Origin of the sequence: Streptomyces sp. NPDC049837 (genome assembly GCF_040674455.1) — a bacterium.
GTDB lineage: Bacteria > Actinomycetota > Actinomycetes > Streptomycetales > Streptomycetaceae > Streptomyces.
In genome coordinates this window covers 57,370-115,040 of sequence record NZ_JBFAMP010000005.1, presented here as the reverse complement: position 1 = coordinate 115,040, position 57,671 = coordinate 57,370, and the positions used below count along the sequence as shown (strand labels likewise).

The 57,671-nt window shown below is 71.8% G+C and carries 51 protein-coding genes, 1 tRNA gene and 1 riboswitch (1 of these 53 running past the window's edge); of the genes, 34 read left to right on the top strand and 18 right to left on the bottom strand.

Annotated elements, in window-relative coordinates:
- The first annotated feature begins 73 nt into the window (after window positions 1-73).
- The 11 genes from AB0J57_RS15405 (at window position 74) to AB0J57_RS15355 (ending at window position 12,319) form a co-directional block, all read left to right on the top strand.
- Window positions 74-709 carry a SurA N-terminal domain-containing protein gene (locus tag AB0J57_RS15405; protein WP_366129090.1) on the top strand — a complete coding sequence of 212 codons (636 nt, stop codon included), beginning with the start codon at window positions 74-76 and terminating at the stop codon, window positions 707-709.
- 9 nt (window positions 710-718) lie between these two features.
- Window positions 719-1,708, top strand: coding sequence for a nucleoside triphosphate pyrophosphohydrolase (locus tag AB0J57_RS15400; RefSeq protein WP_366128630.1), 990 nt, complete (start codon window positions 719-721; stop codon window positions 1,706-1,708).
- Between the two features lie 182 nt (window positions 1,709-1,890).
- Window positions 1,891-3,135, top strand: coding sequence for a cytochrome P450 (locus tag AB0J57_RS15395; RefSeq protein ID WP_366128629.1), 1,245 nt, complete (start codon window positions 1,891-1,893; stop codon window positions 3,133-3,135).
- A 180-nt stretch (window positions 3,136-3,315) separates the two neighbouring features.
- A complete protein-coding gene (locus tag AB0J57_RS15390; protein ID WP_366128628.1) occupies window positions 3,316-4,251 on the top strand; it encodes a transglycosylase family protein in 936 nt (311 codons plus the stop codon).
- Between the two features lie 270 nt (window positions 4,252-4,521).
- Window positions 4,522-4,698, top strand: a riboswitch (cyclic di-AMP (ydaO/yuaA leader).
- 4 nt (window positions 4,699-4,702) lie between these two features.
- Entirely contained in the window at window positions 4,703-5,389 is a 687-nt protein-coding gene (locus tag AB0J57_RS15385; RefSeq protein WP_366128627.1) for a transglycosylase family protein, read from the top strand.
- Between the two features lie 257 nt (window positions 5,390-5,646).
- Window positions 5,647-6,927 (top strand): phosphopyruvate hydratase, encoded by a 1,281-nt coding sequence (gene eno / locus AB0J57_RS15380; protein WP_366128626.1) that lies wholly within the window; start codon window positions 5,647-5,649, stop codon window positions 6,925-6,927.
- Window positions 6,928-7,033: 106 nt separating this feature from the next.
- A complete protein-coding gene (locus AB0J57_RS15375; protein WP_366128625.1) occupies window positions 7,034-7,504 on the top strand; it encodes a septum formation initiator family protein in 471 nt (156 codons plus the stop codon).
- A 14-nt stretch (window positions 7,505-7,518) separates the two neighbouring features.
- The gene (locus AB0J57_RS15370) at window positions 7,519-8,049 is read left to right on the top strand and encodes a DUF501 domain-containing protein (RefSeq protein WP_366128624.1); all 531 of its coding nucleotides are present in this window, start codon (window positions 7,519-7,521) and stop codon (window positions 8,047-8,049) included.
- Window positions 8,046-8,966 carry a Ppx/GppA phosphatase family protein gene (locus tag AB0J57_RS15365; protein WP_366128623.1) on the top strand — a complete coding sequence of 307 codons (921 nt, stop codon included), beginning with the start codon at window positions 8,046-8,048 and terminating at the stop codon, window positions 8,964-8,966. The genes AB0J57_RS15370 and AB0J57_RS15365 overlap by 4 nt, the downstream gene beginning before the upstream one ends.
- A gap of 370 nt (window positions 8,967-9,336) precedes the next feature.
- Window positions 9,337-10,719, top strand: coding sequence for an NAD(P)/FAD-dependent oxidoreductase (locus AB0J57_RS15360; protein ID WP_366128622.1), 1,383 nt, complete (start codon window positions 9,337-9,339; stop codon window positions 10,717-10,719).
- 286 nt (window positions 10,720-11,005) lie between these two features.
- Window positions 11,006-12,319, top strand: a complete 1,314-nt coding sequence (locus tag AB0J57_RS15355; RefSeq protein WP_366128621.1) for a cyclopropane-fatty-acyl-phospholipid synthase family protein — start codon at window positions 11,006-11,008, stop codon at window positions 12,317-12,319.
- Window positions 12,320-12,372: 53 nt separating this feature from the next.
- On the opposite strand, the gene AB0J57_RS15350 is transcribed toward AB0J57_RS15355, so the two are convergent.
- Window positions 12,373-14,901, bottom strand: coding sequence for an FtsX-like permease family protein (locus tag AB0J57_RS15350; protein ID WP_366128620.1), 2,529 nt, complete (start codon window positions 14,899-14,901; stop codon window positions 12,373-12,375).
- 120 nt (window positions 14,902-15,021) lie between these two features.
- Complete coding sequence (locus AB0J57_RS15345; RefSeq protein WP_366128619.1) at window positions 15,022-15,792, bottom strand: ABC transporter ATP-binding protein; 771 nt, start codon at window positions 15,790-15,792, stop codon at window positions 15,022-15,024.
- Between the two features lie 402 nt (window positions 15,793-16,194).
- Here AB0J57_RS15345 and AB0J57_RS15340 point away from each other — a divergent pair.
- Window positions 16,195-16,276: transfer RNA gene (locus AB0J57_RS15340), tRNA-Leu, on the top strand.
- A 183-nt stretch (window positions 16,277-16,459) separates the two neighbouring features.
- Window positions 16,460-17,338, top strand: coding sequence for a Bax inhibitor-1/YccA family protein (locus AB0J57_RS15335; protein WP_366128618.1), 879 nt, complete (start codon window positions 16,460-16,462; stop codon window positions 17,336-17,338).
- 70 nt (window positions 17,339-17,408) lie between these two features.
- Here the strand turns inward: AB0J57_RS15335 and AB0J57_RS15330 are convergent, their stop codons facing one another.
- Window positions 17,409-17,639: a DUF4287 domain-containing protein gene (locus AB0J57_RS15330; RefSeq protein ID WP_073757614.1), complete on the bottom strand. Its 231-nt coding sequence runs from the start codon at window positions 17,637-17,639 to the stop codon at window positions 17,409-17,411.
- A gap of 99 nt (window positions 17,640-17,738) precedes the next feature.
- On the opposite strand from AB0J57_RS15330, the gene AB0J57_RS15325 reads away from it, so the two are divergent.
- The gene (locus AB0J57_RS15325; RefSeq protein ID WP_366128617.1) at window positions 17,739-18,086 is read left to right on the top strand and encodes a hypothetical protein; all 348 of its coding nucleotides are present in this window, start codon (window positions 17,739-17,741) and stop codon (window positions 18,084-18,086) included.
- On the opposite strand, the gene AB0J57_RS15320 is transcribed toward AB0J57_RS15325, so the two are convergent.
- From AB0J57_RS15320 to AB0J57_RS15310, 3 genes are all read right to left on the bottom strand, one after another.
- A complete protein-coding gene (locus AB0J57_RS15320; protein WP_366129089.1) occupies window positions 18,070-18,966 on the bottom strand; it encodes a hypothetical protein in 897 nt (298 codons plus the stop codon). The genes AB0J57_RS15325 and AB0J57_RS15320 overlap by 17 nt on opposite strands.
- Before the next feature lie 320 nt (window positions 18,967-19,286).
- Window positions 19,287-20,507 (bottom strand): acetyl-CoA C-acetyltransferase, encoded by a 1,221-nt coding sequence (locus AB0J57_RS15315; protein ID WP_366128616.1) that lies wholly within the window; start codon window positions 20,505-20,507, stop codon window positions 19,287-19,289.
- 371 nt (window positions 20,508-20,878) lie between these two features.
- Window positions 20,879-21,868, bottom strand: coding sequence for an SGNH/GDSL hydrolase family protein (locus AB0J57_RS15310; RefSeq protein ID WP_366129088.1), 990 nt, complete (start codon window positions 21,866-21,868; stop codon window positions 20,879-20,881).
- A 119-nt stretch (window positions 21,869-21,987) separates the two neighbouring features.
- Between AB0J57_RS15310 and AB0J57_RS15305 the strand changes: the two genes are divergently transcribed.
- The gene (locus tag AB0J57_RS15305) at window positions 21,988-23,373 is read left to right on the top strand and encodes a cystathionine beta-synthase (RefSeq protein WP_366128615.1); all 1,386 of its coding nucleotides are present in this window, start codon (window positions 21,988-21,990) and stop codon (window positions 23,371-23,373) included.
- 309 nt (window positions 23,374-23,682) lie between these two features.
- On the opposite strand, the gene AB0J57_RS15300 is transcribed toward AB0J57_RS15305, so the two are convergent.
- The gene (locus AB0J57_RS15300) at window positions 23,683-24,105 is read right to left on the bottom strand and encodes a hypothetical protein (protein WP_366128613.1); all 423 of its coding nucleotides are present in this window, start codon (window positions 24,103-24,105) and stop codon (window positions 23,683-23,685) included.
- Window positions 24,106-24,267: 162 nt separating this feature from the next.
- Between AB0J57_RS15300 and AB0J57_RS15295 the strand changes: the two genes are divergently transcribed.
- Both AB0J57_RS15295 and AB0J57_RS15290 read left to right on the top strand, forming a co-directional pair.
- Entirely contained in the window at window positions 24,268-25,113 is an 846-nt protein-coding gene (locus AB0J57_RS15295; RefSeq protein WP_366128612.1) for a MurR/RpiR family transcriptional regulator, read from the top strand.
- An 85-nt stretch (window positions 25,114-25,198) separates the two neighbouring features.
- Window positions 25,199-25,759: a hypothetical protein gene (locus AB0J57_RS15290; RefSeq protein ID WP_366128611.1), complete on the top strand. Its 561-nt coding sequence runs from the start codon at window positions 25,199-25,201 to the stop codon at window positions 25,757-25,759.
- A 69-nt stretch (window positions 25,760-25,828) separates the two neighbouring features.
- Here AB0J57_RS15290 and AB0J57_RS15285 read toward each other — a convergent pair whose 3' ends face one another.
- The 6 genes from AB0J57_RS15285 to AB0J57_RS15260 form a co-directional block, all read right to left on the bottom strand.
- Window positions 25,829-26,203 carry a hypothetical protein gene (locus AB0J57_RS15285; protein ID WP_366128610.1) on the bottom strand — a complete coding sequence of 125 codons (375 nt, stop codon included), beginning with the start codon at window positions 26,201-26,203 and terminating at the stop codon, window positions 25,829-25,831.
- Between the two features lie 9 nt (window positions 26,204-26,212).
- Window positions 26,213-26,656: a roadblock/LC7 domain-containing protein gene (locus AB0J57_RS15280; protein WP_366128609.1), complete on the bottom strand. Its 444-nt coding sequence runs from the start codon at window positions 26,654-26,656 to the stop codon at window positions 26,213-26,215.
- 112 nt (window positions 26,657-26,768) lie between these two features.
- Entirely contained in the window at window positions 26,769-27,566 is a 798-nt protein-coding gene (locus tag AB0J57_RS15275) for a transcriptional regulator (RefSeq protein ID WP_366128608.1), read from the bottom strand.
- Window positions 27,563-28,168, bottom strand: a complete 606-nt coding sequence (locus AB0J57_RS15270; RefSeq protein WP_366128607.1) for a hypothetical protein — start codon at window positions 28,166-28,168, stop codon at window positions 27,563-27,565. Before AB0J57_RS15270 ends, AB0J57_RS15275 begins: the two co-directional genes overlap by 4 nt.
- A 131-nt stretch (window positions 28,169-28,299) precedes the next feature.
- The gene (locus tag AB0J57_RS15265; protein ID WP_366128605.1) at window positions 28,300-29,655 is read right to left on the bottom strand and encodes an APC family permease; all 1,356 of its coding nucleotides are present in this window, start codon (window positions 29,653-29,655) and stop codon (window positions 28,300-28,302) included.
- Between the two features lie 38 nt (window positions 29,656-29,693).
- Window positions 29,694-31,016, bottom strand: coding sequence for a diaminopimelate decarboxylase (locus tag AB0J57_RS15260; RefSeq protein WP_366128604.1), 1,323 nt, complete (start codon window positions 31,014-31,016; stop codon window positions 29,694-29,696).
- 121 nt (window positions 31,017-31,137) lie between these two features.
- Here AB0J57_RS15260 and hutU point away from each other — a divergent pair, with 121 nt between their 5' ends.
- The 7 genes from hutU to AB0J57_RS15225 all read left to right on the top strand — a co-directional run bounded on the left by hutU (window position 31,138) and on the right by AB0J57_RS15225 (window position 39,149).
- Window positions 31,138-32,802: a urocanate hydratase gene (gene hutU / locus AB0J57_RS15255; RefSeq protein ID WP_366128602.1), complete on the top strand. Its 1,665-nt coding sequence runs from the start codon at window positions 31,138-31,140 to the stop codon at window positions 32,800-32,802.
- Window positions 32,803-32,858: 56 nt separating this feature from the next.
- Window positions 32,859-34,049: an allantoate amidohydrolase gene (locus AB0J57_RS15250; protein ID WP_366129087.1), complete on the top strand. Its 1,191-nt coding sequence runs from the start codon at window positions 32,859-32,861 to the stop codon at window positions 34,047-34,049.
- Window positions 34,040-35,383: a formimidoylglutamate deiminase gene (locus tag AB0J57_RS15245; protein WP_366128601.1), complete on the top strand. Its 1,344-nt coding sequence runs from the start codon at window positions 34,040-34,042 to the stop codon at window positions 35,381-35,383. Before AB0J57_RS15250 ends, AB0J57_RS15245 begins: the two co-directional genes overlap by 10 nt.
- Window positions 35,384-35,436: 53 nt before the next feature.
- Window positions 35,437-36,684 (top strand): imidazolonepropionase, encoded by a 1,248-nt coding sequence (gene hutI, locus AB0J57_RS15240; protein WP_366129086.1) that lies wholly within the window; start codon window positions 35,437-35,439, stop codon window positions 36,682-36,684.
- Window positions 36,685-37,134: 450 nt separating this feature from the next.
- Window positions 37,135-37,635, top strand: a complete 501-nt coding sequence (locus AB0J57_RS15235; protein WP_366128600.1) for a hypothetical protein — start codon at window positions 37,135-37,137, stop codon at window positions 37,633-37,635.
- 257 nt (window positions 37,636-37,892) lie between these two features.
- On the top strand, window positions 37,893-38,132 hold the full coding sequence (locus AB0J57_RS15230) for a hypothetical protein (protein WP_366128599.1): 240 nt from the start codon (window positions 37,893-37,895) through the stop codon (window positions 38,130-38,132).
- A 720-nt stretch (window positions 38,133-38,852) separates the two neighbouring features.
- The gene (locus AB0J57_RS15225; RefSeq protein ID WP_366128598.1) at window positions 38,853-39,149 is read left to right on the top strand and encodes a GntR family transcriptional regulator; all 297 of its coding nucleotides are present in this window, start codon (window positions 38,853-38,855) and stop codon (window positions 39,147-39,149) included.
- Between the two features lie 10 nt (window positions 39,150-39,159).
- Here the strand turns inward: AB0J57_RS15225 and AB0J57_RS15220 are convergent, their stop codons facing one another.
- The 3 genes from AB0J57_RS15220 to AB0J57_RS15210 all read right to left on the bottom strand — a co-directional run bounded on the left by AB0J57_RS15220 (window position 39,160) and on the right by AB0J57_RS15210 (window position 43,560).
- Window positions 39,160-39,393: a hypothetical protein gene (locus AB0J57_RS15220; RefSeq protein WP_366128597.1), complete on the bottom strand. Its 234-nt coding sequence runs from the start codon at window positions 39,391-39,393 to the stop codon at window positions 39,160-39,162.
- A 1,002-nt stretch (window positions 39,394-40,395) separates the two neighbouring features.
- Window positions 40,396-40,869 (bottom strand): hypothetical protein, encoded by a 474-nt coding sequence (locus tag AB0J57_RS15215; RefSeq protein ID WP_366128596.1) that lies wholly within the window; start codon window positions 40,867-40,869, stop codon window positions 40,396-40,398.
- A 30-nt stretch (window positions 40,870-40,899) separates the two neighbouring features.
- A complete protein-coding gene (locus AB0J57_RS15210) occupies window positions 40,900-43,560 on the bottom strand; it encodes a hypothetical protein (RefSeq protein WP_366128595.1) in 2,661 nt (886 codons plus the stop codon).
- Between the two features lie 120 nt (window positions 43,561-43,680).
- Here AB0J57_RS15210 and AB0J57_RS15205 point away from each other — a divergent pair, with 120 nt between their 5' ends.
- The 10 genes from AB0J57_RS15205 to AB0J57_RS15160 all read left to right on the top strand — a co-directional run bounded on the left by AB0J57_RS15205 (window position 43,681) and on the right by AB0J57_RS15160 (window position 55,091).
- On the top strand, window positions 43,681-44,790 hold the full coding sequence (locus tag AB0J57_RS15205; protein ID WP_366128594.1) for a CapA family protein: 1,110 nt from the start codon (window positions 43,681-43,683) through the stop codon (window positions 44,788-44,790).
- Window positions 44,791-44,854: 64 nt separating this feature from the next.
- Entirely contained in the window at window positions 44,855-45,718 is an 864-nt protein-coding gene (locus AB0J57_RS15200; RefSeq protein WP_366128593.1) for an LLM class F420-dependent oxidoreductase, read from the top strand.
- 120 nt (window positions 45,719-45,838) lie between these two features.
- Entirely contained in the window at window positions 45,839-47,452 is a 1,614-nt protein-coding gene (locus AB0J57_RS15195; protein WP_366128592.1) for an ABC-F family ATP-binding cassette domain-containing protein, read from the top strand.
- A 55-nt stretch (window positions 47,453-47,507) separates the two neighbouring features.
- The gene (locus AB0J57_RS15190) at window positions 47,508-48,200 is read left to right on the top strand and encodes an aspartate/glutamate racemase family protein (RefSeq protein ID WP_366128591.1); all 693 of its coding nucleotides are present in this window, start codon (window positions 47,508-47,510) and stop codon (window positions 48,198-48,200) included.
- A 115-nt stretch (window positions 48,201-48,315) separates the two neighbouring features.
- On the top strand, window positions 48,316-49,416 hold the full coding sequence (locus AB0J57_RS15185) for a GNAT family N-acetyltransferase (RefSeq protein ID WP_366128590.1): 1,101 nt from the start codon (window positions 48,316-48,318) through the stop codon (window positions 49,414-49,416).
- Window positions 49,417-49,427: 11 nt separating this feature from the next.
- Complete coding sequence (locus AB0J57_RS15180; protein ID WP_366128589.1) at window positions 49,428-50,717, top strand: glycosyltransferase; 1,290 nt, start codon at window positions 49,428-49,430, stop codon at window positions 50,715-50,717.
- A complete protein-coding gene (locus AB0J57_RS15175) occupies window positions 50,714-51,511 on the top strand; it encodes a polysaccharide deacetylase family protein (protein WP_366128588.1) in 798 nt (265 codons plus the stop codon). Before AB0J57_RS15180 ends, AB0J57_RS15175 begins: the two co-directional genes overlap by 4 nt.
- Window positions 51,512-51,664: 153 nt before the next feature.
- Complete coding sequence (locus AB0J57_RS15170; RefSeq protein WP_366128587.1) at window positions 51,665-53,548, top strand: hypothetical protein; 1,884 nt, start codon at window positions 51,665-51,667, stop codon at window positions 53,546-53,548.
- A 14-nt stretch (window positions 53,549-53,562) separates the two neighbouring features.
- Window positions 53,563-53,979 (top strand): hypothetical protein, encoded by a 417-nt coding sequence (locus AB0J57_RS15165; protein WP_366128586.1) that lies wholly within the window; start codon window positions 53,563-53,565, stop codon window positions 53,977-53,979.
- Window positions 53,976-55,091, top strand: coding sequence for a glycosyl hydrolase (locus AB0J57_RS15160; RefSeq protein ID WP_366128585.1), 1,116 nt, complete (start codon window positions 53,976-53,978; stop codon window positions 55,089-55,091). Before AB0J57_RS15165 ends, AB0J57_RS15160 begins: the two co-directional genes overlap by 4 nt.
- Here the strand turns inward: AB0J57_RS15160 and AB0J57_RS15155 are convergent.
- A complete protein-coding gene (locus AB0J57_RS15155; RefSeq protein ID WP_366129084.1) occupies window positions 55,066-57,153 on the bottom strand; it encodes a lipopolysaccharide biosynthesis protein in 2,088 nt (695 codons plus the stop codon). The genes AB0J57_RS15160 and AB0J57_RS15155 overlap by 26 nt on opposite strands.
- 49 nt (window positions 57,154-57,202) lie before the next feature.
- Window positions 57,203-57,671, bottom strand: partial view of a DegT/DnrJ/EryC1/StrS family aminotransferase gene (locus AB0J57_RS15150; protein WP_366129082.1) — the final stretch only. 668 nt of this gene lie beyond the right edge of the window; 469 of the gene's 1,137 nt are visible here — the last part of the coding sequence; the start codon falls outside the window, past its right edge; it ends in the stop codon at window positions 57,203-57,205.

Here is a 57,671-nt window from a genome sequence, read left to right as displayed (position 1 = left end):
CTGCCTACCATCGATCACCGCAAGGTCGTTCCCACTGACGCACGACCCACGCCGGGAGGCTCCTTTGCACCGCCTGCATCGCCGCCGTCGCACCGCGCTCACCGTCTCCGCCGCGCTCCTCGCCGCGGCCCCGCTCCTGGCCGGCTGCGGAAGCGACGCCCACCCGGGCGCGGCGGCCGTCGTCGACGGCGAGCGGATCGAGGTGGCCGCGCTCCAGGCCCAGGTCAGGGACGTACGCACCGCCCAGCAGGCGTCCCCGCAGGCGAAGCAGCTCATTGAGGCCACCGGGGACCTGAACCGCGAGAAGCTGAACGGCATGATCTTCGACCGGGTGGTGGAGAAGGTCGCCGCCGACCACGGGATCACCGCCAGCCGCAAGGAGATCCAGGAGACCCGGCGGGCCGCCGCGGGCCAGAGCGGCGGCGAGGAGCAGCTCGCCGCGATGCTGCTCCAGCAGCAGGGCGTCGCCCCCGACGAGATCGACAGCGTGGTGCGGCGCAACGTCCTCATGAACAAGATCGCCGCCAAGCTGGGTGCCGGGAACACCCCGGAGGGGCAGCAGAAGCTCACCGAGGTGTTCGCGGCCGCCTCCAAGGAGCTCGACATCGACGTGAACCCGCGCTACGGCACGTGGGACAACGACAAGATCCAGCTCGGCGAGTACAGCGCACCCTGGCTCCGGCAGCTCGGCGGCCGGCAGCAGATGTAGGTTCGAGGGGTGAACGCCGACACCCCCGACACGCTCGACGCCGAGAACCCCGGCCGTATCGTCCTGCTCACCGCCAGCCACCGCGTCGCGCCGGGGCTGCTGTCCTGGCCCGCGTGGCGGACGCTGCACGCCGCGGACCGGGTGCTGTGCGCCGACGAGGCGCACCCGCAGCTCCCGTACGTGCGCGAGGCGGGCGTGACGGTAGAGATCGCGGCGCCGACCGCCGAGGAGCTGGTCGGCGCCTGCGCCGGGGGCCGCACGGTGGTGGTCGTCGCGACCGGCGAGGGCGACCGTGCCCTGACGGACGGGCTGGCCCGGATGGCGGGCTCCGGCCGGGTGTCGATGCCCGACCTGGAGCTGCTGCCCGGTTCGTACGACCTGCCGGGCGCGCGGCTGCTGGACCTCGTCGAGGTCATGGACCGTATCCGGCGCGAATGCCCCTGGTCGTCGCAGCAGACGCACGAGGGCCTGGCCAAGTACGGCATCGAGGAGGCGTACGAACTCGTCGAGGCCATCGAGGACGGCGACCGTGACGAGCTGCGCGAGGAGCTCGGGGACGTCCTGCTCCAGGTGGTCTTCCACGCCCGGATCGCCGAGGAGCACGCCGAGGAGCCGTTCTCGATCGACGACGTCGCGGGCACGATCGTCGAGAAGCTCATCCACCGCCACCCCCACGTCTTCGGCGAGGAGCGCGCCGAGACGCCGGAGGAGGTCAAGGAGCACTGGCTGCGCACGAAGGCGGTCGAGAAGCAGCGCGCGTCCGTGACCGACGGCGTCCCGCTCGGCCAGCCCGGCCTCGCCCTGGCGGCCAAGCTCGCGAGCCGGGTGCGCAGCGCGGGCCTGGACGTCCCGGTCCCGTCCGGCGACAGCATCGGCTACGAGCTGCTGGCCCTGGCGGTACGGGCGGAAGCGGCGGGCGTGGACCCGGAGGCCGCGCTGCGGGCAGCCGGCCGCGCCTACCGGGACGCGATCCGCACGGCGGAGGGCCAGGGCGCCTGACGCCGGCGGGCTCTGGTGGCCGCGCCGGGCGGTTCCCGGCGGTGACCGCGCCGGGTGGTTCCGCGCCGGGCGGTTCCCGTCCGCGCCGGGTGGCCGGGGGCATGGGCACCCGCGCCAGGGGCCCCTGGGGACTGCGCCCGGGTGGCCAAGGGGTCGGCCGCCGACGCGTTAACGTCGAGGGCGTGAACGACCCGAACGCCGCGCCCGAACTCTTCACCTGGGAGTTCGCCACCGACCCGTACCCTGCCTACGCCTGGCTCCGGGAGCACGCGCCCGTGCACCGGACCCGGCTGCCCAGTGGGGTCGAGGCGTGGCTGGTGACGCGGTACGCGGACGCCCGGCAGGCGCTGGCGGACCAGCGGCTGAGCAAGAACCCCGCCCATCACGACGAGCCCGCGCACGCCAAGGGCAAGACCGGCATCCCCGGTGAGCGCAAGGCCGAGCTGATGACGCACCTGCTCAACATCGACCCGCCGGACCACACCCGGCTGCGCCGCCTGGTCTCCAAGGCGTTCACGCCCCGGCGCGTGGCGGAGTTCGCGCCGCGCGTGCAGGAGCTGACGGACCGGTTGATCGACAACTTCGCCACAAAGGGGAGCGCCGACCTCATCCATGAGTTCGCCTTCCCGCTCCCCATTTACGCCATTTGCGACATGCTGGGCGTCCCGCGTGAGGACCAGGACGACTTCCGTGACTGGGCGGGGATGATGATCCGGCACGGCGGCGGGCCGCGCGGCGGGGTCGCCCGGTCGGTGAAGAAGATGCGCGGGTACCTCGCCGAGCTGATCCACCGCAAGCGGGAGGATCCGGGGGACGACCTGATCTCGGGGCTCATCAAGGCCTCGGACCACGGCGAGCACCTCACCGAGAACGAGGCCGCCGCGATGGCGTTCATCCTGCTGTTCGCAGGCTTCGAGACGACCGTGAACTTGATCGGTAATGGGGTCTATGCCCTGCTTCGTCACCCCGACCAGCGGGCCCGGCTCCAGGAGTCCCTCGCCGCCGGTGAGCACGGGCTGCTGGAGACCGGGGTCGAGGAACTGCTGCGCTACGACGGGCCGGTGGAGCTGGCGACGTGGCGGTTCGCGACGGAGCCGCTCACCATCGGCGGCGAGCGGATCGCGGCCGGTGACCCCGTCCTCGTCGTCCTCGCCGCCGCCGACCGCGACCCGGAGCGGTTCACCGACCCGGACACGCTCGACCTGGCCCGGCGGGACAACCAGCACCTGGGGTACGGGCACGGCATCCACTACTGCCTGGGCGCGCCGCTCGCCCGGCTGGAGGGGCAGACCGCGCTGGCAACCCTGCTGACCCGGCTGCCGGACTTGCGACTTGCGGTGGATCCTGCCGATTTGCGGTGGCGTGGCGGGCTCATTATGCGTGGACTGCGCACGCTCCCGGTGGAGTTCACCCCTCATGTCGGCTGACACTTCGTCAGTTCTGTGATCTTCGCGTAATCTCCGGTGCATCGACTTGTGACTGACGTTCGAATGCCGCTACGTTCACCGTCACCTCAGCAGTCACGCGAAAGGCAGCACCGCATGCGCTCCGGGAACGGCCGGCACCGACGACCCCGTCAAGCCCCCGCCATCGTCGTCGCGGCAGGGGTGACCGGATCCGCCATCGCGCTCCCGCTGCTCGGCGCGGGTTCCGCGTCGGCGGCCGACGCGACCACCTGGGACCGGGTGGCCGAATGCGAGTCCGGCGGCCTGTGGAGCGCCGACCTGGGCAACGGCTTCTACGGCGGCCTCCAGATGTCGCAGGAGACCTGGGAGTCGTACGGGGGCCTCGCCCACGCCGCGCGCCCCGACCTCGCCAGCCGCACCGAGCAGATATCCGTCGCCGAGAAGGTCTACGCCGCGACGGGCGTCAAGGCGTGGGAGACCTGCGCCCCCATCGCCGGCCTGGGCGGTGCCGCCGAGACCCCCGGGACCGACCTGGGTATCGCGCCCACCGAGACCGCCCCGGAGCCGTCCGACCCGGCACAGAGCGCCGAGCCGACGGACCCGGCCGAGACCCTCGAAGGCCCGACCGCGCCCGCCACGCCGACGGACCCGGCCGCGCCCACCGACCCGGCCGCCACACCGACCGACCCGGCCGGCACCCTCCTGCCCACCGAGCCCGCTCCGACGGCGCCCGGCACGACCCCCGCTCCGGGCACCGGCAAGCACCGCGGCGAGCCCGCCCCCGAGGGGACCCCGGCGGCCGACCCGACCGCCCCGGTCGCCCCGGCCGCACCGGAGGGCGAAAGCACCACCAAGCCCACCGATCCCACCAAGCCCGCCGATACCGGCAATTCGGGCACCGGGCGCGAAAGTGACGGTCACGCCTCCCGGGGTGGCGGAGCGTCGCGCGACCCCGGCAGCGTCGAGCCCGGCGCCTACACCGTCCGTCCCGGCGACAACCTCTGGAGCATCGCGGACGAGCACGAGGTCCCCGGAGGGTGGCCCGCCCTCTATGAGGCCAACCGGGAGACCGTCGGCGCCGATCCGGACCTCATCGTCCCCGGTCAGAGCCTCGATCTGACGGCGGATCAGCCGTAGGCGCGGCTCGACTTCGGGGTGTATGTCCACTTCTGGGTAAGTGAGACATGAATCTCTTCGCCCCAACTGGCGCATCATGGCCGCCCGAACCGCACAATCCGCCCTTCACCTGCGTAAACGCCCGTCAAGGGCAGGCGCATAAGGGCGGATTGACCCCGATGTCCGTCTTTGAACTTCGGGGAGGTCTCTGTTTACGGTCGTGACCGCTCGCCACCGCGGGCCCCATCGACCGGAACGCCGAATCCTGCCGCCGGTCGACGGGAACGGTCGTCGCGTCACGCGCCGAAGGCAGGAGCGGGGGACCCAAGGTAAGTGCCGGGCCCGGCCATGGAGACATGGCACGGACCGGCTAGGGGTGAAGCCGCGCGCCGCACCGCGGTGCCGCGCGGCCGGGCAGCTCACGCCCGAACCCGACAGCTCACCTCGCAGGCGTCGGTGAGGAGATGTCCCCATGCTGTTCTCCAGCAAGGCCAAGCACCGTCGCCCCTCCAAGGCCGCCCGGTTCGCCGCGTTCGCCGGCATCACCGGTGTCGCCGTCGCCGCCCCGCTGATGGGCGCCACGTCCGCCTCGGCCGCCACCGCCGCCGAGTGGGACAAGGTCGCCCAGTGCGAGTCCGGCGGCAACTGGTCCATCAACACCGGCAACGGCTACTACGGCGGCCTCCAGTTCTCGGCCTCCACCTGGGCCGCCTACGGTGGCACCGCGTACGCCCCGACCGCCGACCAGGCCTCGAAGTCGCAGCAGATCGAGATAGCCGAGAAGGTCCTCGCCGGCCAGGGCAAGGGCGCCTGGCCGCACTGCGGCGTCGGCCTGTCCAACGCCTCCTACGACGGCGGCGGCGCCGAGCAGGCCCAGCCGCAGCAGGAGCGCAAGGCCGAGCAGCCCACCACGCGCAGCGAGCAGCGCACCGCCCCGAAGGCCGAGAAGAAGGCCGCGCCGAAGACCGTCACCACCCCGACCGGCAAGAAGGTCGAGAAGGGCGACGGCGAGTACAAGGTCAAGGCCGGCGACACGCTCAGCACCATCGCCGCCGAGAAGAAGGTCGCGGGCGGCTGGCAGAAGCTCTTCGAGCTGAACAAGGACATCGTCGACGACGCCGACCTGATCTACCCGGGCCAGCAGCTCCACCTGAGCTGACCCCCGCGGGACCACCCCGGCCCGGCTTGCCCTTCCCCCGTGCGAGCCGGGCCGGGGTTCCTCGCTCCAGCAGCGTTACCGACCGGTAAGTTTCGTGGTGTTTCGCCCGCAATGCAGCCTGGTGAGCCCTTTTTCGTCCCAGGAGGCGGGCGTCGGCTGGTCACGGCCTCGCGGCCGGTTAGGCTCTTGCCGCAAGGCCAAAGAGACCCTGCACCGCATGCGTCACATTTTGCGTCACATCCCAGAAGGAGATGCTCGTGCCGTCCATCGACGTCGTCGTAGCCCGGGAAATCCTGGACTCCCGAGGCAACCCCACGGTCGAGGTCGAGGTCGGCCTCGACGACGGCAGCACCGGCCGTGCTGCCGTCCCGTCCGGTGCGTCCACCGGTGCGTTCGAGGCCCTCGAGCTCCGCGACGGTGACAAGGACCGCTACCTCGGCAAGGGTGTCGAGAAGGCCGTCCTCGCCGTCATCGAGCAGATCGGCCCGGAGCTCGTCGGCTACGACGCCACCGAGCAGCGGCTGATCGACCAGGCGATGTTCGACCTGGACGCCACGCCGGACAAGTCGTCGCTCGGCGCCAACGCCATCCTCGGCGTCTCCCTCGCCGTCGCCCACGCCGCCTCCGAGGCGTCCGACCTGCCGCTCTTCCGCTACCTGGGCGGCCCGAACGCGCACCTGCTGCCCGTTCCGATGATGAACATCCTGAACGGCGGCTCGCACGCCGACTCCAACGTGGACATCCAGGAGTTCATGATCGCCCCGATCGGCGCGGAGTCCTTCTCCGAGGCGCTGCGCTGGGGCGCCGAGGTCTACCACACCCTCAAGTCCGTCCTGAAGGCCAAGGGCCTGTCGACGGGTCTGGGCGACGAGGGCGGCTTCGCCCCGAACCTGGACTCCAACCGCGCCGCCCTCGACCTGATCCTCGAGGCCATCAAGCAGGCCGGCTACGCCCCGGGCAAGGACATCGCCCTGGCGCTCGACGTCGCCGCGTCCGAGTTCTACAAGGACGGTGCCTACCAGTTCGAGGGCAAGTCCCGCTCGGCCGCCGAGATGACGGACTACTACGCCGAGCTCGTCGAGGCGTACCCGCTGGTCTCCATCGAGGACCCGCTGTTCGAGGACGACTGGGACGGCTGGAAGACCATCACCGAGAAGCTGGGCTCCAAGGTCCAGCTCGTCGGTGACGACCTGTTCGTCACCAACCCGGAGCGCCTGGCTCGCGGCATCGACGAGGGCGCCGCGAACGCCCTGCTGGTCAAGGTCAACCAGATCGGTTCGCTGACCGAGACCCTGGACGCCGTCGAGATGGCCCAGCGCAACGGCTTCAAGTGCATGATGTCGCACCGCTCCGGCGAGACCGAGGACGTCACCATCGCCGACCTGGCCGTCGCCACCAACTGCGGCCAGATCAAGACCGGTGCCCCGGCCCGTTCCGAGCGCGTCGCCAAGTACAACCAGCTCCTGCGCATCGAGGAGATCCTCGACGACGCCGCGGTGTACGCGGGCCGCAGCGCCTTCCCGCGCTTCAAGGGCTGATCACCGGCCCGGTCGCATAGCCCGGTTACGTACGTCCCCGGCCACGGTCCCGTACCGTGTCCGGGGACGTACGTACGTAACGGGCAAGGGGAGGCGGGTACACGACATGGCCCGGGACCGGTTCTCCACCGCGACCAGGCTGCGACTGCTCGGCGAGCAGACCGCCGCCCGCGTCTACCGCTCCCAGACCCGCCGGCAGGCCCGCCGCTCCCGGCTCACCGGCCGCGCCGCCTTCCTGGCCCTGGTGGTCTGCTCGCTGGTGGTCGCGCTGGCCTACCCGATGCGCCAATGGGTCTCCCAGCGCGCCGAGATCGCCGAGCAGGAGCGGCTGGCGGCCGAGGCGAGCGAGCGCGTCGAACGGCTCCGCGACGAGAAGGCGCGGCTCCAGGACGACGCGTACATCAGGCGCCTCGCCCGCGAGCACCTGCACTATGTACTCCCGGGGGAGACCGGCTACACGGTCATCGACCCCGACGCGGTGCGCGAGCGCCGCACCGACCAGGGCGCGGCCGACCGCCCCTGGTACTCCAACCTCTGGGACGGCGTGGACACCGCCGACCGCACCGACCGCAAGTAGAACCCAAGGCAGGCATGGAAACGCCCCCTCCGCAGACCGAACGCACCGAGCCCACCGAGGCGGACGTCGCGGCGTTCAAGGAACAGCTCGGCCGCCCGCCGCGCGGCCTGCGCGCCATCGCGCACCGCTGCCCGTGCGGCAACCCGGACGTGGTGGAGACCGCGCCCCGGCTCCCGGACGGCACGCCGTTCCCGACGACGTACTACCTCACCTGCCCGCGCGCGGCCTCCGCGATCGGCACGCTGGAGGCGAACGGCGTCATGAAGGAGATGTCCGAGCGGCTCCAGACCGACCCGGAGCTGGCCGCCGCCTACCGCGCCGCGCACGAGGACTACATCGCGCGCCGTGACGCCATCGAGGTCCTGGAGGGCTTCCCGAGCGCCGGCGGCATGCCGGACCGCGTGAAGTGCCTGCACGTGCTCGTGGGCCACTCGCTGGCCGCCGGGCCGGGCGTGAACCCGCTGGGCGACGAGGCCATCGCGATGCTGCCGGAGTGGTGGGCCAAGGGGCCTTGTGTCACTCCGCGGAAGGAGGACGACCAGTGACCCGCGTCGCCGCCATCGACTGCGGTACGAACTCCATCCGCCTCCTGGTCGCCGACGTCGACCCGGCGACCGGTGAAGTCACCGACCTGGACCGGCGGATGACGATCGTCCGGCTCGGCCAGGGCGTGGACAAGACCGGCCGGCTCGCCCCCGAGGCGCTGGAGCGGACCTTCGCGGCGTGCCGCGAGTACGCCGCCGTCATCGAGGAGTACGGGGCCGAGAGGCTGCGTTTCGTGGCGACCTCGGCCTCGCGCGACGCGGGGAACCGCGACGACTTCGTCCGGGGCGTGAAGGACATCCTGGGCGTGGAGCCCGAGGTCATCACCGGTGACCAGGAGGCGGAGTTCTCCTTCACCGGGGCGACCAAGGAGCTGACGGGCCCCGGCGACGGTGAGTACCTGGTCGTGGACATCGGCGGCGGCTCCACCGAGTTCGTGGTCGGCCGCACGCACGCGCGTGCCGCCCGGTCGGTCGACATCGGCTGCGTACGCCTGACCGAGCGTCATGTGCGCAGCGACCCGCCGTCGGAGGCCGAGGTGGCGGCGATCCGGTCGGACATCGAGGCGGCCCTGGACCTGGCGGAGGAGACCGTTCCGCTGCGGGAGGCGGAGACGCTCGTCGGGCTGGCCGGTTCGGTGACGACGGTGGCGGCGATCGCGCTGGGGCTGGCCGAGTACGACTCGGCGGCGATCCACCGCTCCCGGATCTCCTACGAGCGGGTCGCCGAGGTCACCGCGCGGCTGCTGGCGGCGACGCACGACGAGCGGTCCGCGATCCCCGTGATGCACCCGGGCCGGGTGGACGTCATCGTCTCGGGCGCGCTGGTCCTGCTGGCCGTCATGGAGCGGACCGGGGCCCGTGAGGTGGTCGTTTCCGAGCACGACATTCTGGACGGAATCGCCCTCTCGCTCGTCTGACGCGGGCCCGGCGGACACCCGTCCGGACAGCGCGTCGGAAAAGTTCGTGAAGTTCTTCACAAGGAAAAGGGCCCTGAGGGGGGCCAAGGAGCCGTCCAACGGCCTCCAGCGCCCCGCTCGGGGCCCTTTCGCAGGCGTGTACGCCACCCTCGGCTGTGTTTCGTAGGTGTGAACTCCGGTGGTGGTCCACGGTTAAAAGGTGCTCGCCGCCCCAGTTCAACGGGGGTGAACAACGTCTTCCGTTACACCGTGGTTCCCTCGTGGCGCCATGACCTCGGTCACGCGGGCCGCGCAGTGTAGCAGAGGTCTCCCAGAACCTTGTGAAGGGGCGCACGAGCGACCCCCCTCCGGCGGGTGGATACTCGATGGCATGAGCACCACGGAGCGTCCCAGGATCCTCGTAGTAGGCGGTGGGTACGTAGGCCTGTACGCAGCTCGGCGCATTCTCAAGAAGATGCGCTACGGCGAGGCGACCGTCACGGTCGTCGACCCCCGGTCGTACATGACCTACCAGCCCTTCCTGCCCGAAGCCGCCGCCGGCAGCATCTCGCCGCGGCACGTCGTCGTCCCGCTGCGACGCGTGCTGCCCAAGGCCGAGGTACTCACCGGCCGGGTCACCACCATCGACCAGGACCGCAAGGTCGCCACGATCGCGCCGCTCGTCGGCGAGGCGTACGAGCTGCCGTTCGACTACCTGGTCATCGCGATGGGCGCGGTCTCCCGCACCTTCCCGATCCCCGGCCTCGCCGAGCAGGGCATCGGCATGAAGGGCATCGAGGAGGCCATCGGCCTGCGCAACCACGTCCTCGAGCAGCTCGACAAGGCCGACTCGACGACCGACGAGGAGGTCCGCCGCAAGGCGCTGACCTTCGTCTTCGTGGGCGGCGGCTTCGCCGGCGCGGAGACCATCGGCGAGGTCGAGGACCTGGCCCGCGACGCCGCGAAGTACTACAAGAACGTGAAGCGCGAGGACATGCGCTTCATCCTGGTGGACGCCGCGGACAAGATCCTTCCCGAGGTCGGCCCCAAGCTCGGCAAGTACGGCAAGGAGCACCTGGAGGGCCGTGGGGTCGAGGTCTACCTCTCGACGTCCATGGACTCCTGCGTCGACGGCCACGTGGTGCTGAAGAACGGCCTGGAGGTCGACTCCAACACCATCGTGTGGACCGCCGGTGTGAAGCCCAACCCGGCGCTCGCCCGCTTCGGCCTGCCGCTGGGCCCGCGCGGCCACGTGGACTGCGACGCCACGCTCCAGGTCAAGGGCACCGACTACATCTGGGCCGCCGGCGACAACGCCCAGGTCCCGGACCTCGTCGGCCGCAAGGCCGGCAACGAGAACGCCTGGTGCCCGCCGAACGCCCAGCACGCGCTGCGCCAGGCCCGTGTCCTCGGCGACAACGTGATCTCCGGTATGCGGGGCTTCCCGCAGAAGGAGTACAGCCACGCCAACAAGGGTGCGGTCGCCGGTCTCGGCCTGCACAAGGGCGTCGCGATGATCGTCATGGGCAAGATGAAGATCAAGCTCAAGGGCCGTCTCGCCTGGTACATGCACCGTGGCTACCACGGCATGGCGATGCCGACCTGGAACCGCAAGATCCGCGTCTTCGCGGACTGGACGCTCGCGATGTTCCTCAAGCGCGAGGTCGTCTCGCTCGGCGCGATCGAGTCGCCGCGCGAGGAGTTCTACGAGGCGGCCAAGCCGGCCCCGGCGGCGCCGTCGGCGTCGAAGCCGGAGAAGGCCAAGGCCTCCTGACCGGGTAATCCTGGACACCTCCGCCGAGGGGGCCGCCCGCCATCCGTGGTGCGGGCGGCCCCTTTCGCGTACCCGGGTACTGGGGCCCGTGCGCCCCTGCTCCGGCGGCCCGTGCTCCGGGCCGGGGGTGGCTCCGGCGGGCTGAAGGGGTGTCAGGGCGCCCGGCGGGGCCGAGCGGCACGCATTTTGCCGTCGCATTGCTTCGTTTCGGGACTGCATCCGTGCGCCCCGGGTGTTTTCGTGGTGTTGAGCATTTCTGGGACCCCTCATCACGGAGGTGTGCACCATGGCCGACGCCGCGTCGCGGCTCACCACGCTCGCCGAGGACCTGCTGGGCTTTCCGCTCCCGGTCGGGATCCGCGCCTGGGACGGCAGTGAGGCGGGACCGCCGGGTGCGCCCGTCCTCGTCGTACGCCACCGCCGGGCGCTGCGGCGGCTGTTGTGGAAGCCGGGGGAGCTGGGGCTCGCCCGGGCCTGGGTCGCCGGGGAGCTCGACGTGGACGGCGATCTGTACGAGGCCCTCGACCGGCTCGCGGGCCTCGTCTGGGAGCGCGGCGCCGACGCCAAGGACGCCGTGCACGCCGTACGCGCCGTACGGGACCCCAGATTCCGCGCCGCCGCCCGTGGCCTGCTCCAGCTCGCCGGGGCCTGGCCGCCGCCCCCGCCGCCCGCCGAGGAGGTCCGCCTCCGCACCGGCCCCCTGCACACCAAGCGGCGCGACAAGGCGGCCATCAGCCACCACTACGACGTCGGCAACGACTTCTACGCGCTGGTCCTCGGCCCGTCCATGGTCTACTCGTGCGCCTACTGGTCCGAGGACAGCACCCTCGAAGAGGCGCAGGCCGCCAAGCTCGACCTCATCTGCCGCAAGCTGGCCCTCAAGGAGGGCGACCGGCTGCTCGACGTGGGCTGCGGCTGGGGCTCGATGGCCATCCACGCCGCCCGCGAGTACGGCGCCCGTGTCGTCGGCGTGACCCTCTCCACCGAGCAGGCCGCCTACGCCCGCAAGCGGGTCGCCGACGAGGGCCTGACCGACCGGGTCGAGATCCGCGTACAGGACTACCGGGACGTCAAGGACGGGCCGTACGACGCGATTTCGTCCATCGGCATGGCCGAGCACGTCGGCCGTATCCGCTACCGCGAGTACGCCGATGACCTGTACGCCCTGCTCAAGCCCGGCGGCCGGCTGCTGAACCACCAGATCTCCCGCCGCCCCGAGAAGGACGAAGCCGCCTACCACGTCGACGACTTCATCGACCGGTACGTCTTCCCCGACGGCGAGCTCGCGCCCGTGGGCCGGACCACCACCGCCCTCGAAGACGCCGGGTTCGAGGTCAGGGACGTCGAGGCCATCCGCGAGCACTACGGCCTCACCCTGCGGCGCTGGGTGACCAACCTGGAGTCCCGCTGGGCCGAGGCCGTGCGGCTCACCTCCCCGGGCCGGGCCCGCGTCTGGCGCCTCTACATGGCGGCCTCCGCCGTCTCCTTCGAGCGCAACCGCATCGGCGTCAACCAGATCCTCGCCGTGCGGACGCCCGACGACGGCGTATCGGGCCTGCCGCTGCGGCCGAGGGAGTGGACCGAGCGCCCCGACCGCTGACACGCCGAGGGCCGGGTCCCCCAGAGGAGACCCGGCCCTGTTTCCCGTGGGGGCTATTCGGCCTTGATGGCGTTCAGCATGTTGAGCCTCGCCGCGCTGCGCGCCGGCCACATCGCGGCCAGGACGCCCACCAGGGCCGCCAGGCCCAGGAAGATCCCGATCCGGTCCCAGGGGATGACCAGCGCGTAGCCCGGCAGGCTCGACTTGATGGTCTGGCCGATCGCCCAGCCCAGGAACGAGCCGAGGCCGATGCCGACCACCGCGCCGAAGACCGAGATGACCACGGCCTCCAGCCGCACCATCCGCTTCACCCGGCGCCGGTCCAGGCCGATCGCCCGCAGCATGCCGATCTCCTGCTGCCGCTCGAAGACCGACATCGCCAGCGTGTTGACGACACCCAGCACCGCGATGATCAGGGCCATCGCCAGCAGGCCGTACATGATGTTCAGCATCATGTTGATCATGCCGCCGAACTGGTCACGGATGTCCTGCTTGTCCATGACGTTGATCGCCGGGTTGTCACCGAGCGCGTTGACCAGGGCCTTCTCGTTCGCCGCGGTCTGGCCGCCGTCCATCTTCACGAAGATCTGCGGGATGTACGGCTTGGTCTCGTGCGGGGCGACCACCTTCGTGTCCACCAGGACCGGCGACAGGAACTCGCTGTCCTTGTAGACCGCGCCGACCTTCAGGGAGCCCTTCTTGTCGTCGTTGAACGTGACCGGCAGGGTGTCGCCGACCTTCCAGCCCTGCTTGGTGGCCGTCTTCTCGGCGACCGCGATGCCGCCCTTGCCGAGCGAGTCCAGCGAACCGTTCACCAGCTCGACGTTGAGGACGCGCTCGATGTCGCCCGGCGTGATCGCCGACGCCGACACCCACTCGCCCTTGACCTCGAAGGACGAGGACTGCTGCGGCGAGACCGCCGTGACGCCCGGCGCCTTCTCCAGCGCGGCCAGCGCGGACTTGTCGAGATCGCCGCCGCTGGCCATCGCGACCATGTAGTCGGCCTTGATCTGGTCCGTGGTCATCTTGTCCAGCGCCGTGCCGACCGTGACGCCCAGCACCGACAGGCCGGTGACCAGCGTCAGGCCGATGGCCAGCGCGGAGGCGGTGGCGCCGGTGCGGCGCGGGTTGCGGACCGCGTTCTGTCCGGCCAGCTTTCCGGAGACCCCGAAGGCGCGGACCAGCAGCGGCCGTACGAGGGCGATGACAGGGCGGGACAGCAGCGGGATCAGCACGATCACGCCGACGAGGGCGAAGAAGGCACCGCCGCCGATGAGCATCCGGCCGTCCGAGCCGGCCGCGGCACCCGCCACGATCAGCGCCGCGCCGGCGGCCGTGATGAACGCGCCGATGGAGTTGCGCACGACCAGCGACTTGGTGGTGGCCACCGCGTGGACGCTGCTCATCGCGGCCACCGGCGGGATTTTCGCGGCGCGGCGGCCGGGCAGCCAGGCGGCGAGCATCGTGATCAGGACGCCCACACCGAGCGCGGCGAGCACCGGCGTCGTACCGATGACGAGCGGTCCGTCCGGCACCTTCATGCCGAACGCGGCCATCCCGGAGCGCAGCCCGACGGCCAGGCCGACGCCGAGCGCGAAGCCCACCACGGAGGCGACCAGGCCGACCACACCGGCCTCGGCCAGCACCGAGCGGGTGATCTGCTTGCGGGAGGCGCCGACGGCGCGCATCAGCGCGAGTTCCTTGGTGCGCTGGGCGACCAGCATGGTGAAGGTGTTGGAGATCAGGAAGACACCGACGAAGAGCGCGATGGCGGCGAAGGCCAGGAGCATCTGGTTGAGGCTGCTCAGGCCCTCCTCGATGGACCGCGCCTGCTCGTCGGCGAGCGCGGCGCCCGTCTTGGCCTCGGCGTTCTCCGGGATCAGCGGCTCGACCGCGTCGAGGATCCGCGCGTCGTCCGCGCCGGACGCGGCGGTGACGGTCACGTCCTTGAAGTAGCCCGGCTTCAGGTAGAGGTGCTGGGCGACGGAGGTGTCGAAGAGGACCAGGCTGCCGCCGGCGCTGACGGCGCCGTCCTCGGTGGTGAAGACGCCGGCCAGCGTGTACTCCTTGACCGGCCCGTTCGTGGCGACGCGGACCTTGTCGCCGACCTTGTACTCGCCCTTGGTGGCGGTGTCCTTGTCCAGGGCGATCTGGTCGGCCTTCACCGGGCCGGAGCCCTCGGTGAAGTCGTAGGCGGGGTCCTTGCCGTCCTTGCCGGGGGCGAAGTTGGAGCCCTTGTTCGACCAGCCGACGCCGATCAGTTTGCCGTCGGGGTCGGCGACCCCGGCGAAGCCGTCCACGCGTCCGGTGACGGAGGCGACCCCGTCCAGCCGGCCGATCTTGTCGAGGGTCTGCTGGGAGAGGCCCGGCTCCTGCTTGGCGTCGTCCTGGTTGGCGTACGAGGTGACGGCCACGGCGACGTTGTCGTAGCTCTTGGCCGACTGGTTGCGGAAGGCGTTGGACAGGGTGTCGGTGAAGACCAGGGTGCCGGCGACGAACGCCACGCCGAGCATGACGGCGAGCACGGTCATCAGCAGCCTGGCCTTGTGCGCGAGCACGTTGCGCAAGGCGGTACGGAACATGAGGTGTGAGTCCTGGGGTGAAGGGGATCGGCGTGTTTCCGGGGCGATCCGGGGCGATCCGGGGACGTCCTTGGGCGGCCCGGTCCGGGCCAGGGCGGGGCGGCGCGCCCCGGTGGGGCGTCAGCTCGTGCGGCCCTTGGCGTCGAACTCCTTCATCCGGTCGAGCACGCCGTCCGCCGTCGGGCGCAGCATCTCGTCGACGATGCGGCCGTCCGCGAGGAAGATCACCCGGTCCGCGTAGGAGGCGGCCACCGGGTCGTGGGTGACCATCACGACGGTCTGCCCCAGTTCGCGCACGGAATTGCGCAGGAAGCCCAGCACCTCGGCGCCGGAGCGGGAGTCGAGGTTTCCGGTCGGCTCGTCACCGAAGATGATCTCGGGGCGGGAGGCCAGCGCGCGGGCCACGGCGACGCGCTGCTGCTGGCCGCCGGAGAGCTGCGCGGGCCGGTGGCCGAGGCGCCCGGACAGACCCACCATGTCGATGACCTTGCGCACCCACTCCTTGTCGGGCTTGCGGCCCGCGATGTCCATGGGGAGCGTGATGTTCTCCTGGGCGGTCAGCGTCGGCAGCAGGTTGAACGCCTGGAAGATGAAGCCGATCTTGTCGCGGCGGAGCTGGGTGAGCTGCTTGTCCTTGAGGGAGCCCAGCTCGGTGTCACCGATCCGGACCGAACCGCTGCTGAAGGTGTCGAGCCCGGCCACACAGTGCATCAGCGTCGACTTGCCGGAGCCCGAGGGACCCATGATCGCGGTGAACTCGCCCTGGTGGAAGTCCACGGTGACCCGGTCCAGGGCGACCACCTGGGTCTCACCCTGTCCGTAGACCTTGGACAGATCCGTGGCGCGGGCGGCCACCGCGGTGGCGCGGTAGGCGGTGGGGGTCGTGGTCACGTGGGGGCTCCTGTCGGGGACTGTTCATCGAGGACCCGTCCATCGTCATCGCCCACCACCCCGCCGGGCGTCCGTCCGCATGCCCGTATCCGGGGCAGCCTGGAGTCGGACCGGGGGGCCCGCCCCTCCTCCTGAGGTATGACGGAGCCCCTGAGACGCGGCCAGGGGGCCGGGGCGGACGGGGCCGGTCACCGACCGGGTGACAGGAGACGACGACTTTCCGTCATTCCTTTGCGTACGTCTTTGCGGCCGCGAGCCCCCGAAGTCTGCCGCGGAACGCCGCCCACCAGCACTGACGCACCCTCAGACGTCAATAAAATAAGACAACATCGGGCCATCGTTCCGCTGTTCGGGGGACGCGCCCCGATAGGCTCATGTGCCAACGCGGAGCCGCGGGGTAACGCCCGGATGGTGGAATGCAGACACGGCGAGCTTAAACCTCGCTGGCCTTCGGGCCGTACCGGTTCGAGTCCGGTTCCGGGCACTCCCGACCCTCCTCACGGGAGCGGTCCCACAAAAAACCGGACGACCGGCAGGATTCAGCCACGCGGGAGTGCGGGGACGAGTGTGACGGGAGTGAAAGATCCTCCCCGAGCACTAGGGTGTTTCTTTTGCTTGCCCATTACTCTTGTCTCAAGGCCGCGCACGGCGGCCATGGAGGAGTGAGATGAGGAGCAGCAACCCGGTCTTCTCGCGACGGGGGTTCAGCCGCGACAACGGCTATGCGGGCTTCAACGCGCAGCAGCCGCAGGCCGGGGGCCCCGCCGCTGGAACGAACCCGTACGCGACGAACCCGTACGCGACCAACCCCTACGCGCAGGACGCCCAGCTCGGCGCCCCCGCACAGGCCCCGGCGCGCCCCGGCGCGATGACCATCGACGACGTGGTGTCCCGCACCGCGATCACGCTCGGTACGGTCTTCGTCACCGCGACGCTCGCCTGGTTCCTGATGCCCGTCGACCCGGCGAACATCAACACGTCGTACGGCATCGCCATCGGCGCGGCCCTCGTGGCCTTCGTCTTCGCGATGATCCAGTCCTTCAAGCGCAAGGCGTCCCCGGCGCTGATCCTGCTGTACGCGGCGTTCGAGGGCGTCTTCCTCGGTGTGATCTCCAACGCCGTCTCGACGTACCTGTCGCCGGGTGTCGTCCCGCAGGCGGTGCTCGGCACCATGGCGGTCTTCGCCGGCGTACTGATCGCCTACAAGATGCGCTGGATCCGCGTCACCCGCCGCTTCTACGGCTTCGTGATGGCGGCCGCGCTGGGCTTCATCCTGCTGATGGCGGTGAACATGCTGTTCGCCGTGTTCGGCGGCGGTGACGGCCTCGGCTTCCGCAGCGGTGGCCTCGGCATCCTGTTCGGTGTCATCGGCATCATCCTCGGTGCGTGCTTCCTGGCCCTCGACTTCAAGCAGGTCGAGGACGGCATCACCTACGGCGCCCCGCGCGAGGAGTCCTGGCTGGCGGCCTTCGGCCTCACCATGACGCTGGTGTGGATCTACCTGGAGTTCCTGCGACTGCTGTCGATCCTCCAGGGCGACGACTGATCGCTGTGACCTGACGAAGGGCCCGTCCGGCAACCGCCGGACGGGCCCTTCGGCGTTGTCGTCCGACCCGTCAGAGCAGCTTGCGCGCGGCCCGCCTGAGGTCGTACTCGTGGATGATCGCCTTGGCGTGTCCGTAACTGAGGTTGTGCTCGCCCCGGAGCCAGCTCACCTTCTCCTCGAAACGTACGAGGGAGGGGCCTTCCTCGACGGTGCGAAGCCATTCGGACACTTGCCGGCCTGTGCAGTGGGGAATGCGGGAGAGCAGATTTCGATGGGTCTCTTCGGAGAAGACTTGGGACATCGGCGCCTCCGGACGCTCTGCGCGTGTGCTCCTTCACGTCACCGTGCCTGAGCGTTCGCCCGTTGGCAACAGTCCCGTCGCGGCGCATAGGGTCGCGGCGTGCTCGATACGACAGAACTGACCGCCACCGTCGAACGCTTCGCCGACCGGCTGCGGGCCGCGCCGCAGAGCCGGCTCCAGCGGGGAGCGGCGGCCGAAGGGCTGGCGCTGGCCAGGGACTTGGCGCTCCGGGCGCAGCGGCTGGAGGCGCCGGACGCGCCGCCGCGGACCATGCCGGACGCCGGGGTGTTCGCGGTCGCGGACCAGTTGGTGGTGGCCTGCAACGATTTGGCGGAAATTCTGCGAACGGCCCCGGCCGGTTCCCCGGCTCGGCGAGAGCTGCTCCGGCGGGAACTGGACGAGGCCGTGGCGGCGGTGCGGCGGGCGGCGGCTACAGCGACGCTATGACGCGGTCCGCGAGGATGTAGACGCTCTCGGCGTCGGCGCCGCTGCCGCACGAGAAGGTCAGGGCGTACGCGCCGGAGACCCCGGACCCGCCCAGCAGGACCGGCGTCTCACCGCGGTGCAGCGCCTCCGCGAGGCGCTCGGCGGTCTCCCGGTGGCCGGGCGTCATGCACAGGGTCGTGCCGTCGGCGAAGACGTACACGTCCAGGGTGCCCAGGGGTCCGGGCCGTACGTCGGTGAGCGCCGTGCGGGTCTCGGCGAGCTCCTCCAGGCGGGCCACGGTGCGCTCGTGGTCGGTGACCACGGGCGTCTGGACCGGCACGAAGTCGGGGTGCGAGGGGTGGCGGCGGCGGGCCGCGGCCAGCTCGGGGGAGTCCTCGGGGAACTGGTTGTCGCTGATGCCGGGGAAGTCCGGCAGCTCGGCGAGGGCGTCGACATCGTCGAGGCCGTCGGCGTACTCGGCGTACTCCAGGCCGAGGTCGGTCGCGTCCATCGCGTCCAGCGCCTCCAGGCCCGCGAAGTCCGCCTGGCGCGGCACGAAGAACGGCCCGTCCTCGCCCGTCCCGGCCGCCGTGCCGCCGCCCAGTGGGCCGAGGAGGGTGGCGGGCCCGTCGGCGGCGTCCCGCGCCTCCTGGGCCGCCCAGAAGGCCCGCGCCTCGGCCAGCTCGCGCTCCCGCTCCTCCGCGAGGGCCTCGGCGACGGCCGCGCGTATGTCCTCGGCGGTGCGGGCGTGCGGCACGGTGGGGGTACGGTCGGCGGTGTTCGCGGCGGCGAGCTCCGTGCGCAGCGCGATGACCTGCTTGCGCAGCCCGTGGGCCGCGTGCAGGGCAGCGGCGCCCACGGCCGTGGCGGTGGCCGTGGTCAGCAGCAGGGCGAGAGACATGGCGCTCACTGACTTACTCCCGGTTTCAATCGATCCCCCGCACTTCCTACATCAGCTTGTCGTGCCCCCGCGCCCCCTGTCAGTGCATTACGTCACGAAATGGACAGGTCTTTTGCCTCGTAGTTTTACCGGATTGTCAGGCTGACCTGCACAAACGAATCTCCCCCGGGAGATAGGTCACATCCTGGGGGAGATTCGGTCACGGCTGGGACGCGGAGCGATTAGCTGAGCCGCTCGCCTCTTCTGGTCGCGTTCCGCTTCGCTACTGGTGCGGGCAGGTGCCGCCTTCGTTCCTCAGGCGACCCCCCCTCCGCTACAGCTCAGCTCAGCCGCTCGATGACCATGGCCATGCCCTGGCCGCCGCCGACGCACATGGTCTCCAGGCCGAACTGCTTGTCGTGGAACTGGAGGCTGTTGATCAGCGTGCCGGTGATGCGGGCGCCGGTCATGCCGAAGGGGTGGCCGACGGCGATGGCACCGCCGTTGACGTTCAGCTTGTCGAGCGGGATGTCCAGGTCGCGGTACGACGGGATGACCTGGGCGGCGAACGCCTCGTTGATCTCGACCAGGTCGATGTCGCCGATGGTCAGCCCGGCGCGCTTCAGCGCCTGCTTGCTGGCCTCGACGGGCCCGTAGCCCATGATCTCGGGCGACAGGCCCGAGACGCCCGTGGAGACGATCCGCGCGAGCGGGGTCAGGCCCAGCTCGCGGGCCTTGGTGTCGCTCATGATGACCAGCGCGGCGGCGCCGTCGTTGAGCGGGCAGCAGTTGCCGGCGGTCACCAGGCCGTCGGGGCGGAAGACCGGCTTCAGGCCCTGCACGCCCTCCAGCGTCACGCCCGCGCGCGGGCCGTCGTCCTTGGACACGACGGTGCCGTCCGGCGTGGTGACCGGGGTGATCTCCCGCTCCCAGAAGCCGTTCTTGATGGCCTCCTCGGCGAGGTTCTGCGACCGGACGCCGAACTCGTCCATGTCCTGGCGCGTGACGCCCTTGAGGCGCGCCAGGTTCTCGGCGGTCTGGCCCATCGCGATGTACGCGTCGGGGATCTGGCCGTCCTCGCGCGGGTCGTGCCAGTCGGTGCCCTCCTGCTCGGCGCGGGCGGCCGTGCGGGCCTCCGCCTCGGCGAAGAGCGGGTTGTGGGTGTCGGGCAGGCCGTCGCTGGTGCCCTTCACCGAGCGGGACACCATCTCGACACCGGCGGAGATGAAGACGTCGCCCTCGCCCGCCTTGATGGCGTGCAGGGCCATGCGGGACGTCTGGAGCGAAGAGGAGCAGTACCGGGTGATCGTGCAGCCCGGCAGGTGGTCCATCCCCATCTGCACGGCGACGATCCGGCCCAGGTTGTGCCCCTGCTCGCCGCCGGGCAGGCCGCACCCGAGCATCAGGTCGTCGATGTCACGCGGGTCGAGCTCGGGCACCTTGGCGAGCGCGGCCTGAATGATCGTGGCGGTCAGGTCGTCCGGCCGCAGGTCCTTCAACGAGCCCTTGAAGGCCCGGCCGATGGGGGAGCGGGCGGCTGAGACGATCACGGCTTCGGGCATCACGGCTCCAGAGGGGCGAAGGGCAGGACTGAGAGGGAAGTTACCTGTACGTATCGCTCAGGTCATCGGGGCGGACGTGTGATGCGGACCGCATTTCTAAGCGCTCGCTCAGCCCGCGCGGCCCCGGCCGCCACTGAGCGCCTTCCCGTAACGGGCGGTTTCACCCCGGGGTGCCCCTCTGCGGGGCTTGTCCCCCACCCCGCCCCTTCACGAAACCGGGACGCCCCCGGGCCCGGGCGGCGGGGCCTCCGCGTCGCGAGGGCGTGGGGGCCGAGCGCGGTTGACCCCGAAGGGGGACGCGCAGCGGGTCGTGGGCCACCGACCGCCCGGGGCCCCCTCGCCGCGGAGGGGCGCGCCCGCCCGGTGGACGGTCAGGGGCGGGCGTCGTCGCGGAGGGGGGCCGGGTCCTGGACCGAGGGGAGGCGGCGACGGCGGCGGTGCTTGAGCAGGGCCCACGGGGCGCGGGCGCCCGTGACCTCCGTACCGGCTTCCTCCACCGCCTCCGCCGCGGCCTTCGCGACCGGCAGCATGCCCTCCCGGCGGTCCGCCTCCAGCCGGTCGGCCTCCGGCCACACGCCCATCACCGCGCACACGGTCGGCAGCACCGCCATCGCCGCCGTCGCGTACCCCTCCGCCGACGGGTGGTAGTTGTCCGCCCCGAACATCTCGCGCGGGTTGGCCGCGAACTCCGGCCCCAGCAGGTCGCCCAGCGACACAGTGCGGCCGCCCTGCTCCACGACCACGATCGTCTGGGCGGCCGCCAACTGGCGCGACGCACGCCGCGCCAGCCACCGCAACGGTTGGTACACCGGCTCGATCGTGCCCAGGTCGGGGCACGTGCCGACGACCACCTCCGCGCCCGCCGTACGCAGCCGGCGCACGGTCGTCGCCAGGTACCGCACCGACTCCGTCGCCGACATCCGGTGCGTCACGTCATTCGCGCCGATCATGATCACGCACACGTCCGGAATCCGACCCGGATGGGCGAGCAGCAGCGTGACCTGGCGCTCCAGGTCGTCCGAGCGGGCCCCCGGCAGGGCGACGTTCCGCAGCTCCACGGGGCGTTCCGCGACCGCCGCGAGCCCCGAGGCCAGCAGCGCGCCGGGCGTCTGGCCGGCCCGGCGCACCCCCTGCCCCGCCGCGGTGGAATCACCCAGGAGGGCGAGCCGCAGGGGCTCGGCACCGCCCCCGTACCCCCGGCCGTACAGCCCGTCCGCGCACGGCGGCAGCGGCGCCACACCACCGCCCACCGAACGCTTCGCCAACTGCACCTCGGCCAGCAGCACCCCGACCGCCGCCACCCCCAGCAGCCCGATACCGCCGCCCCCGTACGCCGCGCCGGCGGCGATCCGCCGTGCCACCCTCGCCCTCGACATAGGGGCAGCCACCTCCTTGTTGCCGTACAAGAGCTAACTGCCCCGTAACCGCCTCCGACTACGCATACGCTGGCTGGACCATTACGGAGACCCCGGAGACTACGGTGCAATACCACGACTCGATGATCAGCCTCGTCGGCAACACCCCGCTGGTGAGGCTCAACAGTGTGACCGAGGGCCTCAAGGCCACCGTCCTTGCCAAGGTCGAGTACTTCAACCCCGGCGGTTCGGTCAAGGACCGCATCGCCCTGCGCATGATCGAGGCGGCCGAGGAGAGCGGCGCCCTCAAGCCGGGCGGCACGATCGTCGAGCCCACGTCCGGCAACACGGGCGTCGGCCTCGCGATCGTGGCCCAGCAGAAGGGCTACAAGTGCATCTTCGTCTGCCCCGACAAGGTCTCGACCGACAAGATCAACGTGCTGCGGGCGTACGGCGCCGAGGTCGTCGTCTGCCCCACGGCCGTGGACCCGGAGCACCCGGACTCGTACTACAACGTCTCCGACCGCCTCGTCCGTGAGACGCCGGGCGCCTGGAAACCGGACCAGTACTCCAACCCGAACAACCCCCGTTCGCACTACGAGACCACCGGTCCCGAGCTGTGGGAGCAGACCGAGGGGAAGATCACCCACTTCGTCGCCGGCGTCGGCACCGGCGGCACGATCTCCGGCACCGGCCGCTACCTCAAGGAGGTCAGCGGTGGCAAGGTCCGCATCGTCGGCGCCGACCCCGAGGGCTCCGTCTACTCCGGCGGCTCCGGGCGGCCCTACCTCGTCGAGGGCGTGGGCGAGGACTTCTGGCCCACCGCGTACGACCGGACCGTCACCGACGAGATCATCGCCGTGTCCGACAAGGACTCCTTCCAGATGACCCGCCGCCTGGCCAAGGAGGAGGGTCTCCTGGTCGGCGGCTCCTGCGGCATGGCGGTCGTGGCAGCGCTGCGCGTCGCCGAGGGCCTCGGCCCCGACGATGTCGTGGTCGTCCTCCTTCCCGACAGCGGACGCGGCTACCTTTCGAAGATCTTCAACGACGAGTGGATGGCCGACTACGGCTTCCTGGAGGAGTCCGGCCCGTCCGCGAGCGTCGGCGACGTCCTCCGCCACAAGGAGGGCGACATCCCCAAGCTCGTCCACATGCACCCCGAGGAGACGGTCGGCGAGGCCATCGACGTCCTGCGCGAGTACGGCGTCTCCCAGATGCCCATCGTCAAGCCCGGCGCCGGTCACCCCGACGTCATGGCCGCCGAGGTCGTCGGCTCGGTCGTCGAACGCGAGCTGCTGGACGCCCTGTTCACCAAGCGCGCCTCCCTCGACGACCCGCTCGACAAGCACATGAGCCCGCCGCTGCCCCAGGTCGGCTCCGGTGAGCCGGTCGCGGACCTGATGTCCGTACTGGGCACGGCCGACGCGGCGATCGTGCTGGTCGAGGGCAAGCCGACCGGTGTGGTGAGCCGTCAGGACCTGCTCGCCTTCCTCGCGAAGGACGGCAAGTAGCCACAACGGGACGGGGCTTCGCGAAAACGGTACGAGCCCGACATGTTGCGGCAGCACCCGCTTAACACGCGTCCTGCACCGTAGTCCTTGTCGGCGTCAAGGACTTCCGGAGCGGCTCCCGGACCTCCAGCGAACGCCACGGACGCGGAGACCGGCCCTGACCCGGGCCCGTGTCCCTCGCGGGGACCGCCGTCGTCCCGCCCCCCGGCAACGGGGGTGCGGCGGTCCCCGCGCCACCCTTCCCCGTTACGCGTTTCTCCCGTCGCACGTCCTGCCGTTACGCGTTTCTCCCCTTACGCGTTTCTCCCCCTACACGTCCGGATCGCGGCGCCGCCGCTGGGATATGCCCCGCAGGCAGTGCGCCGCGTTGACGCCGACTATGCCCGCCCAGGTGACGAGCAGGCCCTTCAGCCCGGCGTTCACCGCGCCGATCGCCGTGAGCGGGACCGCGAGGACCAGCGAGACGATGGCGAAGCCGAAGCGCTCCCCGAAATTCTCCCCGGCGGCAGGCGCCCCGCCGGGGCGGGCACCGCGGGCGACGATCACCTGCTGCTCGGCGACCTGGCGGCGGACGCGGCGGTCGACCGTGGCGTCCAGGCGCTGCTCCACCTTCTCCAGGAACGACTCGACGAGGGCCGACTCGTACTCCGTCCCCAGCTCGCGCCGGGCCTGAAGGGTGGCGTCGAGCTCCTTCTCGAGCTCCTTCTCGAACTCCGTGTCGCGGGTTTCCATGCTCGATACGGTACGGAGCCGGAGAAGTGGTGTCGCTGGGGCTAACCCCCCTCTTCGCCCCCCTGGGCACCCCAGGCCGCCACCGTGCCCGCTTGCCCGGCTGCATATTGTCATGCAGAGTCATGGATGACTGAATAGGAAGCTCGGGAACAGGGGGACGGCATGAGCGACAGCCCTGCCGCACGGTTGCAGGCGCTCTTCGAGGGGCACCGGCTGACGCCCACCCAGCGGCGGATCGCCCACTCGATGGTGCGCCGCGCCGGCGACGTACCGTTCCTGTCCAGCGTGGAGCTGGCCGAGCTGGCCGGGGTCAGCCAGCCGTCCGTGACCCGCTTCGCGGTGGCGCTCGGGTTCGACGGCTATCCGGCGCTGCGCAAGCACCTGCGCGAGGTGGCACCCGCCGAGCCGGCCGCCGCAGCGGCGGGCGAGACGACGTACAACGAATACCAGCAGGCCGTGCTGGGCGAGATCGAGAACCTGAAGCACCTCGCCGAACTGCTCGCCGACCCCGAGCCCGTGGAGCGTGCCGGGCGGCTGCTCGCGTCGTCCAGGCCGCTGCCCGTGCTGGGACTGCGCGCCGCCTCCTCCCAGGCGCGCGGCTTCGCGTACTTCGCGGCGAAGGTCCACCCGGACGTACGGCTGCTCGACGAGGGCGGCACGATGCTCACCGACCGGATCGACGCCGCCGTGCGTGCGGGCGCCACCGTGCTGCTCTGCTTCGCGCTGCCCCGGCACCCCCGCGAGGTCGTGGACGCCCTCGCGTACGCGCGCGACGCCGGGCTCACCGTCGTCACGGTCGCCGATTCCGCGTTCGCGCCGGTCGCCAAGCACAGCGACCTGCTGCTCCCGGCGGCGGTCGGGACCGGCCTCGCCTTCGACACGGCGTGCGCGCCGATGCTGCTGGGGCGGGTGCTGCTGGAGGCGATGTGCGACGGGCTGCCGGACGCACAGGCGCGGCTGGAGGAGTTCGACGCGGCGGCGGCCGCGCGGGGCCTGTTCGTGGAGTGACGTCCCCGGGGGCTTCTCAGGAGACTTTAAGGAAGGGGCGTTACCCTCCCGCCGCACCGAGGAGACCGTGAACAGGGAGGCGGACGTGGCTCGCGGAGGGCAGGCACTGGCGAGAGTGGCCGTGGTCGTACGGGCGGGGGCCGCGCCCCTGTGGTGGCCGGGACTGCTGGCCGCCGCGACCGGGGCGCTGCTGCCCGGGCTCACCGGGCGGCGCATCGGGCTGCTGACCGGGGCCGCGCTCTTCCTGGTGACCGCCGCCACCGTCGCCCTGGCCCGGCGCGGGCGCTATGTACGGCTGGCCACGGAGGCCACCCGGGCCGCGCGGGCGGACTTCCTCCAGGACCGGGCCGTAACGCTGCGGGTCTGGCGGCGCGCCCACCGCTGGTGGCTGCTGGGCGCGTTCCTCGCCGCCGTCGGCTCGTCGTTCGCGCTGCCCGGCGCGGGCGGGCTGTGGCTGGCGGGCGCGGGCGCCGGGCTCTGGCTGAAGGCGCTGTGGATCGGCCACCGGGAACGTACCGACGAGACCCTGTGGTGGGTACGGACCGACTGGCTCGGCAAGGGACCGGCCGGAAAGCCCGTCAAGGCGTACCGGTCGACGGGCATCGCGGCCGGCGACGCCGCACCGGGCGGGGCGCGGCGCCGCTGAGCGAACGTACGCCGGTCGTACGTACCCGGTCGTATGTACGGCGGTCGTACGGTCCCGCGTATGCCGGTCTCAGATCTCCAGCTCGGCTTCGATCCTCCGGAGCTGGTGGCGGGCCATCGCCAGGTTGGCCCGCTCCTTGTCCAGCGCCAGATAGAGGAACAGGCCGTTCGCGCCCCGGCCCTTGAGGAGCCGGATCAGGTGGTACTGCGAGCCGAGCGTGATCAGGATGTCCTCGATCTCTTCGCTCAGCCCCAGCATCTCCATGGTGCGCACCTTGGCGCGTACGACGTCGGTGTTGCCGGCGGCGGCGACCGTCAGGTCGAGGTCCTTGCCGCCGCCTATCGTGCCGAGGGCCATGCCGCTGGTGTAGTCGACGAGGGCGGCACCCAGGGCGCCGTCGATGATGGTGGTGGCTTCCTTGAGGGCGGTTTCGGTGTTGGCCATGGGTCTTTCTCACGCTTCCTTCGGTTTGTGGGACGGCAGGGGCGGGATGGCTGTGTGTGGTGGCTCGCGCCGGTGCAGGGCGCCGTCGACCAGCTCGCCGACGCGCGCGCTCGACCGCCGGGCCTCCAAGTGGAGCCGGCCCACGTTGACGCGGGGCTCGGCGAGGAGCGTCAGGACGGCGGAGGCGCTCGCCGCGTACGTCGCGACGTAGCCGTGCTCACCGCGGACCAGCAGCTCGCGGAAGCCGCCCTGTCCGGTGGCCTCCGTGAGCCGCAGCGCCACGCCGAGCGCGGCCGCGGTGAGCGCGGCGACGCCCTCAGCGGCATCCGGGTCCGCCGTGTCGCGGGCCAGGACCAGACCGTCGGCGCTGGCCGCGAGCGCCCCGGTCACCTGCGGGACCCGGGCGCGCAGGCGCCTGAGCTCGGCGAGCACTTCGGCTTCGGCCGCGGTCATGAGCTGTCTCCTTTCGCTCCTCTCGCTCCTCTCGGCTCTCTCGGCGCGTGGGCGCAAGGCGCGCCTCATGAGCGGACATGGGGCGTACGGGGGGTACGGGGCCTACGGGTGGTCACAGATGGGCCTCCAGGGCGTCACGGAGCCGGCGGAGCAGGGCGATGTCGGGGTCGGGCGTGCGGGGCACGCCGGGCACGCCGGGCACGCCGGGAAGGAAGCTCGCGGGCTCGTACGAGGTGGGCTCGAACGGCATGCCTTCGTGCGGGGACGGGGCGTGCGGGGACGGGACGTGCGGGGGCGGGTCGTGGGGGGTCGCCACGAGCCCGGCCGCGGCCAGCCGCCGGGTCTCCAGCAGGGTGTGGAACGCGGGCCGGCCCAGCGCCCACGCGAGTTGCGCGGGGGTGCGTACGCCGTCGGCGTGGGCCAGCAGGGAGCGCTGCCGGGCGGTGACCGTCTGGCCGGAGGCCGCGGCACGCGGGACGACCGGCGCGGTGTCGACGGCGGGGTAGGGCCACACGCTGTCGAGCAGCTCCCGGCGGCGCAGCGTCTCGCGCTCCACGTCGGCCGCGGACACGGGGCGTACGGGCCGCACGGCATGTGTCCCGTGAGCGGCTCCGTACTGGAAGCGGGCCGGGCCCCGGCCGGGCGCCAGCGCGAAGAACGCGGCGTCGAACAGGGCGCCCAGGTGGCAGATTTCCAGCTCACCGGCAGCGATCCGGCCCTGCCGCGGCTGCCGTCCGCCCGCCGTCAGCAGGACGTCCGGCCCGGGCGCGACCGGGCTCTCCGCGTGCACGACCCGCCCCTCGACGAGGTACAGCGTCCCGTGGTCCCGCACCAGCGCCCCGGTCGCCCGCTCCCGGGCGAGCCGCAGCAGCATCGGGGACACGACCGCTCTGGCGGCGTGCGCGCTCATACCAGTACCAGCCGCTCGGCCAACTCCCGCAGGCGTAGGCGGGCGAGGGCCAGGTTGCCGGTGGAGCGGTCCAGCCACAGGTGGAGGAAGACGCTGCTGTCGAACGTCGTCTCGACGAACCGCAGGACGTGATAGCCGGTACGGGTGGTCACGATGACGTCCTCGACGGGCGGGGCCTTCGGGTCCACGCCCCCCGCCCGCGCCGGCACAAGGGCCGGGACAAGCGCCGGGGCCGGGGCGGCACCCGCCCCGTCCGACGGCCCCGCCGGGTCCGGTAACGCCCGGGCCGGGCCCGGGTCCGCCCCCGCCGGTAACGCCCCAACCGCCCCCGCCGGTAACGCGGCCTGACCCCCCGCCAGTAACGACGCCGGTAACGACGCAGGTAACGACTCCGCCAACGACTCCGACTCCGGGGCGAACGACTCGTATTCCGCCGCCGCCCGCGCCAGTTCCGCCGTCTCCGCGGCCGTCGTCTCGTGGTCGCCCACCGGGGACCGGCCGGCCGTGCCGAGGGCGAGGCCACTGGTCCAGTCGACGAGAGCCGCCCCCAGCGCGCCCGGCAGGCTCATCGCTTCGCGCAGGCACTCGTCGATTCCGGGCACGCGGGCTCCCCTCCCAGTTCCCCGTTGCGCTCCAAGGTGCTGTGACCACGACGCTACGCAACGTTCCCCCGCCTGGTGGGAGTTCTGGCATTTTCCAGAGGAACGTGCCCCGGAGGAGATAGGGTCGCCGGTTACGACTCGCCGCGTGCCCGCATCACCACCTTGTTGACCACCCACAGCCCCACGCCGATCGCCACCAGCACCCCCGCCCGGATGTAGACGTCGGCGTCCCGGTCGGCCAGCGGGCTGGCCAGGATGAGTGCGGTGATCGCGCCGAGGACCGGCAGCGCCGTCGGCGTACGGAAGTGCTCGTGCTCGACCGGGTCGCGGCGCAGTACCAGTACCGCGATGTTGACCACCGCGAAGACGCACAGCAGCAGGAACGCCGTCGTGTCGCCCAGGCCCGCGATCTCGCCGGTCGAGACCAGCCCGACGGCCAGGAGCGAGACGAAGACGATCCCGACGACCGGGGTGCGGCGCACGCGGAGGACGCGGCCCATGGCGCGCGGCAGAATCCGTTCGTTGGCCATGCCGTAGCAGAGGCGCGAGGCCATCATGATGTTGATGAGCGCCGAGTTGGTGACGGCGAACAGCGCGATGAGGGCGAACGCCTTGGGCGGGAAGTCGAGCCCGCCGGCCTTGACGACCTCCAGGAGCGGCCCGCTGGACTTCTCCAGGGTGCGGTAGTCGACCAGGAGCGACGAGATCAGCGCCACCAGGACGTAGATGGTGCCGGTGACCGCGACACCCGTGAAGATCGCCCGGGGGAAGGTGCGCACCGGGTCGCGGGTCTCCTCGGCCATGTTGACCGAGTCCTCGAAGCCCACGAACGCGAAGAAGCCGAGCGCGGTGGCCCCCAGCACGCTCGTGATCAGCGCGTACCCGGTGCCCGTCGCCTGGAACTCACCCAGCCGCGACGGCTCCCCGTCCCCCGTCAGCACCGCCCAGGCACCGATGGCGAGGATGATCAACAGGCCGGTCAGCTCGACGAGCGTGAGGACGACGTTGGTCTTCACGGACTCCGACACGCCCCGCAGGTTCAGCGCGGCGAGGGCGAGGATGAAGAGGATCGCGATCAGTGTGGGCGGGACCACGCCTTCCGTGAACTCGGCGAGATAGTCCCCGCTGAACGCGCGGGCGGCCGCGCTCGCGGAGGACAGGCCCGAGCACATCACCATGAAGGCGACGATGAAGGTGAGGAAGGGGACCTTGAACGCCTTCTGGGTGTAGAGGGCCGCTCCGGCCGCCTTCGGGTACTTGCCGACGAGTTCGACGTACGACGCCGCCGTCAGGATCGCGACGACGAAGCCGATCGCGAACGGCAGCCAGAGCGCGCCCCCCACCTTGCCCGCCACCGCGCCGGTGGTGGCGTAGATGCCGGTGCCCAGGATGTCGCCGATGACGAAGAGGACGAGCAGTTTCGGCCCGATGACCCGTTTGAGGGGCGGCTCCCGGTGAGCTCCCGCGGGCTGTTCCGTGGTGGTCATGGGGTGGTTGTGCCCCCGCCGTCCGGGGTGATGCCCGATCAGTCCACGAGCAGCACGTCCGGGCGTACGCCACCTGCCTCGGCGACGATCTCGGCGACGGTCTGCGGCGGGCGTACGGTCGCGAAGCGGACCGACCCGTCCTCGCGGGTCGTGAACCCGTACACCCCCGGACGGGCGAGGGAGTTGTACGCGTAGTGGTGCGCGAAGTAGTACGCCCCCGTGTCCAGCGCGGCCACGATGTCGCCCGGTTCGAGGAGTGGCAGCGGGCGCTGGACGGCCAGCAGGTCGCCCGCGAAGCACGCCGGCCCGGCCACGTCCTGGTCGACGACCGGGCCGCCCGCCTTGGGCATCCCCTTGGCGTCGTACGCGGCGATCCGCAGCGGCCAGGAGACGGGGTCGTAGACGGTGCGGGTGGCGACCTGCACGCCCGCGTGCGTCACCGCGATGGGCCGGGCGCCGGACGTCTTGGTGTACTCGACGCGGGCCAGGACCGTGCCGTGCTTGGCCAGCAGTGACCGGCCGAACTCGGTGACCAGGCCGTACCGCCCGTCGAACAGCCCCGGGACCTCGGTGGCCAGGAGCCGGGCGTACTCCGCGTACGTCGGTGTCTCGTCGTCGGAGGTGAAGTTCACCGGCAGGCCGCCGCCGATGTCGATGGTGTCGACCTGGCGGCGCCCGGCGGCCGCGTTGATCTCCTCCGCGAGCCCGTACACCTCCCTGATGCCGGTGACGAGGAGGGACAGCGGCACGCCCTGCGAGCCGGAGTGGGTGTGCAGGCGGGTGAGCCAGGGGCGGTCGAGGTACGCCCGTACGACGCCGGCGCGGGCGCCCTCGTCGCGGAGGGCGATGCCGAACTTGGAGGTGGCGGTGGCCGTCGACAGGGCGTCGATGGTGCCGCCGCCGATCTGTGGGTTGACGCGCAGGCCGAGCGGGGAGGTGCTCGGCGTTTCGTGGAGCAGGGCGTCGAGGCGGGCCAGCTCCTGCGGGTTGTCGGCGTTGACGGCGATCCCGAGGGCCAGGGCCTCGCGCAGCTCGGCGGGGGTCTTGGCGGGGGAGTCGAGGACGATCCGGTCCGCCGTCACCCCGGCGGCGCGGGCCAGCGCCAGCTCGCCGGGGCTGGCGACCTCGGCGCCGAGGCCCGCCTCGTACAGCAGGCGCAGCACGGGGACGAGCGGGGAGGCCTTGACGGCGAAGGCGTGCAGGACGGGCGCCTCGGTGACGTCCGCGAAGGCGGCGCGGAGGGCGGCGGCGGAGGCGCGCACGCCGGCGATGTCGAGGAGGGCTGCGACGGGTTCGGTCTCGGTGAGGAGGGCTTGGTCGACTGCTGCTCGTACGGCCTGATCGCGACGGTCTGAAGCCATGTTCTCCAGCCAATCACCCGGCGTGCGGTGCCGCAGCCGTTGACTACATCTATTCATCGGGTCAATATGTGAATACCAACTCTGCAATCGCTGGTCGCACGCCACCTGAGGAGGCATCCCCATGTCAGGACCCCGCCCCGTACGGGCCCCGCGCGGTACGGAACTGAGCGCCCTGGGATGGCAGCAGGAGGCCGCCCTCCGGATGCTCCAGAACAACCTCGACCCCGAGGTCGCCGAGCACCCCGACAAGCTCGTCGTCTACGGCGGCACCGGCAAGGCCGCCCGCGACTGGCGCTCCTTCGACGCGATGGTCCGTACGCTGCGCACGCTCAAGCAGGACGAGACGATGCTGGTCCAGTCCGGCCGCCCCGTCGGCGTCATGCAGACCCACGAGTGGGCGCCGCGCGTCCTGATCGCCAACTCCAACCTGGTCGGCGACTGGGCGAACTGGGAGGAGTTCCGGCGCCTGGAGCAGCTCGGTCTGACCATGTACGGCCAGATGACCGCCGGGTCGTGGATCTACATCGGTACGCAGGGCATCCTCCAGGGCACGTACGAGACGTTCGCCGCCGTCGCCGCGAAGAAGTTCAACGGCACCCTGGCCGGGACGATCACCCTCACCGCCGGCCTCGGCGGCATGGGCGGCGCCCAGCCGCTCGCCGTGACCATGAACGACGGCGTCGCCATCTGCATCGACTGCGACCCGCGCGCCATCGAGCGCCGCATCGAGCACCGGTACCTCGATGTGAAGGCCGACTCCCTCGACCACGCCCTCCAGCTCGCGGTGGAGGCACGCGACGCCCGCCGCCCGCTCTCCATCGGCGTCCTGGGCAACGCGGCGGACCTCCTCCCGCAGCTCCTCGCGATGAACGCCCCCATCGACATCGTCACCGACCAGACCTCCGCCCACGACCCGCTCTCCTACCTGCCGGTGGGCGTGGCCTTCGACGACATGGCGGCGTACGCGGCGAAGGACCCGGCCGGCTTCACCACCCGCGCCCGCGAGTCCATGGCCAGGCACGTCGAGGCCATGGTCGGCTTCATGGACGCGGGCGCCGAGGTCTTCGACTACGGCAACTCCATCCGGGGCGAAGCGCAGCTCGCCGGCTACGACCGGGCGTTCGCCTTCCCCGGCTTCGTACCCGCCTACATCCGCCCCCTGTTCTGCGAGGGCAAGGGCCCCTTCCGCTGGGCCGCCCTGTCCGGCGACGCCGCCGACATCCACAAGACCGACAAGGCGATCCTCGACCTCTTCCCCGAGAACGAGTCGCTCGCCCGCTGGATCAAGATGGCCGGCGAACGCGTCCACTTCCAGGGCCTGCCCGCCCGCATCTGCTGGCTCGGCTACGGGGAGCGCGACCGCGCCGGCGAACGCTTCAACGACATGGTCGCCTCCGGTGAGCTGTCCGCCCCCCTCGCCATCGGCCGCGACCACCTCGACTGCGGCTCCGTCGCCTCCCCGTACCGCGAGACCGAGGCCATGCTGGACGGCTCCGACGCCATCGCCGACTGGCCGCTCCTCAACGCCATGGTCAACGTCGCCTCCGGTGCCTCCTGGGTCTCCATCCACCACGGCGGCGGCGTCGGCATGGGCCGCTCCATCCACGCCGGCCAGGTCACGGTCGCCGACGGCACCCCGCTCGCGGGCGAGAAGATCCGCCGCGTCCTCACCAACGACCCGGGCATGGGCGTCATCCGCCACGTCGACGCGGGCTACGACCGCGCCGAGTCGGTCGCCGACGAGCGCGGCGTCCGCGTCCCGATGCGGGAGGGTGACGAAGCGTGACCGGCACCGTGGGCGCACACCCACCCACCGGCGGACAGCCGCCCTCGTTCCACGAGATGTGGCGGCAACTCGCCCCCATCGGCCGCCACGCGGCCACCCGTGGCTACCGCCGCTACGCCTGGACCGGCGCCGACGCCGACTGCCGCACCTGGTTCCAGGAGCAGGCCGAGGCGCGCGGGCTCACCTACGAGACCGACCGCAACGGCAACCAGTGGGCCTGGCTCGGCGACCCCCTCGGCGAGGACGCCGTCGTCACCGGCTCGCACCTGGACTCCGTCCCGGACGGCGGTGCCTTCGACGGCCCGCTCGGCGTCGTCTCCTCCTTCGCCGCGCTCGACGAACTCCGCAGCAGGGGAGTCGAGTTCCGCCGGCCGCTGGCCATCACCAACTTCGGTGACGAGGAGGGCGCCCGCTTCGGCCTGGCCTGCGTCGGCTCCCGCCTCACGGCCGGGCAGTTGACGAAGGCCGCCGCGTACGAGCTGCGTGACGCCGACGGCATCACGCTGCCCCAGGCCATGGAGGCGGCCGGGTACGACCCCGAGGCCATCGGCCCGGACCCGGAGCGCCTCGCCCGTATCGGCGCGTTCGTCGAACTCCACGTCGAGCAGGGCCGCGCCCTGGACCTGACGGGCGACTCCGTCGGTATCGCCTCCGCCATCTGGCCGCACGGCCGGTGGCGGTACGACTTCCACGGCGAGGCCAACCACGCCGGCACCACCCGGCTCGTCGACCGGCGCGACCCGATGCTGACGTACGCGGAGACGGTCCTGGCCGCCCGCCGCGAGGCGGAACTCGCCGGAGCCGTCGCCACCTTCGGCAAGATCGCGGTCGAACCCAACGGCGTCAACGCCATCCCCTCCCTGGTACGCGGCTGGCTCGACTCCCGGGCCGCCGACCAGGCGACCCTGGACGCGGTCGTCTCGGGTATCGAGGCGGCCGCCCACGAGGCCGCCGCCCGCCAGGGCATCGACCTCACCGTCGTCCGCGAATCCTTCACCCCCGTCGTCGAGTTCGAGCACGCCCTCCGGGACGAGCTGGCCAAGATCCTCGGTGGCCAGGTCCCGGTCCTCGGCACCGGCGCCGGGCACGACGCGGGCATCCTGTCGGCCTCCGTCCCCACCGCCATGCTCTTCGTCCGCAACCCCACGGGCGTCTCCCACTCCCCGGCCGAGCACGCGGCCGAGGACGACTGCGTGGCCGGCGTCCATGCCCTCGCCGACGTACTGGAGGGCCTGGCGTGCCGCTGACCTACTGGGCCGAGCACGCCTGGCTCGGCACCCATGTCGAACCGGGCGTCGCCCTCGACGTGTCCGACGGCCGCCTCACCGCCGTACGCACCGGCGTCGACGCCCCGCCACCGGGCGCGGTGCCCCTGCGCGGCCTGACCCTCCCGGGCCTGGCGAACGCGCACAGCCACGCCTTCCACCGCGCCCTGCGCGGCACCGTCCAGGTCGGCTCCGGCACCTTCTGGACCTGGCGCGAGGTCATGTACCAGGTCGCCTCCCGTCTGACGCCCGACAGCTACTTCACGCTCGCCCGGGCCGTGTACGCGGAGATGGCGCTGGCCGGCATCACGGCCGTCGGCGAGTTCCACTACCTGCACCACGCGCCCGGAGGCGTCCCGTACGCCGACCCCAACGCCATGGGCGAGGCGCTGATCGCGGCGGCCGGCGAGGCGGGCATCCGCATCACGCTGCTCGACACCGCGTACCTGTCCTCCGGCTTCGGCGAGCCGCCCAACGAGCACCAGCGCCGGTTCTCCGACGGCACGGCGGAGGCGTGGGCCGAGCGCGCGTCCCTCCTCAAGGACCGCGACGGCGTTCGCATCGGCGCGGCCGTCCACTCCGTACGGGCCGTCCCCGCCGACCAGCTCTCCACGGTCGCCCAGTGGGCCGCCGACCGTCAGGCGCCCCTGCACGTCCACCTCTCCGAGCAGACCGCCGAGAACGACGCCTGCCTGGCCGCCCACGGCCGCACCCCGACCCGGCTGCTCGCCGACCACGGCGTACTCGGCCCGCGCACCACGGGTGTGCACAACACCCACCTCACCGACGAGGACATCGCCCTGCTCGGCGGCACCGGCACCGGCACCTGCATGTGCCCGACGACCGAACGCGACCTCGCGGACGGCATCGGCCCGGCCGTCGCCCTCCAGCGGGCCGGCTCGCCCCTGTCGCTGGGCAGCGACAGCCACGCCGTGATCGACCTGCTGGAGGAGGCGCGCGCGATGGAGCTCGACGAGCGCCTCCGCTCCCGCACCCGGGGCCACTGGACGGCCGCCGCGCTGCTGCGCGCCGCCACCGCCGACGGGCACACGGCCCTCGGCTGGCCGGGCGCCGGGCGCCTCGAAACCGGGGCGCTCGCCGACTTCACGACGATCGCCCTCGACACGGTCAGGACAGCGGGACCGGAGCCGCGTCTGGGAGCTGAGACAGCGGTATTCGCCGCGTCGGCAGCGGATGTGCGCCATACGGTCGTGGGCGGCCGTCACGTCGTACGGGACGGAGCCCACGCCCTGATCCCCGATGTGCCGCGAGCGCTGACGGACTCGATCGCCGCGCTGCACCGCGGTAACCGCTGAACCGGCTGAAAGCGCTGAACCCGCTGAAGGAGACACCCCTCACCATGAACAGCATGAACAGCGGCCCCGAGACGACGAACAACCCCCCGGCGACAGCCGCCCCCGCGACGGCGAACAACACCGTCGCGGCGACGGCCACCGTCATCACCAACATCGCCAGCCTGGTCACCAACGACCCCTCCCTTGGTGATGGATCCCCCCTCGGACTGATCCAGGACGCGGCGGTCGTCATCGACGGCGACCGCGTGGTCTGGATCGGTGAATCAAGCAAAGCACCCGCCACTGACAATCGGGTCGACGCGGGCGGCCGGGCGGTGATCCCCGGGTTCGTCGACTCCCACTCCCACCTGGTCTTCGCGGGCGACCGCACCGCCGAGTTCAACGCCCGCATGTCCGGGCAGCCCTACGCCGCGGGCGGCATCCGCACCACCGTCGCGGCGACCCGCGCCGCCACCGACGAGGCCCTCGAAGCCAACGTCACCCGCTATCTGCGCGAGGCCCTCCACCAGGGCACGACCACCTTCGAGACCAAGTCCGGGTACGGCCTCACCGTCGAGGACGAGGCCCGCGCGCTGCGCATCGCCTCCCGCCACACCGACGAGGTCACCTACCTCGGCGCCCACATCGTCTCGCCCGACTACGCCGACGACCCCGCCGGTTACGTCGACCTCGTCACCGGCCCGATGCTGGAGGCCTGTGCCCCGTACGCCCGCTGGATCGACGTGTTCTGCGAGAAGGGCGCCTTCGACGGCGACCAGGCGCGCGCGATCCTCACCGCCGGCAAGGCGCGCGGCCTGCACCCACGCATCCACGCCAACCAGCTCTCCTACGGCCCCGGCGTCCAGCTCGCGGTCGAACTCGACGCGGCGTCCGCCGACCACTGCACGCACCTCACGCAGCAGGATGTCGACGCGCTCGCCAGCGGCCGTACCGTCGCCACGCTCCTCCCCGGCGCCGAGTTCTCCACCCGCGCCGAATGGCCGGACGCCCGCCGCCTCCTCGACGCGGGTGTCACCGTGGCCCTCTCCACCGACTGCAACCCGGGCTCGTCGTTCACTTCCTCCATGCCCTTCTGCATCGCGCTCGCCGTACGCGACATGGGCATGACCCCGAACGAGGCCCTCTGGTCCGCCACGGCCGGCGGCGCGGCAGCCCTCCGCCGCACCGACGTCGGCCGCCTCACCCCCGGCGCCCGCGCCGACCTCGCCCTCCTCGACGCCCCCTCCCACGTCCACCTCGCCTACCGCCCGGGTGTACCGCTGGTGACGGCGGTCTGGCGGCGGGGCGAGCGCGTCCTCTGACGCGCCTCTGCAGTCGCTGCCGAAGCCCCTGGGGTCATGTCCCGGGGGCTTTGTCGTGGCCGGCGTTTGAGGTTTCCTTGAGCTGTTCGGATCTCCGCTAACGGTTTGTCAAATATATTCACCGTGATTCACATCACCGCCCGTTGTGGTGCGCGGTCTCGTTCCGATAAACATGGCGTGCACGCGTCACTCGATTACGTAACTCACGACTCGTAACCCCGAGGTGGCGCGCCCGCGACTCCCTGACCAGGAGTCGCCTTACAACACCCATCGAAACGGGGCACAATGGACCGCGCTGTCGTGCGCACTGCAATACCTCTCTTCGTTACCGGGGCCCTGCTGCTGTCAGGGGCGGGAGTAGGTGTCGCCTCTCCGGCGGAGGAACCGCTTCCGTCTGAGGACGCGAAGATCGTTCTGAATGACGGGCGTGTCATCGGGGTGAATGACACGGTGGATTTCTCGTTCGAGGGGGACGGGGCGACGGCTGAACCGAAGTCCGGAAAGGGCGACATGGCCGCCATGGCCTGCCCGGAGGTGAACGACCCGCCGAAATACACCGTCAAGGGAACCCCGTACTTCCTCCCGGACAAGAAGAAGCCGCAGTCGACCTGGCTGTTGCCGCGTCAGACGGTCTCGTGGACCGTGACCGGCAGCCACACCTTCACATGGGACATCGGTGCCAGCGCCGAGGCGGAGGCGGGCGCCATCCTCGCCAAGGCCAAGGTCAGCGTCGACACCAAGATCAGCAACGCCTGGACGTGGACCGGCACTCAGACCGTGACCGACACGAACACCACGTCCAAGGGCTACCGGGCCGTGCTCGGCCAGGTCGGTTGGAAGCTCACCGGCACGAAGACGTGGATCGCTCCGCCTTGTACGGTCAAGAAGAAGACCATCGTCGTCCTGGCTCCGCGCAAGGGGGACATGTCGATCGGGCGGCAGAATTCATGAGTCGGTTCAGGCGGGCAGCGTTGTGCCTGGTAGCCATCACAGGCCTCTGTGCGGCAGCGTGCGCCCCGACCGAGCGGTCCGGCCCCCCTCCGCAGAGTCCCAGTGCGACCGGAACCGCCTCGGATCCGACACCGGGCGGCGCCGCTGACCTGGCGGCTGTCCTGGAACGATCCTTCGTTGCCCGGGAGTCCCTCGGCAGCGGATCCGGTCGGCTGGAAGCACAGTTCGGGAACACCCATCCCAGTACTCCCGAAAACGTGCTGAGCCTGACATTCGCATTCACGTGCACGGGCAAGGGCAAGGTCACGCTGAAGTTCTCCGTCGCCGGCAAGGAAATGCCGAAGGCCGCGGGAACGCAGGTGTGCGACGGCTCCATTTTCCAGCGGAGCATCGACGTACCCAAGCCGGGTCCCGTCGGCTTCGAGGCCACTGTGAGCGGCTCCGTCAACGGTGATTTCGCCTACGCCTACTACGCCGAGAAGAAGCAACTCCCGTAAAGGGTGAGCAGTGCCGGCCCGAGAGCCACAGCCGACGAGTCCCCGGCTGCCGGCTCTCGGGCTTCTGCTTTCACAGGCCGTCGCCTGCCCGGTCGTGCCAACCGGTCCCGAGGAGTTCGAGCGCGTCCGGCACTTCCGGGAAGGACGGCGTGCAATCCGTACACGCATAGACGTTGACTCCCGGCCCCGAACCGGCATGCACCTCGGAGACGAGGACGGGGGCAGTGGTGAACCGGTCGCACCGTACGCACATTCGACCCGGCTTACGGGCCCCCATCAGGCCGCCGCCCGAGCGCCGACGACGTACGTACCCCGGTCGACCCCGAGCTCCTCCGCGAGCACCAGGGCGAGCCGCCGCTGTCGCTGCTCGTCCGCCACGAGGTACGGGCGGACCATGGCGGTCTCGTGTCCGTTCAGGGGTGCGTCCAGCCCGTACGGTGAACGGGCTGAGGGCAGTTGTTCCAGCTCCGCACGCCTGGATGCGACCGGAGCCGGGGCGTGCCCGGCTCGATGGAACCGGCGCCTCGCCCATAGAGCAAGGGCACGGATAAGGTCTGTCACGTCGACGTTCCTCTGAAGCGTTGGCCATGCCCCGGGAGGTCTAGCCACCTCGCCGGGGCCTTCCGTGCCATGGAAGCTACTCCGAGATATAGCCCTCTGTATACAAGTGGAGAGGGATCCACTCGAACGTGGAGGTCATGCGACGTCTACGTTGGACATATGAGCGATGCACGACAGCCCTCCAGCTCCCTGGATCCCTTGAGCGCCAGGCCGCTGTATGTCCAGTTGGCCGACATCATCGCCAGGAAGATCGCCTCGGGGGAACTGGCGCCCGACAGGCCGATCCCCTCGGAGAATCATCTCGCCGGCGAGTACGGCGTGGCCCGGCTCACCGCCCGCCGAGCCACCCAGGAACTACGCGAACGAGGCCTCGTGGTCACGGTGCGAGGCAAGGGATCGTTCGTGGTCGAACAGCCACCGGTCACGACGCCCGGGTCCGCCGTCTCCACTGACTGACCCAGGCGTCTCAGGGAGCGTCGTCCAGCCGATCCAGGAACACGGAATCCAGGCCGGCGAGCGGTTTCTCGTTCACATGCGATTGCCAGGTGCCCAGGGGCACCCTGTAGAACGCGAAGTCGACGACGCCGTTCTCGACGCTGAACGCACCACCTCGCTCGTAGAGGAGTAGCAACGGCTCGAAGGGGCCGGCATGGCGCCGGGCGTCTTCCACACCGGCATCCTCAAGGGCCGCCCAGTGCATGGCGTACTGGCATAGCTGCCGCGCCCGCAGCCCAGGGACGTGCTCCGTGGCGAACTCGTCCAGATCGGCGACCAGGCCGGAGGGCGCGCGAACGGACGGATCGACCCAAGCTGCGACATCGAAGAATGGCCACTTATCCGTCGCCCCCAGCTTCTCGGCCCAGACCGCCGAGCGGCGCAGAAACTCCCGCAGGAGTGCGGCCCTGGACCCCGCGTGGTCGTCGGCGGCATCCCAGTCGGCACTCCACCGCCCTCAAGCGGCCCAGGAGGGCAGTTGCTGAGCCGGTGTTCATGTGCCCCGTCCTGTTGCCGTTACGACAAGTGCTGGCCGCGGTAGCCGCAATGAGATTGGCGGCCACAACCTCGTCGAGCTTGACCAAGCCGATGTCCTTCGCCTGTTCCACCGCGCGAACACGATGCACCACGGAGGGCTGATCGGCATCGGGTGAGGTGTCGACCAGTCGGCGGTCATGGTCTGTTCGGTTCGGCGTCGACGCGGCGCCAGGTGGCCAGCAGACAGCCTCTCTCGTCCCACGTGTCCGTCTCGAGGACGTGGCCCCTGCTGTCGAACAACTGTCGGCACATCAGCGTCCCGTTGGGATGCCACTCCTTGGTTTCACCCACCGCAAGGCCGTGTCGAGCGACGCCCTCGGAGGGCAGAGTGCCGTCCTGGTACCGCCCAGGCGACAAGCCGTGCGAGATGCCATCGACGTACTAGTCCAGGCTGATCAGTGTCCGTTCTGGTGGGCGGCGGCCTCGCCGGGTGGGGAACCCCGCGGTGGAACAGGCGGCCGCCACTGTCCAAGTCGACGTCCGGATCGTCTATGTCGATGCGCAGGCGTGGCCCTCTTCTCCTCACGTTGATCTGGGTCGCTGGGCAGGTACTCCACTAAGCCTCAATAGGGAACCCGGCATGGCCGGGGGAAGGGCCACGCAGCCATGTACTCCGGCTCCGATCGTCGACGCTCCATGCTGTCCGGGCAGCCCGGGTTCCCGTATCCGATCACTCCAATGATTCTCCATCGAGGAGAGGCGTAACGTGCAGCGAAACCTCTGCATTCGCGATCATGCGGCCAATCTCAATGGGTAGGTTTTCGAATTCCTCCATGACCACATCAAATGGCTCGACCCTGTGCACATTTCCATCTAGGCCCTTGGCTTCGATAATGTAGCGATACCCTGCCGCCGAACTCTCGTCGGCGACCCTCCTCCAGGTAGCTTCGTGGCGACGTGCCAGGAAGTCCCCCAGGTAGGAGGTCAAATCCGTGTGGAGCGTGATCCAGTCGGACTGTTCAAACTCGCTCAGCGGTAGGCGATCGACGTAGTTTTGGAGACCCGGCAGGAGAGCCAACGGGTCTTGCAGATACTGCTCGGGTGCAACGCCGAGCATGCCCGCGAGCCCAAGGACGTTGTGGTGAGCCCCCTCCGCCCATTGTTCGATGTCCTCGGTTCCCTCATCCGGCGTCTTGTCCTGCACGTTGCCTACCTCTCACGAAGGGCGAAGGGGTCACTTTCCCCTCGGTTTGTCCCACTGGTCCTTTTTGGGTGCTGGTCCGTATTCAATAAATATTATCTTGGCCTTCTTGAGGTAAGCGCGAAGCTCGGCAGACGGTCCCGCGTGCGTGAACGCCCAGCGGGGGTCGTATCCGGGGTGAAGCCGTCTCAAGGCTATATCCTTGTGTATCTGCTCCTTTATTGCCTTCTTCAGGGGAACCTCATTCTTAATCGCCTTCTGGGTGCCATCGTTCAAGGTGATGGTGCGGTAGGGGCCGTACGTCTTCACCTCGACGGCGACGGTACGCCCGTCGGGGAGATCCACGGGGACGTCCACCTTGCGTCCGCCAGTGCGGGTTACGGGATACCGGGGGTCGTTGTTCGTGGGGACGGGGTAGGGTCGCTCCGGTGCACCTCCCCACATCCTGCGATGGAACTCCTCACCGCGTTTCCACCGGACGTCGTAGGGCCGGGTGTTACGCACGTCTCTGAGCGTGAGAGGGCCGTCCGCAGGGAGTAGGGCGGGCCGGGTGTAGTCCGGTTTCTCGCCGTCGTACGGATTGCCGCCGTCTCGTTTTCCGGCGACGTCACCTCCATCGGAGTCGGCATGGTCTGCCGCAGAATCATTGGCAGTGTCCGATCCGGCGTTTTCGTCGGCACGATTGTCGTCGGCCGGGTCCAGTCGGTTCAGATCGTTATTCCGCGCGTCGCCGAGCAGGCCACCCATGTCACCGCCGGTGGCACTCGGAGAGGGGCCCGTGCCGCTGCCACCTTGCGCGTAACCGAGGTCGTCCGAGCTGCCGGCGCCCGGATTGCCGCCAGGGTGGTTGGAGCCGTCACCAAGGTGGCCACCCGTCGGGGTGTTGTTCAGATTGTTGGTCGGCATGCGGTCGCCCGCCCCGCCTCCCGGGAGATCGCCGCCTGCCTGCGTCGTTGCCCCCGACGGCGTCTCCGCACCGCGGTTGGGGAGGTCGCCGCCGAGGCGCCCCACGTCCCCCACCGTGCCGTCCAGGCTGTCGCCCATCCGCAAGACGTCGTCCGAGGCTGCGGCGCCCGCGTCGACCAGGGCGGGCTGCCTGGCAGGGGTGTCCGCCCCGGGGTTGTCGGCGCCCGTGCCTGCCCCCGACGTGGCCGGGGGATGCTCCGGTTCGGCTTCCTTGGCGTGTTGGAGGAGCGTGCCGTCGGCGTTGTAGAGGTTGCCCTCGGGGTCGAGGTAGACGGTGTTGCCGTCGGCGTCGGTGTGTTTGACCGTGCCTTCGGGGAGGGCGATGGTGCCGTCGGTGATTTTGAGGGTGCCGTCCGGGACGGGTATCGCGCCGGGTGGGGCCGGGGTGTCGGCGGGGAGGTGGACCATGCCGTCGCCGAAGTCGATGGAGCCCGGGGGGACCGGGGTGTCGGCCGGGAGGCGGACCGTGCCCGGGGGGACCTCGACCACGCCCGGGGGCACAACGGCGCCGTTGGGGAGGCGCAGGGTGCCGTCGGGGAGGACGGACGCGCCGGTGGGGAGCTCCACCGTGCCGGGCGGGAGGCTCACGTCGACGTGGCCCAGGCCCCGGAGGCCGGTCATGACGTCGCCGATCTTCGTCATGCTCGCGGTGGCGCCCTTGAAGAGGTACGTCGTGGGGTCGAGGGCCCGGCCCGCCTTGCCCGCGAAGGAGAGGGCCTTGGCTGCCGCGCCGGCCTTGCCCGCGCCCGACACGGCCCCTCCGGCACCGGCCGTGAAGACGGTGCTGAGAACGTTGAAGGTGACCGTACCGCCCGCGCGGGCCGGGTTCTCCTCCCACTGGTCCCAGGCCAGGAACGCCTTGCCCGCCTCCTTCATCGCCGTACGCGAGTCCCGGAGCCAGCCGGGCAGTTCGTCGTCGCGCGCCGAGCCGTACCACCCGCCCACGACCGGGATCGAGCTGACCGCCAGACCCGTGGCGACCATCCCCAGGCCCTTCCACGCCTGCCCGGCCTCGTCCCAGCCGTGGACGCCGACGAGGGTGCCCAGGCTGGTGACCGTGCCCCACACGCCGTCGACGAAGAAGCCCTCCAGGAAGTCGCCGGCGTGTTCCCACACCTGCCAGCCCGGGGTCGACTCGGCGACCGCGTCGCCCCACGGCAGGCTCTTGGCCTGCTTGAGCATCTCGGCGTCGTAGCCGTACATGCCCGGCTGGTGGGACCCGTCGTCGACCTTGAGCGGTGTGCCGCCGACGAGGGCCACGATCTTGTCGTAGCAGGCCCTTTCCGCGTCCTGGAACTGCGTCCAGACCTCGGCGATCTGGTTCCGGCGGTCGAGGTTCTCGTCCGTCAGATCGCCGTCCTCGCGCCACTTGTCGTCATCCGCGATCCTGGCGCGGAAGTTCTGCGCGTCTTCGCGCAGTTGGTTCAGGCGGGCCACCAGGGGACGGATGTCGTCGGCGTACGTTCCCAGCGCGCCCGCGATCACGCAGAGGTCGGAGCCGACCTCAAGTGCCTTGTCCTGGACCGGCTTGGTCGTGGCGAAGAGCTGCTCCGCCTCCGGCGCCTGGTAGAAGGCGCGCAGGCCGCCGAAGGAGGTGTGGACGTCCCCGCCGGCGGTGGAGATCTTGACCCCCGCGCCGGACAACGCCTTCACCTTCGCGGCGAGTTCCACTTCGTTGCCGGTGAAGACCGGCACCTCGGCCGGGTCGACCGGTGCGTCGTTGCTCAACTCGTCGTTCCCCCCGAAGCTGACGAATGGATCATGTGTGCGACATGACTATCAACTCCGTCGTCACGGGTGCAATCAGCAATCGCGCCAGTCTCGCCGGTTCCGAACTAACCTGGAGGCATGACCGCCGACGCGGTGACCTTGTTCCTCTGCGGCGACGTGATGCTCGGCCGCGGGGTGGACCAGATCCTGCCCCGGCCCGGGAACCCGGCCCTGCGGGAGGCGTACATCCGTGACGCCCGGGCGTATGTCGAGCTCGCCGAGGCGGCGAACGGGCCGGTTCCGCAGCCCGTGGAGCCGGCCTGGCCCTGGGGGGACGCCCTGCCCGTGCTGGACCAGGCGGGGCCCGACGTGCGGGTGGTGAACCTGGAGACGAGCGTCACCGGCGACGGGGAATTCGCGGCCGGGAAGGAGGTGCACTACCGGATGCACCCCGAGAACCTGCCCTCCCTGGCCGCCGCCCGGCCCGATGTGTGCGTGCTGGCCAACAACCACGTGCTGGACTTCGGCCGCCGGGGGCTGGAGGACACGCTCGACGCCCTCGCCGGGGCGGGCCTGCGGACCGCCGGGGCAGGGCGCGGCGCGGAGGAGGCGTGGCGGCCCGCGATCGTCGACCTGGGCACCCGCCGGGTCGTGGTGGTCGCCTTCGGAATGGAGTCCAGCGGCATCCCGCCCGGCTGGGCCGCCACCGAGGACCGGCCCGGGGTCGCCTTCGTACCGGAGGCCGCCCACGAGGCGGCGGAGTCGATCACCCGGCGGGTACGGGAGGCCGGACGGCCCGGCGACGTGGTGGTCGCCAGCGTCCACTGGGGCTCCAACTGGGGGTACGCCGTCGGGCGCGACCAGGTCCGGTTCGCGCACGCGCTGATCGACGGCGGCGTCGACGTCGTGCACGGGCACTCCTCGCACCACCCCCGCCCTCTGGAGCTGTACCGGGGCGGGCTCGTCCTGTACGGCTGCGGCGACTTCATCGACGACTACGAGGGCATCACCGGCTACGAGCACTTCCGGGACGACCTCCGGCCGCTGTACCTGGTGACGGTGGAGCCCGGCTCCGCCCGTCCGCCCGCCGTGCGGATCGTCCCCATGCAGGCCAGGCGCATGCGCCTGCACCACGCCTCGCGCGAGGACGGCGAGTGGCTGCGGGAGACCCTGGACAGGGTCAGCCGCGGCTTCGGCGCGCGCGTCGGGCTCGACCCCGGCGGCGCGCTCGTCGTAAGCTCCCGCTGATCCCGAACACATCCCCAGCCTGCCGGTCCCCGGCAGGCTGTTTTCGTATGCCCTGGAGGCGTCCATGAAGCTTGGTCTCACCTGCCCCCGGTTCGTCTGGCCCGGCGGCGACGCCGCCATCGCGTCGCGCTTCGCCCAGGTCGCGCGCGGTGCGGAGGAAGCCGGGCTGGACAGCTTCTGGGTGATGGACCACCTCTTCCAGATACCGAACTTCGGTGCCGCCGAGGACCCCATGCTGGAGGCGTACAGCGCCCTGTCGTACGCCGCCGCCCTCACCCGGCGCGTCACCCTGGGCGCGCTCGTCACGTCGGTGACGTACCGTCAGCCGGGGCTGCTGCTCAAGCAGGTGACCACCCTGGACGTGCTGTCCGGCGGGCGGGCCGTGCTCGGGATCGGGGCCGGGTTCCACGAGGACGAGCACCGGGGGCTCGGGTTCCGGCTGCCGCCGGTCGCCGAGCGGTTCGAGCGGCTGGAGGAGACGCTCCGGATCGCCAAGCGGATGTGGAGCGCCGAGGACACCCCGTACGAGGGCGAGCACTACCGTCTGGAACGCACCCTCAACTCCCCGCAGGCCCTCTCCCGGCCCCACCCGCCCATCCTCATCGGCGGCAGCGGCGAGAAGAAGACTCTGCGGCTGGTCGCCCGGTACGGCGACGCCTGCAACCTCTTCCTCGGCGCCGACATCCCGCACAAGCTGGGCGTGCTCCGCGCGCACTGCGAGGCGGAAGGGCGGCCCTATGAGGCGATCGAAAAGACGCTCCATATGCGCGTGCCCGAAGGGCAGTCCATAGAGGAGAGCGTCCAGCGCTGCGGCGAACTGGCGCAGCAGGGCATCGACCACGTCATCGTGGCCATGCCCGACCCCTCCACCGACGCCTCCCTCTCGCACCTGGCCGACCTCGCCCGGCAGGTGCGCGCAACAAAATGAGGGTGCGGGCAGCGGCGGTCTTCCTTACCCTGGCCGCATGTCTACGCCCCGGATCTCCTAGCTCAGGACACACGCCCCACGCCACCCGTGTGTCCTTCTGCTTATCCGGAGCGTTAACCCATGCTTACCGTTCGTGGTGCCGACGTGCGCGTCGGCGCCCGGCTGCTGCTGGCCGGCATCTCCTTCCACATCGCGCCCGGCGACCGTATCGGCCTGGTCGGCCGCAATGGCGCGGGCAAGTCCACCCTCATGAAGATCCTGGCCGGGCAGGGGCGCCCGGCCGCCGGGGACGTCGTGCGTACGGGGTCGGTCGGCCACCTCGCCCAGGACCCGGGCGCCGCCGACCCCGCCGCCACCGTCACCGACCGCATCCTGTCCGCGCGCGGCCTGGACCGGGCGGTTCGCGAACTGCGCGCCGCCGAAGCAGCGGTGTCCGAGGCCGCCATGGCGGGGGCGTCCCAGAACCGACTGGACCGCGCCATGGCCGCCTACACCCGCGCCGAGGCGGAGTTCCAGGCGCGTGGCGGGTACGCGGCCGAGGCCGAGGCCGCGCAAGTCGCCGCCGGGCTCGGGCTGCCCGGCCGCGTGCTGGAGCAGCCCGTCGGCGAACTGTCCGGCGGGCAGCGGCGCAGGGTGGAGCTGGCCCGGATCCTGTTCTCCCGCCACGACACGCTGCTGCTGGACGAGCCGACCAACCACCTCGACGCCGACTCCGTCGGTTGGCTGCGTGGCTTCCTCGCCGGTCACCCGGGCGGGCTCGTCCTCATCAGCCACGACACCGACCTGCTCGCCGCCACCGTCAACCGGGTCTTCCACCTCGACCCGCACCGCGCCGCCGTCGACGTGCACAACACCGGCTGGCGGGCCTACCTCGCCCAGCGCGCCGCCGACGAACGCCGCCGCGCCCGCGAGCGGGCCAACGCCGAGCGCAAGGCGGCCGCGCTGCGCACCCAGGCCGACCGGATGCGCGCGCACGTCGCCACCGCCACCGCCGCCAAGAACATGGCGCGCCGCGCCGACCGGATGCTGGCCGGCCTGGAGCCCGCCCGCCGCACCGGCAAGGTGGCCCGCATCCGGCTGCCCGAGCCGGCGCCCTGCGGCCGGATGCCGCTCGGCGCGGTGTCCCTGACCAAGGCGTACGGCACCCACCAGGTCCTCACCGGCGTGGACCTGGCCGTCGACCGGGGCAGCCGCCTGGTGATCCTCGGCCACAACGGCGCGGGCAAGTCCACGCTCATGAAGATCCTCGCGGGCCGGGAGGAGCCCGACTCCGGCCGGGTCGTGCACGGGCACGGGCTGCGGCTCGGCTACTTCGGCCAGGAGCACGACACCCTGGACCCCGCCCGCACGGTCCGCGACAACATGGCGGCCGCCGCACCGCACCTGACGGACGGTGAGGTGCGCCAGGTCCTCGGCGCGTTCCTGTTCGGCGGTGACGACGCCGACAAGCCGGCCGGCGTCCTGTCGGGCGGCGAGAAGACCCGGCTCGCCCTCGCCGGCCTGGTCCACTCCGGCGCCAACGTGCTGCTCCTGGACGAGCCGACGAACAACCTCGACCCCGCCTCCCGGGACGAGGTCCTCGCGGCCGTCTCCGCCTACCCGGGCGCCGTCGTCATGGTCACCCACGACCCCGGCGCCGTCGAGGCGCTGCGCCCCGAGCGGGTCCTGCTCCTCCCGGACGGTGACGAGGACCTGTGGAGCGCCGACTACGCCGAGCTGATCGGCCTGGAGTGAGCCTCGGACGCGCCCGGAACGATCCGCTCCGCGACGATCATGGCAACCTGGCCCGATGAAGACCATCGGACTGATCGGCGGCATGAGCTGGGAATCCAGCGCGGAGTACTACCGGCTCCTCAACCAGCTCGTACGCGAGCGCCTCGGCGGGCTGCACTCCGCGCGGTGCATCCTGCACTCCGTCGACTTCGCGGAGATCGAGCGGCTCCAGGTCTCCGGGGAGTGGGAGCAGGCCGGCGAGGTGCTCGCCGAGGCCGGGCGGGGGCTGGCGGCCGCCGGGGCGGACCTGCTGCTGATCTGCACGAACACCATGCACAAGGTGGCCGGGCAGGTGCAGGACGCGGTGCCCGTGCCGCTGCTGCACCTCGGGGACGCCACGGCGGACGCCGTACGCGCGGCGGGGCTGAAGACCGTCGGGCTGCTCGGAACCGCGTTCACCATGGAGCAGACGTTCTACCGCGACCGGCTGGCCGAGCACGGGCTCACGGTCCTGATCCCCGAGGCCGAGGCGCGTGCCGAGGTGCACCGGATCATCTACGAGGAGCTGTGCCTCGGCATCGTCAAGGACGCCTCCCGCGCCGCCTACCAGCGGGTCATCGACCAGCTTGTGGCCGACGGCGCGGAGGGCGTCGTCCTCGGCTGCACCGAGATCGAGCTGTTGATCGGGCAGGAGCACAGCCCGGTGCCGGTGTTCCCCACCACCCGGCTGCACGCCGAGGCCGCCGTCACCGCCGCGTTGTCCCTTTGATCACCTGATTCCCTCCGGTCACGACATGGGTGACTGACCCTGTCCCGGAGTGATTTCGACCGGTACCGTCCTGTCCCAGCACGACTCAGGGGGAGACCGGCGCCGGGGGGCGGAGTTGAGCGCTGTACGCACGCATGTCGTGAAGCCGGGGGAGCTCGACCGGGAACAGGCCGACGTCTGGCGCGAACTGCGCGTCAAGTCCGGCGCTCCGGCGAACCCCTTCATGGAGCCCGAGTTCACCCTCGCCGTGGGGCGCGTACGGCCCCGGGCCCGGGTCGCCGTCCTCCAGGCCGGCGGAGAGACCGTGGGGTTCTTTCCGTACGAGGAAGGGCCCCTGGGGCACGGCCGGGCCATCGGGCTCGGGGTGTCGGACTGTCAGGGCGCGGTGCTGCGGCCTGGGACCGGCATCGGCGAACGGGAGTTGCTGCGCGGCTGTGGGCTGGCCACCTGGGACTTCGACAACCTCGAAGCCGGACAGGCCCTCTTCGCCGCCCCCGGAGACGCCCGCGCCGCCGAGGAGTTCGCCTCGCCCGTGATCGACGTGGGCGAGGGGTACGCCGCGTACGAGACCCTCCTCCGCGCCCAGTCGCCCAAGTTCCTGAAGACCACCTTGGCCAAGGAGCGGCGCCTGGGCCGCCGGGCGGGCGACGTACGGTTCGTGTTCGACGAGCGCGACCCGGCCGCGCTGCGCACGCTCATGGCGTGGAAGTCGGACCAGTACCGCCGCACCGGCCGCCGCGACCGGTTCGCCCAGGAGTGGATCAGCGCGCTGGTGCGGGGCCTGCACACCACCCGCGCGCCCGGCTGCTCCGGCGTGCTGTCGGTCCTGTACGCCGCCGGCCGCCCCGTCGCCGCGCACTTCGGGCTCCGCTCCCGCACCGTCCTGTCCTGCTGGTTCCCGGCCTACGACCCCGCGTACGCCACCTACTCACCGGGCCTGATCCTGCACCTGCGCATGGCGGAGGCGGCCGCGGCGGCGGGCATCGGCATGCTCGACCTCGGCCGCGGCGCCGCCGAGTACAAGGACGCCCTCAAGACGGGCGAACTACGGGTGTACGAAGGCTCCTCCGTACGCCCCGGAGTGCGCGCGGGCCTCCACTGGCTGCGCCGTGAGCCCGCCCGCCGCGCCCACCGTTACGTCCGTGACCGCCCCCGGCTCGCGCGGTACGCCCAGCGGACACTCGCCCAGGCCGGCCGGCTGCGCCACCGCCGCTGAAGGAGGCCCTCATGGCCATCGCCACCGCCATCACTGCCGCCACCGTTACCGCCATCGCCGTCGCCGACATCGACCTGGACGGGCTGGACGGGGACGTCCTGTCGTTCCGGTGCGCCGACGACCCGCACGGCCGGGTCCACGCCCTGGTACGGCTCCGGGGCCGCCCCTTGGGCACCGTCCTCGGCGACGTCCCGCCCGGCGCCGACCCGGCCCGCACCATCGCCGCGCTCGCCCGCGAACGGCTGGCCGGTCACCGGGAGCCGCCGCCCGAGACGTACCGCGACCTGCCCCGGACGTCCGTCGTCGTCGCCACCCGCGAACGCGCCGGGCAGCTCGCCCGCGCCCTGGACTCGCTGCTCGACCAGGACCACCCCGACTACGAGATCGTCGTCGTCGACAACGCACCCCGCACCAACAGCACCGAAGAGCTGGTGCGGAAGTACCCCGAGACGGTCCGGTACGTACGCGAGGACGTGCCCGGCCTCGCCGCCGCCCACAACCGGGGCGCCGCCGCCGCCGACGGCGCCGTCCTCGCCTTCACCGACGACGACGTGGTCGCCGACCCGCACTGGCTCACCGCCCTCACCGCGCCCTTCGCCGCCGACCCGCGCATCGGCTGCGTCACCGGGCTGATCCTGCCCGCCCGGCTGCGCACCCCCGCCCAGATCCTCCTGGAAAGCCACGGCGGCTTCGCCAAGGGCTTCACGCCCCGCACCTACGACCCCGCGCGCCCGCCCGCCGACCAGCCGCTGTTCCCGTTCACCGCCGGCAGCTTCGGCTCGGGCGCCAACATGGCGTTCCGCGCCACCGCCCTGAAGGGCGTGGGCGGCTTCGACCCGGCCACCGGCACCGGCACGCCCGCCAGGGGCGGCGACGACCTGTACGCCTTCGTCGCCGTCCTCGCCGCCGGGCACCGCCTGCACTACACACCCGACGCCCTCGTCCGGCACCACCACCGCGAGACCTGGCAGGACCTGCGCGACCAGGCGTACGGCTACGGCGCCGGCCTCACCGCGTACCTCACCGCCCTCGCCGTCCGCCGCCCCGCCCTGCTGCCCGCCCTCCTCGCCCGCCTCCCGCGCGGGCTCGCCCACGCGCGCGTGAAGACCGCCGCACGCCCACCACAGGCGGACGGCATACCGGGCGAACACGGCACGCTGGGCCACCCCTGGCCGCGCAGCCTGTCGCGGCTGGAGCGGCGCGGAATGCTGTACGGCCCGCTGGGCTACGCCCGCGCCAGGCTGCGCACCGTCGGCTACGCCCGCGCCCGGCTGCGCAGCGGACGACTGGAGGCGAGATGAGACCCCGGATACCGGTCCTGCTCTACCACGCCGTGATGGACGACCCTCCGCCCTGGATCGCCGAATTCACCGTCACCCCGCAGGACTTCGGCGCGCAGCTCGACGCCGTCGTGGCGAGCGGCCGCACCGCCGTGCCCCTCTCCGCGCTCGCCCGCCACCTGGCGGGGAAGGGCGACCTGCCGTCCCGGCCCGTCGTCCTGACCTTCGACGACGGCTTCGCCGACCTGCCCGGCCCCACCGCCGAGGCGCTCGCCTCCCGCGACCTGCCCGCCACCGCGTACCTCACCACCGGGGCGATCACGCCCGGCCGCGCCAGTCTCCTGCCGCCCGCGCCGATGATGGACCTCGCCGAGGCGCCCCTGCTGGAGCAGTACGGCATGGAGGTCGGCGCCCACACGGTCACCCACCCGCAGCTCGACACGCTCACCCCCCGCGAGGTCCGGCGCGAGCTGCGCGACTCCAAGGCGGTCCTGGAGGACGTCCTCGGCCACGAGGTGGCGCACCTGGCCTACCCGCACGGCTACAACAGCCGCGCCGTGCGCCGGGCGGCGCGCGACGCCGGGTACGCCTCCGCCGTCGCCGTACGGCACGCGCTCAGCTCGGAGGCGGACGAGCCCTACCGCATCGCCCGGCTCATCGTGCGCCGTACGCACACCGTCGCCGACATCGAGGGGTGGATGGCGGGCCGGGGCGCGAGGACCGCGCCGTACCCGGATTCCCCGGCGACGGTCGGCTGGCGGCTGTACCGGCGGGCCAGGGCGAGGGTCCGGCGACGGCCCGAGTTCGCGGGCTGAGTCCGCGGGTTGAGTCCGCGGGCTGAGCTCGCGGGTTGAGTTCGCCGGGTCAAGGGCTCGGAGTTATCCACAAGAACCACCAACAGCCGCCCAAATCCGAAGGACATTCCTATACTTCGCTGAAGCGGCCACATTCGTGGGGGGAGTGGCACAGTGCAGCAGCAGCAACGCGCACCCGCGCCGGTCGCGGAGGGGCCGGCCGGTGACGAGCAGACGCACGTCCCCTCAGGCGCGCCCCCGCCCGTGCGAAGCCGCCGCCACTGGCCCTGGCAGACCGCCCTCAGCCTGCTGCCGCTGCTCCTCGCCGCCGCCCTGTGGCTGTACGCGCTGCCCCGCACCGACTTCCGCGACATCGGGGACTACGGGCTGCTCGACCGGTTCCCGGTGGCCTACTACGCCGCGCTCGCCGTCCTGACGGCCGGGTTCCTGGTCGCGCTGCGGCGCGCGGGGACGGCGCCCTGGTGGCCGGCGGCGTACTGCGTGGCGATGCTGGTGGCGCTCAAGGCGCCGCCCGCCGTGCTGTACGACGGCGTCCGGTACGCGTGGGCGGCCAAGCACGACGAGGTGATCACCCGGCTGCTGGCGGAGGGCACGGTCCACCCGTACACCGAGCTGTCGGGCGGCATGGCGGCGTACGACCAGTGGCCGGGGTTCTTCTCGCTGAACGCCGCGCTCGTACGGGCCTTCGGCGTGGAGGCGGCCGCCTCGTACATCAACTGGGCGCCGGTCGCCCTCGGCGTGCTGACCCTGCCCGTCCTGGTGCTGATCTACCGCACCTTCAGCGACGACTGGCGGCTGGTGTGGACCGGCGTGTGGATCTTCCAGCTCGCCAACTGGGTGGGCCAGGACTACCTCTCGCCGCAGGGCTTCTCCTACCTGCTGTACCTGACCGTGTTCGCCGTCGTCGTACGGCACTTCGTGCGGCCCGGGTCGGCCGGGCCGCTGCGCGACCGGGCGCGGCTCGACCCGGCGGCGGCGACCGTCCCGCCGCCCACCGGCACCCGGCAGCGCGCCGTCTGCGTGCTGGTCACCGTCCCGCTCGTCGTGGCCATCAACGCGTCCCACCAGCTCACGCCCGTGATGCTGTGCGCCACACTGTTCGCGCTCTGCCTCACGCGCCGCTACCGCAACATCGGGCTGCTCGTCGTCGCCGGCGCCATCATGCTCCTCTGGGACCTGACGATGGGCCGCCCGCTGTTCCTGGAGACGCTCGGCACCCTGCGCGAATCGGCCGGTGACCTGCTGGGCAACTCCCGCGCGGGGTACGCGGGTGAGCCGACCGGGCCCGGGCCCGAGCTGGTCGGCGCGGCCAACATCCTGATGGTGCTCGCCCTCGCCGCACTCTCCGGCACGGCGGTGGTGCTGCGCCGCGGACTGGTCCGCGGCGCCCTGCCGCTGCTGCTGGCCGCCGCCGCGCCCCTGCCGATGTTCGCGATCAACGACTACGGCGGCGAAATGCTCTTCCGCGTCTACCTGTTCGGGCTGCCCGGTACGGCGTTCTTCGCCGCCGCCGCGCTGGTCCCGGCGGCCGGTGCCACGGGGCGGCCCTCCCGGATCGCCCGCCGGGCCGCGGCCGTCGCCCTGCCCGTGACGCTGACCGCCCTGGCGGCCGGGTTCCTGCCCTCGTACTACGGCAAGGAGGGCATGCATTACGCGCCGCCCGCCGAGGTGGCGCTGGTGGAGCGGGCGTACGACCGGGCCCCGGCGGGCTCGCTCATCCTGGCGACGACGGGGTCGTTCCCCGGCGCGTACACCCGCTACGACCAGTACGAGCGCTGGTTCTTCACCGAACAGGACGTGCCCGAGAACCTGAAGATGCTGACCGACCCGGCGGGCTACCTGGCGCGCGGCATCCCCGAGGGGAGACGGGCGTACGTGATTCTCACCCGGACGCAGGAGGAGGCCGTCACCGGGGAGGGCTACCTGCCGCCCGGCAGCTTCGACGGCCTGATGGCCGACCTCAAGCGCTCGCCGCTCTTCCGCGTGGTGGAGGACGGCGACCACGGGCTCGTTCTGGAATACCGGCCGCCGAAGTGACGGAGGAGATGGCCATGCGCCTGCACAGCACGCACCTCAGAGTGGGACTGGCGGCCTCCGGATGGCTCGCCCTCGGCGCCACCGCGCTGCCCGGCGGCTCGCCGTTGCGCTGGGTCCCCGTCCTGGCCTTCGTCACCCTCGGGCCGGGCCTCGCCCTGCTCCACCCGCAGCCCGCCCGGCTGCGCCCGGGCGCCCGGCTGGAGGCGCTGGCGCTGGCCGCGCCGCTCAGCCTCTCCCTGGCCGCGCTCACCGCGACCGCGCTGTTCCTCGTGGAGGGGTTCTCCACCACCGCGTTCCTGGTGTCGCTGGCGGCCTTCGTGACGGTGGCCGCCGCCCTGCCGGGCGTGCCCCTGCCGGCGGCGACGCGCGGGGCGACGCGCGGGGCGGCGCGCGGCGGGAGCGGACGTGCTCAACGCGGAGTGACCGGATGACCGGGGGGCGGGGCTCCAGTGGTTCGCGCGCGGGTACGTACACGGCGCTGGTGCTGGCCGTCGTCGGGGCGCTGCTCATCGGGCTCGGGGTGTGGGCGGCCACCCGGCCCGACGACACCACGGACGGCCTGCCGCGCGACGCCGCCTCCGGCGACGTACCCGAGGGTCCATGTGCGCCGACCGCGTTACTGGAGCCCCCGTGCGGGGCCTGGTGGGGCGCCTATGTGCCGTACGCGCCCAACGGCTCCCTCACGGACGCGGTCCTCACCTTCGAGCGGAAGATCGGGAGGAAGCTCGACCTGGTCTACAACTACCACGACATGTCGGACTCCGACCTCGACGGACAGCTCCTGACCCCCGACGAGCAGGAGTTGGGCCGTGACCGGCTGCTGATGCTGGCGTGGGAGTCCACCGTCTGGACCGAGCCCCACCACGCCAACTGGACCGAGCGGCAGCTCGGCTGGAGGAACATCGCCTCCGGCGCGTACGACGAGGAGATCATCGACCCGCAGGCCCGCCGCCTCAAGGCGTACGGCAAGCGCGTCTTCCTCTCCTTCGACCAGGAGACCGACTTCCGCATCAAGGAGGGCGCCGGCACCCCGGCCGAGTTCGTCGCCGCCTGGCGGCACATCCACGACCGGTTCGAGGAGCTGGGCGTGGACAACGTGGTGTGGGTGTGGACGGTCTCCGGATACCTGGGCCACGCCGGGCAGATGAAGGAGCTGTACCCGGGTGACGACTACGTCGACTGGATCGGCATGGACCAGTACAACTACTACCTCTGCCACAGGTCGCCCACCTGGCTGGACTTCGACCGCAGCCAGCGCCCCTCCTACGACTGGCTGCGCGCCCACATTTCGGACGACAAGCCCGTCATGCTGGCCGAGTTCGCCACCGCGCCCGACCCCCGCCGACCACAGAGGCAGCGCGACTGGTACGCGGAGATCCCCGAGGTCGCGCCGTCCCTGCCCCGGGTGAAGGCGCTGGTCCACTGGAACCGGCCCGTGCCGGGCGAGGGCTGCGACCTGACCGTCAACGACGGCCCCGGACTGGAGGGTTACCGCCTGGCCGGGCAGGACGACTACTTCAAGCAGCCCGTTCCGCCTCGGTAGACCCGCCCCCGGCCGACCGCCTCCGGCGGCGGCCCGCCACGAGCGCCGCCACGGCGCCCGCGCCCATGCCCAGGAACACCGGCAGCGCCACCGCCGCGAACGCGTCCTGCGCCGCCCACCCCGCCACCGCCAGCACCCACACCACGCCCGCCACGACCCGCCCGTCCACCCTCAGGGCCCGCAGCGCCACCGCCGCCAGGCCCAGGCACAGCACTTGGAGCACGAACGGCAGCACGCCCAGCACCGCGCCCGGCCCGTCCGGCACCGTCAGCCCGGCCACCTCGGCGCCGAGCCGCACGAGCCGCTCAAGCCGCCCGGTCCCCGGCCCGCTCGCCGCCTCCGGCCGGATGCCCACCATCAGCGGGGCCGAGTGCAGGGCGGCGACCGTCACCAGCAGCGCCGCACCGACCAGCGCGGGCCGCGGCCGCTCCAGCGAGACCGCCGCGCAGTAGACGACGACCAGCAGGATCCCGGCCGTGACCGTGACCGGCGGCAGCACCTCCAGCAGTTCGGCGCCCGACAGACGCCCCCGCCCCGCGTCCCGGGCGCCCGCGAGCGGCACCCAGAACAGCCCGGCGGCCAGCCCCAGCAGCAGCCACAGCCACCGGGCGAGCCACCGCTCAGCCCCGGCGGCGGGCCGCGCCGCGTAGACCGGCAGCCCGAACGCGGGTGTCGCCGTGTCCTGCCCGCCCGGCAGATAGCCGCCGCGCAGCTCCGCCCCCACCCGCTCCGCCCCCACCCGCTCCACCCCCGCCCGCTCCGCCCGTGCCGCCGCCTCCCGCGCCCAGGTCGTCCCGTACTCCGGCGCCGGCACCCGCCCGCGCCTCGCGAGCCCCGGCTCCCGCCCCAGCAGCGCCCCGCGCAGCCCGGGCGCCGACACCAGGGCCATCACCACCATCGACAGCAGCATCGCGAGCCCCGCACCCGCGATCCCGGCCGGGCTCATCAGCACGGCCGCGCTGCCCAGCACCAGCAGGCACATGGCGCCCTGGACGGCGGCGAGCGCGCCGGTGCGGCCCTGCACCCTCAGCACCCCGATGTAGAGCTCCACCGCGACGCGCGGCAGGGCGGCCGCCGCCAGCAGCCGCAGCACGAGCGTGCCGTGCTCGGCGTACGAGGGCCCGAACGGTGCGAGGATGCGCGGTGCGAAGACGACCAGCACCAGCACCACGGGCACCAGCAGCAGAGCCATCCGGCGCAGCGCGCCGCGTACGCCCTCCGCGAGGCTGTCCGGGCTGTGCGAGGCGTGCGCGGTGAGCGAGGAGGCCATGTTGATGGCCATGAACTCCATGGTCCCGCCGACCGTGTACGCGGTGTAGAACCAGCCGTTGTGCGCGGAGTCGAAGCGGACCGCGACCATCACCGGCAGCAGGTTGATCATCGCCAGGCTGAACAGCGCGCCCACCGAGTCCCCGGCGAGGAACCGCCCCATCTCCCGCGGCGTGGGCGGCTCGCGGTGGCGGTCGGCGGCGGCCTGGCGCGGGATGAGCCGGCGGAAGACCAGCCAGCCGAGCGGCAGCACGGACAGCGCGATGGCGGCGGCCCACGAGACGAAGATCCCGAGCACCGGGAGTGCGCTCGCGAACGCCACCAGCAGCAACAGCTTGGCCGTGGAGAAGACCGCGTTGCCGACCGGCACCCACACCGCCTTGCGCAGCCCGGTCAGCACCCCGTCCTGGAGGGTGAGCAGCGCCCACGCCACGCACGCGACGGTGAAGAAGACCCCGGCGCCCAGGCCGCGCAGCGGCGCGTACGAGGGCCCCCACAGGTCCAGCGTGCACAGGAACGCCACGCTCGCCAGGGCCACCACCAGCGAGCTGACGGCGTACGTCCGCCACACCAGCGGCCCGGTCGCCCGCCCCGCGCGGGGCACGTACCGCACCACGGCGCCGATCATGGTCGTGGCGGTGATCGAGGAGAGCAGCCGCATGGCGGCGATGGCGGCGGAGCCCTGCCCGACGGCCTCCTCGGTGTAGTACCGGGCGGCGACCAGCCAGAAGCCGAGGCCGAGCGCGGCGGAGACGCCGGTGGAGAGCATCAGCGCGTAGGCGTTGCGGAACATCGAGTCGCCGCTCGGCCGTGCGGCGGCGGTGCCGTGCCGGACCGCCGTGTCAGTCACCGTGAGGGGGCGCGGGCCGGGCGCCCGAGGCGCGCAGGACGTCGAGGACCAGGTCCGCCCGGAGCGGGTCGGCGGGCAGCGCGTGCCGGGCGAACCAGCGGGCGGCCGCCGGCGCGGGGGAGGGGTCCGTGAAGGGTTCGCCCGCGTAGTCGTCCAGGGGCGGGTCGTACAGGTACCCGGTGGTCACACGGGCGCGGGCGAGGGCGGCGATGGCCGCGTCCCGGTCGGCGACCAGCAGCGGGACGCGGAACAGCGGCCGCACAGGAGCCGACGGGTCCCCCCACGGTGACGCGAGGAGCTTCTCCGTGCCGGCGCGGTGGGCCGCCAGCGTCGTGTCCAAGCGGCCGAGGAGCCGCCGGGTACGTCTCAGCCGGGCGCGCCCGGGCGTGAGCCGGTAGTCGTGCATGTCGACCCGGACCCAGGGGTGGAAGGGGACGAGCCCGGGGGCGCCGGCCATCGCC

Coding starts and splice junctions, on each gene's coding strand:
- AB0J57_RS15385 (WP_366128627.1), top strand. CDS start 4,703: ATGCTGTTCTCCAGCAAGGCCAAGCACCGTCGCCCCTCCAAGGCCGCC.
- AB0J57_RS15375 (WP_366128625.1), top strand. CDS start 7,034: ATGGCCCGGGACCGGTTCTCCACCGCGACCAGGCTGCGACTGCTCGGC.
- AB0J57_RS15370 (WP_366128624.1), top strand. CDS start 7,519: ATGGAAACGCCCCCTCCGCAGACCGAACGCACCGAGCCCACCGAGGCG.
- AB0J57_RS15360 (WP_366128622.1), top strand. CDS start 9,337: ATGAGCACCACGGAGCGTCCCAGGATCCTCGTAGTAGGCGGTGGGTAC.
- AB0J57_RS15355 (WP_366128621.1), top strand. CDS start 11,006: ATGGCCGACGCCGCGTCGCGGCTCACCACGCTCGCCGAGGACCTGCTG.
- AB0J57_RS15350 (WP_366128620.1), bottom strand. CDS start 14,901: ATGTTCCGTACCGCCTTGCGCAACGTGCTCGCGCACAAGGCCAGGCTG.
- AB0J57_RS15335 (WP_366128618.1), top strand. CDS start 16,460: ATGAGGAGCAGCAACCCGGTCTTCTCGCGACGGGGGTTCAGCCGCGAC.
- AB0J57_RS15330 (WP_073757614.1), bottom strand. CDS start 17,639: ATGTCCCAAGTCTTCTCCGAAGAGACCCATCGAAATCTGCTCTCCCGC.
- AB0J57_RS15320 (WP_366129089.1), bottom strand. CDS start 18,966: ATGTCTCTCGCCCTGCTGCTGACCACGGCCACCGCCACGGCCGTGGGC.
- AB0J57_RS15315 (WP_366128616.1), bottom strand. CDS start 20,507: ATGCCCGAAGCCGTGATCGTCTCAGCCGCCCGCTCCCCCATCGGCCGG.
- AB0J57_RS15300 (WP_366128613.1), bottom strand. CDS start 24,105: ATGGAAACCCGCGACACGGAGTTCGAGAAGGAGCTCGAGAAGGAGCTC.
- AB0J57_RS15295 (WP_366128612.1), top strand. CDS start 24,268: ATGAGCGACAGCCCTGCCGCACGGTTGCAGGCGCTCTTCGAGGGGCAC.
- AB0J57_RS15285 (WP_366128610.1), bottom strand. CDS start 26,203: ATGGCCAACACCGAAACCGCCCTCAAGGAAGCCACCACCATCATCGAC.
- AB0J57_RS15280 (WP_366128609.1), bottom strand. CDS start 26,656: ATGACCGCGGCCGAAGCCGAAGTGCTCGCCGAGCTCAGGCGCCTGCGC.
- AB0J57_RS15275 (WP_366128608.1), bottom strand. CDS start 27,566: ATGAGCGCGCACGCCGCCAGAGCGGTCGTGTCCCCGATGCTGCTGCGG.
- AB0J57_RS15265 (WP_366128605.1), bottom strand. CDS start 29,655: ATGACCACCACGGAACAGCCCGCGGGAGCTCACCGGGAGCCGCCCCTC.
- AB0J57_RS15260 (WP_366128604.1), bottom strand. CDS start 31,016: ATGGCTTCAGACCGTCGCGATCAGGCCGTACGAGCAGCAGTCGACCAA.
- hutU (WP_366128602.1), top strand. CDS start 31,138: ATGTCAGGACCCCGCCCCGTACGGGCCCCGCGCGGTACGGAACTGAGC.
- AB0J57_RS15250 (WP_366129087.1), top strand. CDS start 32,859: ATGTGGCGGCAACTCGCCCCCATCGGCCGCCACGCGGCCACCCGTGGC.
- hutI (WP_366129086.1), top strand. CDS start 35,437: ATGAACAGCGGCCCCGAGACGACGAACAACCCCCCGGCGACAGCCGCC.
- AB0J57_RS15225 (WP_366128598.1), top strand. CDS start 38,853: ATGAGCGATGCACGACAGCCCTCCAGCTCCCTGGATCCCTTGAGCGCC.
- AB0J57_RS15220 (WP_366128597.1), bottom strand. CDS start 39,393: ATGCACTGGGCGGCCCTTGAGGATGCCGGTGTGGAAGACGCCCGGCGC.
- AB0J57_RS15205 (WP_366128594.1), top strand. CDS start 43,681: ATGACCGCCGACGCGGTGACCTTGTTCCTCTGCGGCGACGTGATGCTC.
- AB0J57_RS15200 (WP_366128593.1), top strand. CDS start 44,855: ATGAAGCTTGGTCTCACCTGCCCCCGGTTCGTCTGGCCCGGCGGCGAC.
- AB0J57_RS15195 (WP_366128592.1), top strand. CDS start 45,839: ATGCTTACCGTTCGTGGTGCCGACGTGCGCGTCGGCGCCCGGCTGCTG.
- AB0J57_RS15190 (WP_366128591.1), top strand. CDS start 47,508: ATGAAGACCATCGGACTGATCGGCGGCATGAGCTGGGAATCCAGCGCG.
- AB0J57_RS15180 (WP_366128589.1), top strand. CDS start 49,428: ATGGCCATCGCCACCGCCATCACTGCCGCCACCGTTACCGCCATCGCC.
- AB0J57_RS15175 (WP_366128588.1), top strand. CDS start 50,714: ATGAGACCCCGGATACCGGTCCTGCTCTACCACGCCGTGATGGACGAC.
- AB0J57_RS15165 (WP_366128586.1), top strand. CDS start 53,563: ATGCGCCTGCACAGCACGCACCTCAGAGTGGGACTGGCGGCCTCCGGA.
- AB0J57_RS15160 (WP_366128585.1), top strand. CDS start 53,976: ATGACCGGGGGGCGGGGCTCCAGTGGTTCGCGCGCGGGTACGTACACG.
- AB0J57_RS15155 (WP_366129084.1), bottom strand. CDS start 57,153: ATGTTCCGCAACGCCTACGCGCTGATGCTCTCCACCGGCGTCTCCGCC.